At 67.9% G+C, this 56,332-nt stretch carries 51 protein-coding genes (2 of these 51 running past the window's edge); 23 read left to right on the top strand and 28 right to left on the bottom strand.

Translation table 11 applies throughout. The features are described 5' to 3' along the window. From U6958_RS26320 to kynU, 8 genes are all read left to right on the top strand, one after another. Positions 1-907 carry the 3' portion of an amino acid aminotransferase gene (locus tag U6958_RS26320; RefSeq protein ID WP_198818677.1) on the top strand. The gene continues 299 nt to the left of window position 1, outside the view, so the window shows 907 of its 1,206 coding nt (coding positions 300-1,206); its start codon lies off the left edge, out of view; its stop codon occupies positions 905-907. Continuing rightward, on the top strand, positions 904-1,764 hold the full coding sequence (gene kynA, locus U6958_RS26325) for a tryptophan 2,3-dioxygenase (RefSeq protein WP_016448994.1): 861 nt from the start codon (positions 904-906) through the stop codon (positions 1,762-1,764). Before U6958_RS26320 ends, kynA (U6958_RS26325) begins: the two co-directional genes overlap by 4 nt. Before the next feature lie 40 nt (positions 1,765-1,804). Further along, positions 1,805-2,182, top strand: coding sequence for a RidA family protein (locus U6958_RS26330; RefSeq protein ID WP_013803668.1), 378 nt, complete (start codon positions 1,805-1,807; stop codon positions 2,180-2,182). A 105-nt stretch (positions 2,183-2,287) separates the two neighbouring features. After that, positions 2,288-2,908 carry a LysE family translocator gene (locus tag U6958_RS26335; protein WP_012204091.1) on the top strand — a complete coding sequence of 207 codons (621 nt, stop codon included), beginning with the start codon at positions 2,288-2,290 and terminating at the stop codon, positions 2,906-2,908. A gap of 12 nt (positions 2,909-2,920) precedes the next feature. Beyond that, complete coding sequence (locus U6958_RS26340; RefSeq protein WP_016448995.1) at positions 2,921-3,706, top strand: AraC family transcriptional regulator; 786 nt, start codon at positions 2,921-2,923, stop codon at positions 3,704-3,706. A 99-nt stretch (positions 3,707-3,805) separates the two neighbouring features. Continuing rightward, complete coding sequence (locus tag U6958_RS26345; RefSeq protein ID WP_016448996.1) at positions 3,806-5,203, top strand: amino acid permease; 1,398 nt, start codon at positions 3,806-3,808, stop codon at positions 5,201-5,203. A gap of 4 nt (positions 5,204-5,207) precedes the next feature. Next, positions 5,208-5,837: an arylformamidase gene (kynB, locus tag U6958_RS26350; protein WP_034365333.1), complete on the top strand. Its 630-nt coding sequence runs from the start codon at positions 5,208-5,210 to the stop codon at positions 5,835-5,837. Positions 5,838-5,889: 52 nt separating this feature from the next. Further along, the gene (gene kynU, locus U6958_RS26355) at positions 5,890-7,194 is read left to right on the top strand and encodes a kynureninase (protein ID WP_016452599.1); all 1,305 of its coding nucleotides are present in this window, start codon (positions 5,890-5,892) and stop codon (positions 7,192-7,194) included. Positions 7,195-7,211: 17 nt separating this feature from the next. Here kynU and U6958_RS26360 read toward each other — a convergent pair whose 3' ends face one another. Then, positions 7,212-8,222, bottom strand: a complete 1,011-nt coding sequence (locus tag U6958_RS26360; protein WP_074921607.1) for a DNA-3-methyladenine glycosylase — start codon at positions 8,220-8,222, stop codon at positions 7,212-7,214. After that, entirely contained in the window at positions 8,219-9,127 is a 909-nt protein-coding gene (gene ada / locus U6958_RS26365; RefSeq protein WP_074921608.1) for a bifunctional DNA-binding transcriptional regulator/O6-methylguanine-DNA methyltransferase Ada, read from the bottom strand. Before ada ends, U6958_RS26360 begins: the two co-directional genes overlap by 4 nt. Positions 9,128-9,290: 163 nt before the next feature. On the opposite strand from ada, the gene kynA (U6958_RS26370) reads away from it, so the two are divergent. After that, positions 9,291-10,166, top strand: a complete 876-nt coding sequence (gene kynA / locus U6958_RS26370) for a tryptophan 2,3-dioxygenase (protein WP_034365327.1) — start codon at positions 9,291-9,293, stop codon at positions 10,164-10,166. A 91-nt stretch (positions 10,167-10,257) separates the two neighbouring features. Then, positions 10,258-11,556 (top strand): nitrate/nitrite transporter, encoded by a 1,299-nt coding sequence (locus U6958_RS26375; protein ID WP_016449002.1) that lies wholly within the window; start codon positions 10,258-10,260, stop codon positions 11,554-11,556. A gap of 18 nt (positions 11,557-11,574) precedes the next feature. Here U6958_RS26375 and U6958_RS26380 read toward each other — a convergent pair whose 3' ends face one another. The 3 genes from U6958_RS26380 to U6958_RS26390 all read right to left on the bottom strand — a co-directional run bounded on the left by U6958_RS26380 (position 11,575) and on the right by U6958_RS26390 (position 14,865). Next, the gene (locus tag U6958_RS26380; RefSeq protein WP_074921609.1) at positions 11,575-12,783 is read right to left on the bottom strand and encodes an FAD-dependent monooxygenase; all 1,209 of its coding nucleotides are present in this window, start codon (positions 12,781-12,783) and stop codon (positions 11,575-11,577) included. A 374-nt stretch (positions 12,784-13,157) separates the two neighbouring features. Beyond that, entirely contained in the window at positions 13,158-13,451 is a 294-nt protein-coding gene (locus U6958_RS26385) for an H-NS histone family protein (RefSeq protein ID WP_016449004.1), read from the bottom strand. Between the two features lie 100 nt (positions 13,452-13,551). Further along, positions 13,552-14,865 carry a hemolysin family protein gene (locus U6958_RS26390; protein WP_074921610.1) on the bottom strand — a complete coding sequence of 438 codons (1,314 nt, stop codon included), beginning with the start codon at positions 14,863-14,865 and terminating at the stop codon, positions 13,552-13,554. 24 nt (positions 14,866-14,889) lie between these two features. On the opposite strand from U6958_RS26390, the gene U6958_RS26395 reads away from it, so the two are divergent. Further along, on the top strand, positions 14,890-15,735 hold the full coding sequence (locus U6958_RS26395; RefSeq protein ID WP_016449006.1) for a symmetrical bis(5'-nucleosyl)-tetraphosphatase: 846 nt from the start codon (positions 14,890-14,892) through the stop codon (positions 15,733-15,735). A gap of 78 nt (positions 15,736-15,813) precedes the next feature. On the opposite strand, the gene U6958_RS26400 is transcribed toward U6958_RS26395, so the two are convergent. The 3 genes from U6958_RS26400 to U6958_RS26410 all read right to left on the bottom strand — a co-directional run bounded on the left by U6958_RS26400 (position 15,814) and on the right by U6958_RS26410 (position 18,842). Next, positions 15,814-17,310: a DEAD/DEAH box helicase gene (locus U6958_RS26400; RefSeq protein ID WP_016449007.1), complete on the bottom strand. Its 1,497-nt coding sequence runs from the start codon at positions 17,308-17,310 to the stop codon at positions 15,814-15,816. Positions 17,311-17,495: 185 nt separating this feature from the next. Further along, complete coding sequence (locus U6958_RS26405) at positions 17,496-18,377, bottom strand: neutral zinc metallopeptidase (RefSeq protein ID WP_016449008.1); 882 nt, start codon at positions 18,375-18,377, stop codon at positions 17,496-17,498. 108 nt (positions 18,378-18,485) lie between these two features. Then, the gene (locus U6958_RS26410) at positions 18,486-18,842 is read right to left on the bottom strand and encodes a hypothetical protein (RefSeq protein WP_227472599.1); all 357 of its coding nucleotides are present in this window, start codon (positions 18,840-18,842) and stop codon (positions 18,486-18,488) included. A 101-nt stretch (positions 18,843-18,943) separates the two neighbouring features. Between U6958_RS26410 and U6958_RS26415 the strand changes: the two genes are divergently transcribed. The 4 genes from U6958_RS26415 to nadB all read left to right on the top strand — a co-directional run bounded on the left by U6958_RS26415 (position 18,944) and on the right by nadB (position 24,449). Continuing rightward, positions 18,944-19,891 (top strand): delta(1)-pyrroline-2-carboxylate reductase family protein, encoded by a 948-nt coding sequence (locus tag U6958_RS26415; protein ID WP_074921611.1) that lies wholly within the window; start codon positions 18,944-18,946, stop codon positions 19,889-19,891. Positions 19,892-19,906: 15 nt separating this feature from the next. Next, on the top strand, positions 19,907-21,658 hold the full coding sequence (locus U6958_RS26420; protein ID WP_074921612.1) for a sensor domain-containing diguanylate cyclase: 1,752 nt from the start codon (positions 19,907-19,909) through the stop codon (positions 21,656-21,658). Positions 21,659-21,802: 144 nt separating this feature from the next. Further along, a complete protein-coding gene (gene nadA, locus U6958_RS26425) occupies positions 21,803-22,936 on the top strand; it encodes a quinolinate synthase NadA (protein ID WP_074921613.1) in 1,134 nt (377 codons plus the stop codon). A gap of 10 nt (positions 22,937-22,946) precedes the next feature. Continuing rightward, positions 22,947-24,449 carry an L-aspartate oxidase gene (gene nadB, locus U6958_RS26430; protein ID WP_074921614.1) on the top strand — a complete coding sequence of 501 codons (1,503 nt, stop codon included), beginning with the start codon at positions 22,947-22,949 and terminating at the stop codon, positions 24,447-24,449. Positions 24,450-24,730: 281 nt separating this feature from the next. On the opposite strand, the gene dcd is transcribed toward nadB, so the two are convergent. From dcd to U6958_RS26445, 3 genes are all read right to left on the bottom strand, one after another. After that, entirely contained in the window at positions 24,731-25,303 is a 573-nt protein-coding gene (dcd, locus tag U6958_RS26435; protein ID WP_013803686.1) for a dCTP deaminase, read from the bottom strand. A gap of 68 nt (positions 25,304-25,371) precedes the next feature. Then, complete coding sequence (gene guaD / locus U6958_RS26440; protein ID WP_074921615.1) at positions 25,372-26,664, bottom strand: guanine deaminase; 1,293 nt, start codon at positions 26,662-26,664, stop codon at positions 25,372-25,374. Positions 26,665-26,775: 111 nt separating this feature from the next. Next, complete coding sequence (locus U6958_RS26445; RefSeq protein ID WP_046241130.1) at positions 26,776-27,882, bottom strand: BMP family ABC transporter substrate-binding protein; 1,107 nt, start codon at positions 27,880-27,882, stop codon at positions 26,776-26,778. 461 nt (positions 27,883-28,343) lie between these two features. On the opposite strand from U6958_RS26445, the gene U6958_RS26450 reads away from it, so the two are divergent. Further along, the gene (locus tag U6958_RS26450; protein ID WP_043790738.1) at positions 28,344-28,784 is read left to right on the top strand and encodes an HIT family protein; all 441 of its coding nucleotides are present in this window, start codon (positions 28,344-28,346) and stop codon (positions 28,782-28,784) included. Positions 28,785-28,790: 6 nt separating this feature from the next. Here the strand turns inward: U6958_RS26450 and U6958_RS26455 are convergent, their stop codons facing one another. The 8 genes from U6958_RS26455 to U6958_RS26490 all read right to left on the bottom strand — a co-directional run bounded on the left by U6958_RS26455 (position 28,791) and on the right by U6958_RS26490 (position 38,327). Continuing rightward, entirely contained in the window at positions 28,791-29,840 is a 1,050-nt protein-coding gene (locus U6958_RS26455; RefSeq protein WP_046241128.1) for an adenosine deaminase, read from the bottom strand. Next, positions 29,840-30,847, bottom strand: a complete 1,008-nt coding sequence (locus U6958_RS26460) for an aromatic ring-hydroxylating dioxygenase subunit alpha (protein WP_074921616.1) — start codon at positions 30,845-30,847, stop codon at positions 29,840-29,842. Before U6958_RS26460 ends, U6958_RS26455 begins: the two co-directional genes overlap by 1 nt. 195 nt (positions 30,848-31,042) lie before the next feature. Continuing rightward, entirely contained in the window at positions 31,043-32,200 is a 1,158-nt protein-coding gene (locus U6958_RS26465; RefSeq protein ID WP_016449762.1) for a BMP family ABC transporter substrate-binding protein, read from the bottom strand. A gap of 250 nt (positions 32,201-32,450) precedes the next feature. Next, the gene (locus U6958_RS26470; protein ID WP_016449763.1) at positions 32,451-33,623 is read right to left on the bottom strand and encodes a BMP family ABC transporter substrate-binding protein; all 1,173 of its coding nucleotides are present in this window, start codon (positions 33,621-33,623) and stop codon (positions 32,451-32,453) included. 48 nt (positions 33,624-33,671) lie between these two features. Further along, complete coding sequence (locus U6958_RS26475) at positions 33,672-34,592, bottom strand: ABC transporter permease (protein WP_016449764.1); 921 nt, start codon at positions 34,590-34,592, stop codon at positions 33,672-33,674. Beyond that, a complete protein-coding gene (locus U6958_RS26480) occupies positions 34,592-35,698 on the bottom strand; it encodes an ABC transporter permease (RefSeq protein WP_043790732.1) in 1,107 nt (368 codons plus the stop codon). The genes U6958_RS26475 and U6958_RS26480 overlap by 1 nt, the downstream gene beginning before the upstream one ends. After that, a complete protein-coding gene (locus U6958_RS26485; RefSeq protein WP_046986659.1) occupies positions 35,685-37,274 on the bottom strand; it encodes an ABC transporter ATP-binding protein in 1,590 nt (529 codons plus the stop codon). The genes U6958_RS26480 and U6958_RS26485 overlap by 14 nt, the downstream gene beginning before the upstream one ends. A 120-nt stretch (positions 37,275-37,394) precedes the next feature. After that, positions 37,395-38,327 (bottom strand): LysR family transcriptional regulator, encoded by a 933-nt coding sequence (locus U6958_RS26490; protein WP_016449767.1) that lies wholly within the window; start codon positions 38,325-38,327, stop codon positions 37,395-37,397. Between the two features lie 276 nt (positions 38,328-38,603). Between U6958_RS26490 and U6958_RS26495 the strand changes: the two genes are divergently transcribed. Then, the gene (locus U6958_RS26495; protein ID WP_074921617.1) at positions 38,604-40,928 is read left to right on the top strand and encodes a DUF6351 family protein; all 2,325 of its coding nucleotides are present in this window, start codon (positions 38,604-38,606) and stop codon (positions 40,926-40,928) included. Between the two features lie 114 nt (positions 40,929-41,042). After that, complete coding sequence (locus U6958_RS26500) at positions 41,043-41,735, top strand: Crp/Fnr family transcriptional regulator (RefSeq protein WP_017404028.1); 693 nt, start codon at positions 41,043-41,045, stop codon at positions 41,733-41,735. A 16-nt stretch (positions 41,736-41,751) separates the two neighbouring features. On the opposite strand, the gene U6958_RS26505 is transcribed toward U6958_RS26500, so the two are convergent. Both U6958_RS26505 and U6958_RS26510 read right to left on the bottom strand, forming a co-directional pair. Then, complete coding sequence (locus U6958_RS26505) at positions 41,752-44,013, bottom strand: diguanylate cyclase domain-containing protein (protein WP_074921618.1); 2,262 nt, start codon at positions 44,011-44,013, stop codon at positions 41,752-41,754. Positions 44,014-44,133: 120 nt separating this feature from the next. Continuing rightward, positions 44,134-44,769, bottom strand: coding sequence for a Crp/Fnr family transcriptional regulator (locus tag U6958_RS26510; RefSeq protein ID WP_016449769.1), 636 nt, complete (start codon positions 44,767-44,769; stop codon positions 44,134-44,136). A gap of 140 nt (positions 44,770-44,909) precedes the next feature. Here U6958_RS26510 and U6958_RS26515 point away from each other — a divergent pair, with 140 nt between their 5' ends. Beyond that, complete coding sequence (locus U6958_RS26515; protein WP_074921619.1) at positions 44,910-46,793, top strand: phosphodiesterase; 1,884 nt, start codon at positions 44,910-44,912, stop codon at positions 46,791-46,793. A gap of 70 nt (positions 46,794-46,863) precedes the next feature. Here the strand turns inward: U6958_RS26515 and U6958_RS26520 are convergent, their stop codons facing one another. After that, entirely contained in the window at positions 46,864-48,192 is a 1,329-nt protein-coding gene (locus U6958_RS26520; RefSeq protein ID WP_016449771.1) for a urate hydroxylase PuuD, read from the bottom strand. A gap of 186 nt (positions 48,193-48,378) precedes the next feature. Beyond that, a complete protein-coding gene (gene xdhC, locus U6958_RS26525) occupies positions 48,379-49,254 on the bottom strand; it encodes a xanthine dehydrogenase accessory protein XdhC (protein ID WP_043790727.1) in 876 nt (291 codons plus the stop codon). A 130-nt stretch (positions 49,255-49,384) separates the two neighbouring features. Between xdhC and U6958_RS26530 the strand changes: the two genes are divergently transcribed. Further along, on the top strand, positions 49,385-49,873 hold the full coding sequence (locus tag U6958_RS26530; RefSeq protein WP_016449773.1) for a hypothetical protein: 489 nt from the start codon (positions 49,385-49,387) through the stop codon (positions 49,871-49,873). Positions 49,874-49,876: 3 nt separating this feature from the next. Here U6958_RS26530 and U6958_RS26535 read toward each other — a convergent pair whose 3' ends face one another. Further along, on the bottom strand, positions 49,877-50,266 hold the full coding sequence (locus U6958_RS26535; protein ID WP_016449774.1) for a hypothetical protein: 390 nt from the start codon (positions 50,264-50,266) through the stop codon (positions 49,877-49,879). Between the two features lie 93 nt (positions 50,267-50,359). On the opposite strand from U6958_RS26535, the gene U6958_RS26540 reads away from it, so the two are divergent. Then, a complete protein-coding gene (locus U6958_RS26540; RefSeq protein WP_016449775.1) occupies positions 50,360-50,689 on the top strand; it encodes an Arc family DNA-binding protein in 330 nt (109 codons plus the stop codon). 65 nt (positions 50,690-50,754) lie between these two features. On the opposite strand, the gene U6958_RS26545 is transcribed toward U6958_RS26540, so the two are convergent. Further along, the gene (locus tag U6958_RS26545) at positions 50,755-51,339 is read right to left on the bottom strand and encodes a YSC84-related protein (RefSeq protein ID WP_074921620.1); all 585 of its coding nucleotides are present in this window, start codon (positions 51,337-51,339) and stop codon (positions 50,755-50,757) included. Between the two features lie 318 nt (positions 51,340-51,657). On the opposite strand from U6958_RS26545, the gene U6958_RS26550 reads away from it, so the two are divergent. After that, on the top strand, positions 51,658-52,047 hold the full coding sequence (locus tag U6958_RS26550; protein WP_034391114.1) for a DoxX family protein: 390 nt from the start codon (positions 51,658-51,660) through the stop codon (positions 52,045-52,047). Positions 52,048-52,157: 110 nt separating this feature from the next. On the opposite strand, the gene uraH is transcribed toward U6958_RS26550, so the two are convergent. After that, positions 52,158-52,508, bottom strand: coding sequence for a hydroxyisourate hydrolase (gene uraH, locus U6958_RS26555; protein ID WP_074921621.1), 351 nt, complete (start codon positions 52,506-52,508; stop codon positions 52,158-52,160). 339 nt (positions 52,509-52,847) lie between these two features. On the opposite strand from uraH, the gene ggt reads away from it, so the two are divergent. Beyond that, on the top strand, positions 52,848-54,668 hold the full coding sequence (gene ggt / locus U6958_RS26560; protein WP_074921622.1) for a gamma-glutamyltransferase: 1,821 nt from the start codon (positions 52,848-52,850) through the stop codon (positions 54,666-54,668). A gap of 96 nt (positions 54,669-54,764) precedes the next feature. On the opposite strand, the gene glxR is transcribed toward ggt, so the two are convergent. Together glxR and hyi are read right to left on the bottom strand one after the other, a co-directional pair. Next, complete coding sequence (gene glxR / locus U6958_RS26565) at positions 54,765-55,679, bottom strand: 2-hydroxy-3-oxopropionate reductase (RefSeq protein WP_043824000.1); 915 nt, start codon at positions 55,677-55,679, stop codon at positions 54,765-54,767. Between the two features lie 52 nt (positions 55,680-55,731). Beyond that, positions 55,732-56,332: the 3' portion of a hydroxypyruvate isomerase gene (gene hyi / locus U6958_RS26570; RefSeq protein WP_012204041.1), read on the bottom strand. It continues 200 nt past the right edge of the window; the window shows 601 of its 801 coding nt (coding positions 201-801); the start codon falls outside the window, past its right edge; it ends in the stop codon at positions 55,732-55,734.

Genomic DNA, 56,332 nt, shown 5'->3' on the forward strand with positions numbered 1-56,332 from the left:
CCTGGGCGGCTCGGGCGCGCTCAAGCTGGGCGCGGACTTCATCCAGCACTATTTCCCCGGCGCCGAGGTCTGGCTCAGCGATCCCACCTGGGACAACCACCTGGCCATCTTCCAGGGCGCGGGACTGCGCACCCACAGCTATCCCTACTACGACGCGGCCACGGGCAGCCTGCGCTTCGACGCCATGCTGCAGACGCTGCGCGAACTGCCCTCGGGCAGCGTGGTGCTGCTGCATGCCAGCTGCCACAACCCCACGGGCGTGGACCTGTCGCGCGAGCAGTGGCAGCAACTGATCCCGGTGATCGTGGAGCGCGGCCTGATCCCCTTCGTGGACATGGCCTACCAGGGCTTTGGCGATGGGCTCGATGAAGACGCCTGGTCCGTGCGCGCCCTGGCCGACGCGGGCGCCCAGGCCTTCGTGGCCAATTCGTTTTCCAAGAACTTCTCGCTGTATGGCGAACGCGTGGGCGGCCTCAGCGTGGTCTGCAACGACGCGTCCACGGCCGGCAATGTGCTGGGCCAGCTCAAGGCCACGGTGCGCAGCAACTATTCCTCGCCACCCACCCGTGGCGCGCGCCTGGTGCAGCAGGTGCTGGCGTCGCCCGAACTTAGCGCCCAATGGGCGCAGGAGCTGGCGCAGATGCGCGGCCGCATCAAGGACATGCGCGCCCAGCTGCACGGCGCGCTGCATGAACGCTTTGGCGAGCGGCGCGACTTCGGCTTCCTGCTGACCCAGCGCGGCATGTTCAGCTACACAGGCATCACCGAGCCCCAGGTCCACCGCCTGCGCGACGAGCATGGCGTGTACCTGATCCGCTCGGGCCGCATGTGCATGTCGGGCCTGTCCGGCGCCAACGTGCAGTACGTGGCCGACGCCATTGCCACGGTGCTGGAGTCGCCGCAATGAGCGGCTGCCCCGTCCATGGCGGCCTGACCGAGCGCATCGTCGCCGAGGAAAGGGCGCAGCTGGATTTCAGCCAGTCCATGAGCTATGGCGACTACCTGCAGCTGGACGCCATCCTGGGCGCACAGCAACTGCTGTCGCCCACGCATGACGAGTTGCTGTTCATCATCCAGCACCAGACCAGCGAGCTGTGGATGAAGCTCATGCTGCACGAGCTGGGCGCCGCCACGGCCGCCGTGGCGGCCGACCGCCATGCAGATGCCTTCAAGATGCTGGCCCGCGTGAGCCGCATCATGGAGCAGCTGGTAGGCGCCTGGTCCGTGCTGGCCACCATGACGCCTACCGAGTACACGGCCATGCGCCCGTATCTCGCCAGCTCCAGCGGCTTCCAGAGCTACCAGTACCGCTGCATCGAGTTCGCGCTGGGCAACAAGAATGCCGCCATGCTCCAGCCCCATGCCCACCGGCCCGATCTGCTGGCCCAGGTGGAGGCGGCATGGCGCTCGCCCTCGCTCTATGACGAGGCCCTGCGCCTGCTGGCACGCCAGGGGTTGGCCATTCCTGCCGGGCACCTGGAACGCGACTGGACCCTGCCCTACACGGCCAGCCCCGAGGTCGAGGCTGCCTGGGCCCAGGTCTACCGCGACCCGCAGTCGCACTGGGACCTGTACCAGCTCGGCGAAAAGCTCGCCGACATCGAGGACGCCTTCCGCCTGTGGCGCTTTCGCCATGTGACCACGGTGGAGCGCGTCATCGGCTTCAAGCGCGGCACGGGCGGCACGGGCGGCGTCAGCTATCTGCGCAAGATGCTGGACGTGGTGCTGTTCCCCGAAATCTGGTCCGTGAGAACCGCGCTGTAAGGCCTTCCGCCTGACAACAACCACCAAGAACCAAGACACCATGAAGCAAATCATCGACGTGGGACTGCCGCCGCTCAAGCAGCCCTTCTCCTGGGCCGTCAAGGCCAGCGGCCAGATGCTGTTCACGGCCCACGGCCCCGTGCGGCCCGACGGCAGCATCGACACCGGCCCCATCGAACAGCAGGCGCGCCTGACCTTCACCAACCTGCGCAACGCGCTGCAGGCCGCAGGCGGCACGCTGGCGCATGTGACCCAGGTGCTGATCTACATGACCGACGTGGCCGACATGCCGGCCATCGACGCCGTGTACCGCGAGTTCTTCGAGGCGCCCTATCCCAACCGCTCCAGCATGGGGATTTCGGCGCTGGTGGTGCCGGGCATGAAGCTGGAGATCGTGGCCTACGCCATGCTCCCCTAGAGGCTGTGACGGACATGCCGGCGCCCCGCAATTGCGTTCAATACAGGGCCGGCGTGCGGGACGAGACTGCGTGCCTTGTGCAGTCCTGCGTCCGCGCGAAATCTCATGTCCTCCTCGCTGCTCGCCATGGGCGTCTTCACCCTCGTGGGCGCCATCACGCCCGGCCCCGTCAATGTGCTGGCCCTGCGCCACGGCGCAGCCCGCTCGCGCCTGGTCTCTGCCGCCTATGTGCTGGGCGCCAGCGCCAGCTATGCGGCCGTGGTCTGGGTCATGGGCCAGGGAGCACAGTGGCTGCTGCAGACGCTGCCGCAGCTGTCCACGGCCGCACAGTGGCTGTGCGCCGCCTATCTGCTGTGGCTGGCCTGGCGGCTGGCCAATGCGCCTGTGGGCCAGGCCGGTGCGCAGCAGCAGGCCGGATCGCAGCGCACGCTGCAGGCCTTGCTGCAAGCGCTGTTGCAGGGCACGGCCGTGCAGACGCTCAACCCCAAGGCCTGGCTGGTGGCGCTGGCCGGCGTGGGCCTGTTCGTGCTGCCCCACGCGAATGCGCCGTGGGCGCTGCTGCAGTTTTGCGCCATCTCGCTGCTGGCCTGCCTGGTGGGGGTCGGCAGCTGGGCGCTGCTGGGCCAGCTGCTTTCGGGCTGGCTGCGCACCGAACGCCGCCAGCGCCTGTTCCACCGCCTGCTGGCCCTGCTGCTGGTCGCCAGCGTGGCGGCCATGCTGGCATGATGGCTGGCCGCCATGACTTCAGCCTCTCCCCACCGATTCCACCGCCATCCGGCCGCTCCCTGGGCCGAGCTGCGCGACAGCGCGCGCTCGCCGCATTGCTTTCGGCTGCACATGCATGCCGAGTACTCGATCGGCATCGTGGACGCGGGCCGCACCGTGTTCCACCATGCCCACGGCCCGCAGCCCGTGGAGGCGGGCGGCGTGGTGCTGATCGAGCCCGGCGCCTGGCATGCCTGCAATCCCGACCCCGGCGCGCCATGGTCCTACCGCATGCTGTTTGTCGATGCCGACTGGCTGCACGCGCGGCTGGGCGTGGCCGCGCTGCGCTTTCCCCGGCGCACGCTCACGGATGCGGACATCGCCCGCCTGGTGGATGGCCTGTGCCGCCCCGTCGATGGCGCGGCCGCCGCCGACCGCCTGGCCCTGGGCCTGGAGCACCTGCTGGACCGCTGTGCCCAGCCCGCAGCCTTGCCCCTGCCCGGCGATGCGGCGGCCCTGGCCCCCGCGCTGCAGCGCCTGCATGCAGGACCCGATGCAGGCCTGACCGTGCAGTCCCTGGCCCAGGAATGCGGCATGAGCGCCACGCGCTTCATCCGCCGCTTCAAGGCGGCCACGGGCATGACGCCCGGCAGCTACCGCCTGAACCTGCGCATCAACGGCGCGCGCCGCCTGCTGGCCACGGGGGCGGCGCTGTCCGATGCGGCCTATGCCATGGGCTTTGCCGACCAGGCCCACCTGCAGCGCGCCTTCAAGGCCCACCATGCGCTGACGCCGGGCTGCTACGCACGCGGAGCCTGAGCCGGACCCTCCCATGGTTTTGCAGCGGCCAGCCCGGGGCCGGCGGTGAAAGCGCAGATACTTACGCCTTCCGCTTTCAGCCCCCAACCGCCGCGCACCATGGCCGCCTTCCAAGACATTCAGCAACGAGAAACCGGCCTGCGCCAGCAGCTGTCCGCCGCCCAGATGGTGATGATCGCCATCGGAGGCGCCATCGGCACCGGCCTTTTCATGGGCAGCGCCTTCGCCATCGGATTCGCCGGCCCCAGCGTGCTGGTCAGCTACGCCATCGGCGCGCTGATCTCGCTGCTGCTCATGGGCTGCCTGGCCGAGATGACGGTGGCCCATCCGACCTCGGGCTCGTTCGGCGCCTATGCCGAGCACTACATCAGCCCGATGGCCGGCTTCATGGTCCGCTATGCCTACTGGGCCGCCGTGGTGCTGGCCGTGGGCATGGAGGTGACGGCCATAGGCATCTACATGGGCTACTGGTTCCCCGACGTGCCGCGCTGGATCTGGGTGGTGGTGTTCTCGGGCGCGCTGGTGGCCGTCAACGCCAGCAGCGTCAAGGCCTTCGGCCAGGTGGAGTACGGCTTTTCCATGGTCAAGATCATCGCCATCGTGGCCTTCATCCTGATCGGCGCCTGGGTGGTGTTCGGCTCGCAGCCCCAGGGCATCGGCTTTTTCAACTACACGGCCGATGGCGGCTTCTTCCCCAAGGGCCTGTGGGGCACCTGGGTGGCCGTGATCATCGCCATCTTCAGCTACCTGAGCCTGGAGGCCGTGGCCGTGGCGGCTGGCGAGGCCGAGGACCCCAAGCGCGCCATCACCCGGGCCTTTCGCACCACCATGGCGCGCCTGGTGATCTTCTACCTGCTGACGCTGGCGCTGATGCTGGCCATCGTGCCCTGGCAGCAGGCCGGCACGGACAAGAGCCCCTTCGTGAAGGTGATGGAGATCATCGGCATCCCGGGCGCTGCCAGCATCATCAACTTCGTGGTGCTGGTGGCCGCGCTGTCGGCCATGAACAGCCAGCTGTATGTGACCTCGCGCATGATGTTCAGCCTGTCGCGCGGCGGCTATGCGCCCTCGGTGTTCGGGCGGCTGAACAGCCGCGGCGTGCCCGTGGCGGCGATTGCCATCTCCTGCCTGGGCATTGCCGTGGCCGTGGCCGTGAACCTGTGGAAGCCCGAAGGCTCGCTGCTGTGGATGATGTCCGTGTCCATGTTCGGCGCCATGTTCACCTGGTTCATGATCTTCGTGACCCATCTGTTTTTCCGCGCGCGCTGGTCGCGCGAGCATCCAGGCCAGCGCCTGCAGTTCCGCATGTGGGGCTATCCGCTGTTCACGCTGGCCGGCGCCGCGCTGATGCTGGGCGTGATCGTCACCACCTATTTCACCGAGGTCTTCCACATGACGCTGCTCACGGGCCTGCCCTTCCTGGGCCTGCTGGCCCTGGTGTATGCGCTGTGGTACCGGCCGCGCGCACAGGCCGCCCGAACCGCCCCGAAGGAGTGAAACCATGACCCGCAGACTCTGGGACATCTCCCCGGCCGTGCAGGCCGCCAGCCCCGTCTTTCCCGGCGACACGGCCTACAGCCAGCAATGGTGCGCCACCATCGGGCCGGGCTGCCCGGTCAATGTCAGCGCCATCACGCTGTCGCCCCATGTGGGAGCGCATGCCGATGCACCGCTGCACTATGACGCGGACGGCGCCAGCATCGGCCATGTGGACCTGGACGCCTTCCTCGGCCCCTGCCGCGTGATCCACGCCATCGGCAAGGGACCGCTGGTCGAATGGAAGCACATCGCCCACGCCGTGGAGCATCTTCCGGCACGCGTGCTGGTGCGCACCTACGAGCGCGCCCCCGCCACCTGGGACCAGGAACTGGCAGCCTATGCACCGGCCACGGTGGAGCGGCTGGCCGACCTGGGGGTGAAGCTCATCGGCATAGACACGGCCAGCATCGACCCGGCCAGCAGCAAGAGCCTGGACAGCCACCAGGTGATCCGCCGGCGCGGCCTGCGCGTGCTGGAGAACCTGGTGCTGGACGAGGTGGCCGAGGGCGACTACGAGCTCATCGCCCTGCCGCTCAAGCTGGTCGAGGCCGATGCCTCGCCCGTGCGCGCCGTGCTGCGTGCCCTGGCCTGATTCCCGGGCCGCACCTTTCGCCTTTCGCCTTTTCCATACCCAAGGAGACCCCGTGACGAGCCTGCAAGACTGCCTCACCCTCGATGCGCAAGACCCGCTGCGCGCCCTGCGCGACCAATTCACGCTGCCCGAAGGCGTGATCTACCTTGACGGCAATTCGCTGGGCGCCAGCCCCCGCGCCGCCGCCGCGCGCGTGGCCGAGGTGGTGCAGCAGGAATGGGCCCAGGGCCTGATCCGCTCGTGGAACGATGCCGGATGGATCAGCCTGCCCCAGCGCCTGGGCGACCAGTTCGCCCCCTGGCTGGGCGTGGGCGCGGGCGAGCTGGTGTTCACCGACACGGCCTCCATCAACCTCTACAAGGTGCTGACGGCTGCGGCCCGCATCGCGCGCGAGGACGCTCCGCAGCGCAAGCGCCTGATCAGCGAGCGCAGCAACTTCCCCACCGACCTCTACATCGCCCAGTCGGTCTGCCAGGAATACGGCCTGGAGCTGGTGCTGCTCGAACCCGAGGAGATTGCCGATGCGCTGACCGACGAGGTCGCCATCTGCATGCTCACCCATGTGAACTACCGCACGGGTGCCATGCACGACATGGCTGCCGTGACGGCTGCCGCGCAGGGCAAGGGCATTCTCTGCGTCTGGGACCTGTGCCACAGCGCGGGCGCCGTGCCTGTCGATCTCAAGGGCGCGAATGCCGACTTCGCCATCGGCTGCAGCTACAAGTACCTCAACGGCGGCCCCGGTGCGCCGGCCTTTGTCTGGGCCCATCCGCGCCTGATCAACCGCTTCTGGCAGCCGCTGTCGGGCTGGTTCGGCCATGCCGAGCCTTTCAAGTTTGTGCCGGACTACCACCCGGCCCAGGGCATACAGCGCTACCTGTGCGGCACCCAGCCCATGGTCAGCCTGAGCGTGCTGCAGTGCGGCCTGGACGTGTTCACTGCCGTGGAGCCGCTGGGCGGCATGGACGCGCTGCGCAACAAGTCGCTGGCGCTGACCGACCTGTTCATCGCCCTGGTCGAGGAACGCTGCCAGGGCCACGGCCTGGGCCTGGCCACGCCGCGCGAGCACGGCCGGCGCGGCTCCCAGGTCTGCCTCACGCGCGAGGAAGGGCTGGGCGTGGACGGCAAGGACAGCGGCGCCTATGCCATCGTGCAGGCGCTGATCGCGCGCGGCGTGATCGGCGACTTCCGCAAGGGCGACGGCACGGGCCTGCACAAGGACATCCTGCGCTTCGGCTTCACGCCGCTGTACGTGGGATTCGAAGATGTCTGGCATGCCGTGGAGCACCTGCGCCAGGTGCTGGAATCGGGCGAATGGCGCAAGCCGGAGTTCAACCGCGTCAATGCGGTGACCTGAAGCCTGGAGCCAGCCCTTCAGAACGCCGTGGACGACAGCGAGGCCCAGAGATGGGCCGCGACCAGGGCGCGCCAGGGCGCGAAGTCCCGCAGCCACAACTCGGTCTGCGCGGCGTCCACGGATTCCGTCTCCAGCAGCCGCGCCAGGGCGCGGCGCACGGCCACATCGCCGTGCAGCGGGCCGTCCAGGTGGCCATAGCCGCGCAGCAGCATGTAGTTCACCGTCCACGGACCGACGCCCTTGAGGGCCAGCAGCCGCCGGCTGATCTCGCTGGCGGGCAGCTCGGGCATGGCGGCCCAGTCGTCCAGCGGCAATTCACCCGACTGCACGGCCTGCGCCAGCAGGCGCAGCGTATGGGTCTTGCTCCGGGAAAAGCCGGCCGCGCGCAGGTCGTCCTCGCTCAGCTGCGCCACCTGCGCGGCCTCCGGCATGCACCACAGCTGCTGCGGCGCGTCGGCATGGCCATCGTGCAGCGCCACCGGCTGGCCGGCTGCAGCGATCAGGCGGCGGCGCAGCGACACGGCTGCCGCCACGCTGATCTGCTGCCCGGTGACGGCCCAGCTCAGCGCCTCCCAGGGCGTGCAGGCCGCGGGCACATGCAGGCCAGGCTGGCGCGCCAGCAGCGGTCCCAGCCGCTCATGGCGGCCAAAGCGGCGCTCGAACTCCCCCACATCCTGGGACAGTCCGAACATGCGCCGCAGCATGGCGGCCAGCACATCGTCCATGCCGGTGATTGCGCCTGCACCGGCGGGCAGGCGCCATCGGGCCTGCACCACGGCCGCCTCTTCGCACTGCGGCGTCAGCTCCAGGGTGAGCAGCGTGGGAAGGCCTTTCCACATCAGGCCCTTGTGCATGCGGATGGTGCCGCCATCCTGCAGATCGCATTCGGAAAGGCGCTGGGCATCGCGCCGGTGAAAGCCCCAGAACTCGGTCATGCGGTAGCCGGCCGGCAGCGTCAGTTGCTGCTGCGTCTGATAGGTCTGGCCGGTGCCACGCCCTTGCCCTGGCCCTTGTCCTTGCCCGCTCATGCGCTTCCTGCCTGGCGCAGCGGTGCGTGCCCAGCGTCCTTGCCAGCCGCCTCCTGCGCCTGGCGCGCCTCGCGCAGCAGCAGGGCGCGCTTGCGCTCCACGCCCCAGCGGTAGCCGGAGATGCTGCCGTCGTTGCGCACCACGCGGTGGCAGGGCACGGCCACGGCAATGGGGTTGGCCGCGACGGCGCTGGCCACGGCCCGGGCACCCGTGGGCATGCCCAGGCGCAGGGCCAGTTCCGAATAGCTCAGGGTCTGGCCGGCGGGAATGGCGCACAGCGCCTGCCATACGCGCTGCTGGAAGGCCGTGCCCTGCACATCCAGCGGCAGTGCCAGGCCCCGGCGCGGCTGCTCGACCAGGGCCACGACCTGGGCCACGGTGTGCTCGAATCCGGCATCGCCGCCCACCAGTTCGGCCAGCGGAAAGCGCTGCTGCAGGTCCTGGACCAGGGCCTCGGCATCGTCGCCCAGCAGCACGCAGCACACGCCGCGATCGGTGCTGGCCACCAGGATGCTGCCCAGCGTGCATTCGGCCACCGCAAAGCGGATGGTCTGGCGCATGCCGCCGCGCCGGTAGTCACCGGGCGCCATGCCCAGCATGGCGCCTGCATCGCGGTAGAAACTGCTGCTGGCCGCATAGCCGCTGAGGTAGGCGGCATCGGTGACCGAGTCGCTCTTGCCTGGCTGCAGCGCCTGGCGCAGCGCACGCGCGCGGTGCGCCTTGGCATAGGCCTTGGGCGTGAGGCCCGTGGCCTGCTTGAACAATCGGTGCAGCTGCCAGGGGCTCAGCCCCGAGCGTTCTGCCAGCGCGCCCAGGGCGGGGGGCGGCTCCTCGGTCTCCAGCCAGCGGCAGCATCGGGCCACCAGGGCAGCGGGGTTGGCAGGGGCATCGCTGGCTTGATTCATGGCTTGGTGGGACACGGCATGTCTTTCAGGATCATCGGATGCCTTACTCTACGCAGCCCGGCGCGGGCGCGCATCCCGCTTCTTGCAAGCCGCAGGATTGCTGCGCGGGATTCGGTTACGCTGCGCCCTGCATTTTCCGCATCGAGACTTGCGAGACTCCCACATGACCACCGAACACTCCGGCTGTCCCATGAACAGCCCCGGCCGCACCGAATCCATCGTCAAAGAGGAGCGCGCCCAGCTGGACTTCAGCCAGTCCATGAGCTATGGCGACTACCTGCACCTGGACCAGATCCTCACGGCACAGCACCCGCTGTCGCCCGCGCATGACGAGATGCTGTTCATCATCCAGCACCAGACCAGCGAGCTGTGGATGAAGCTGATGCTGCACGAGGTCCGCGCCGCCACGGCCGCCATCGCAGGCGGCACGCGCGCCGACGCCTTCAAGATGCTGGCCCGCGTCAGCCGCATCATGGAGCAACTGGTCAGCGCCTGGACCGTGCTGTCCACCATGACGCCGCCCGAGTACACGGCCATGCGTCCCTACCTGGCCAACTCCAGCGGCTTCCAGAGCTACCAGTACCGCTGCATCGAGTTCTCCCTGGGCAACAAGAATGCCGCCATGCTCCAGCCCCATGCCCACCGGCCCGATCTGCTGGCCCAGGTGGAGGCGGCATGGCGCTCGCCCTCGCTCTACGACGTGTCCCTGCAACTGCTGGCGCGCGAGGGCATCGAGGTGCCCGCCGACCGGCTGGAGCGAGACTGGACCCAGCCCTACGAGGCCAGCGAAGGCGTCAAGCAGGCCTGGATCACGGTCTACCGCGATCCCCACCAGCACTGGGACCTGTACCAGCTCGGCGAAAAGCTGGCCGACATCGAGGACGCCTTCCGACTTTGGCGCTTCCGCCATCTGACCACGGTGGAGCGCGTCATCGGCTTCAAGCGCGGCACGGGCGGCACCGGCGGCGTCAGCTACCTGCGCAAGATGCTGGACGTGGTGCTGTTCCCCGAAATCTGGGCGCTGCGCACCGAGCTGTAAGAACTGGCGGGCGCCACCGACGGCAGACCGCTGCGGTGGCGACAGCGCGCATGCGCGCAAACGGGTAAGCTGCGGCGCCAGGAGAAATACCGTGTCCGCAGCGCCGCAACAGCCCCCACACAACAACACACACACAGAGGCTTCGCAGACCTCCACCGCAGCACCGCCGCCACGCAGCCAGCTGCTGTGGGCCATGCTGCTGGCCCTGCTCTCGGCCTTTGCGCTGAGCCAGGCCTTTCGTACCACGACCTCGGTCATGGCGACCGGCCTGCAGCAGGATTTCGGGCTTACGGCCCAGTCGCTGGGGGCCTTTGCGGGCCTGTTCGGACTGTCCTTCGGCGTGGCCCAGTTGCTCATGGGCATCGGCATGGATCTCTACGGCCTGCGCCGCACGGTGCTGCTGTCGTTTCCGCTGGCGATCGCGGGATCGGCACTGTCCGCCGCCGCACCCAATTACGGCTGGCTGATGGTGGGCCAGTTGCTGATCGGCGTGGGCTGCTCGCCGGCCTTCCTGGCCTGCACCATGTTCATCTCGCGCCACTTTCCCATGGACCGCTTCGCCTTTCTGTCGGGCGTGGGCATGGGCGTGGGCGGCTTGGGGCTGCTGTTCACAGGCACGCCGCTGGCCTGGCTGGTCCAGCATTTCGGCTGGCGCTCGGGCTTTGCGCTGCTGGCCGTGATGTCGGCCCTGTCGTGGCTGCTGATCTGGTGGCGCGTGCACGAGCCCGCCCGCCGCGGAGCACAGACCGCCGCACGGGAAAGCTGGGGCGTGGCGGCACGCCGCATGGCCGAGCTGTTCACGCTGCCGCACACCCTGGGTATCGTCCTGCTGGCCATGGCCTGCTATGCATCGTTTCTGGCGCTGCGCGGCCTGTGGCTGGGGCCGCTGCTCATCCATCGCTATGGCTTTTCGCTGGTGGAAAGCGGCAATGTGGCGCTGGTCGTATCGATGATCTCGCTGTTCAGCCCCGCGATTTTCGGGCGCATGGATCCCGGCCCAGGACGGCGCCGGCGCTGGCTCACCAATTACTCGCTGCTCATGGGCAGCCTGTTCATGCTCATGGCCTTTTTGCACCATGGCTGGACCAATGTGGCGCTGATCTTCGCCATGGGCCTGCTGTCCGGCTATTCGGTGCTGCAGTACGCCGATGTGCGCGCTTCCTACCCCCCAGAGATGACCGGCCGCGCACTGTCGCTGTTCACCATGGCCATGTTCCTGGGTGTGGCCCTGGTGCAATGGTTCACGGGCTGGGTGGCGGCCTGGGCCGAGGCCTGGGGCGTGGAGCCCTACAAGGCCGTGATGATCTCGATTGCGGCCACGCTGGTGGGCGCGTCGACCGCGTTCCGTTTCCTGCCCTCCTCGCCGCTGCTGCGCCAGGCATCCGCCTAGCGGCCGGAGTCTGTGCCTCTACAAGGCGTTGGCGGCCGAGCCATCGCCACGGTACAGCCAGGGCAGATCCATCAGCCGGGAGCCCAGCAGGCGCAGCGACAGGTCACGCCCCCAGCGCACCGGACCCGTGGCATGGAAGATGCGGCCATTGCGCTGCGAGCGCGCCTGCACGCGCGCATTGCGCTGCCAGCGATTGAGCGCGTAGCGGCGCAGGCGCATGTTCACATCCAGGTCATGCATGGACAGGGCGCGCTGCAGCTCCGCTGCATCTTCAATCGCCATGCCGGCGCCCTGGGCCAGATAGGGTCGCATGGGGTGGGCGGCATCGCCCAGCAAGGCCACCACGCCGCGCGCCATCTGCGCGGCCGATTGCACGGGCGGGCGATCGCCCACCGGCCACAGCCGCCAGTCACCGCCAGCGGCAGGCACATGCTGGATCAGGTCCAGCAGATGCGGGCAGCTGCCCTGCAGCACCCGCACCAGATCATCGAGATTGCCCGCGTGGTCCCAGTTCGCCAGGTCCTCGGGCGCCGGGCCCTGGACGATGACCACCAGGTTCTGCAGCTCGCCCCGGCGCACGGGGTACTGGATGGCATGCATGCGCGAGCCCAGCCAGGCCGTGACATCGGTGGCCCGCAGCCGCTTGGGCAACTGGGCCTGGTGCACCAGGGCGCGGTAGGCCAGGTGCCCGGTGACACGAGGCGGGCCGTCGCCCAGCAGCTGCTGGCGCAGGACGCTGCGCACGCCGTCGGCGGCGACCAGGGCATCGCCTTCGATCAGCTTGCCGGCCTGGGTTCGCACGGTGACCACGCCGTCCGTTTCGGAAAAGCCTTCAATGGGCTGGCCCAGGTTCAGGTGCATGCCCGGATAAGTCTGAGCGGCTTCCTTCAGCAGCTGCTGCAGATCGGCCCGGTGGATGGTGGCGTAGGCAGCGCCGTAGCGATGCACGGCCTCGCTGCCCAGAGGCATGTGCCCCAGTTCCTGCCCTGTGGCGGCGCTGCGCACCCGCAGGCTGTCCGGCAGCGCCACCACCTGCTGCAGCGGCTTTTGCAGGCCCCAGGCCTGCAGGCGGCGCACCACATTCGGCCCCAGCTGGATTCCAGCCCCCACTTCGCTGAGCACGCGAGCCTGTTCGAAAAGACGCACTTCCCAGCCCGCCCGCGATGCACCAATCGCGGCAGCCAGGCCACCAATGCCGCCGCCGGCAATCAACACCTGCTTGTTCATGCGCGTATTGTGCCCCTGCCTTCGCCCATGGTGGCTGGTGCCTGGATATTCAAGTCGGCCACCACTGAAGAAAATCAAAAAATCATCGGATTTGTCTGAAACACGCATGCATCCGCCATGCGTTGAGACGCCAAGACCCGGAAACACCCACCTCGCATGCTCCAAACTGCCGCAAGGTGCATCACTGGCACCGTGCATTTGCGTTACCGCCAGAAATCGGCCCTGGCATCGCCGCCGCGCAATGTCCGTGCACAGGCCCACGCTTTGCACAGCGCATGATAGTCATTCTCAACCGAGTCAATTTTTGACAAATGGCCGTGCCAATGAAAAAAGCCCGCACAAGGCGGGCTCTTTCAACATGCGCGATGGAAAAATCAGATGACGAACTTTTCGCGGTCCTGATTCTGAATCCACTTCGGCGGCTTGCCGCGTCCGGTCCAGGTCTGGCCAGTGGCGGGATCACGGTACTTGGGCGCCACCTTGGTGCCCGTTGCACCCGCATTGCCGCGACCACGAGCCGAAGGAAAGACGTCATCCGCAGTCAGGCCATATTCGGCAATCAAATTGCGAACCTTGCCCACGGCGTCAGACAGTTCACGCTTGCGCGCTTCCTGGATCTGTTGCTCCAGTTCCTGTCGCTGCTTCAGCAATTCCTTGTAAGAGCTCATGGTGTGCGCCTTGAAAGTTGTTTAAGAGCTTTCATTATAAAAACATAATCGCCCTACAGGGCAAGACGCATGTAAGCAAAATCCACAATATCGCAGTTGCCTATTGCAGCGAGGGGCCTTCGGATAATTCCGAAATGGCAAGCACCTTGTCAATGCGTTTGCCATCGAGATCAATCACCTCGAAGATCCAGCCCGCGCAGCTGATCCGCTCTCCCAGAACCGGCAAATGACCGCTTTCCGCCATGAGAAGGCCGGCAACGGTGTTGTATCGGCCACGGTGCTCATCGGGCAGGTCACGAATATCGAGGCGCGCCTTCAGCTCCGATATGGGCATCAGTCCGTCCAATAACCAGGAGCCATCCCCACGCTGCATGGCCCATGCTTCCGTTTCGGTCACAGGCTGTAACTCGCCGGTAATCGCCTCCAGCAAATCGCGCGGCGTCATGATGCCCTGCACCACGCCATATTCATCCACCACGAACACCATGCGCCCGGATCGGGCACGCAATTGCTCCAGCAGTTCCATGGCGCTGAGCGTCTCGGGCAGGAACGAGGCCGGCAGCACATGCTCGTAGAGCGTGGAGCCCGCCGCATCGGGACCCAATGCCAGCAGGCGCGCCACGCTGATGATGCCGACCACGTCATCAAGGGAATTGCGGCACACCGGATACCAGGAATGGCCGCCCTTTGCGTGGTCATCGGCCGAGGCCTGCAATGCCTCGGTGACGGTCATGTCGGCATCCAGCCATTGCACATCGCCGCGCGGCACCATGATCGACGTCAGCGAGCGGTCATCGAGATGGAAGACGTTCTGCACCATCTGGTGTTCGCTGGCCTCGATGACGCCGGCATCGCGGCCCTCGGCAAGGCTGGCCGCGATCTCCTCCTCGGTCACGGAGCGTGCCGCCGATTCATTGATGCGCAGCAAGGTCAGCATGGCGCGGGTGGAGAAGGCCAGCAGCCGCACAAAAGGCTTGGCTGCCGACGCCACCCACGTCATGGGCCGCGAGACCACGATGGCCACGGTTTCGGGATAGAGCTGGCCGATGCGCTTGGGCACCAGCTCGCCGAAAACGATGGTGACGAAGGTGATCACGGTCACGACGACTGCCGTTGCCGAAATGCTGGCTGCGCGCTCTGGAACGCCCAGGCCCAGCAGCCATGCGGCCAGTCCGTCGCTGAAGGCCGCCTCACCCAGGATACCGTTGAGCAGGCCGATGGAGGTGATGCCCACCTGCACCGAAGAAAGAAATTGCGTGGGGTTGTCGAGCAAGGCCAGTGCCGCCACCGCCCCCTTGTCGCCTGTTTCAGCCAGTGCCACCAACCGAGCCTTGCGGCTGGAGGCCAGTGCCAATTCGGACATTGCAAACACCCCATTGAGCAGCGTAAGCAACGCGATCAGCAGAAAATCCATGGTTCGTATATCAGAAAGAAGACCATGGCACTTTACTGTATCGGTGATATCCAGGGATGCCACGACGCCTTTGAGCGCCTGCTGCAACGCGTGGATTTCTCCGCCAGCCGCGATACCTTGTACATCCTCGGCGACCTGGTGAATCGCGGCCCGGCATCGGACAAGGTACTGCGCACCTGCATGGCCGCCGGCGACTCCATGCGCGCCCTGCTGGGCAACCATGACCTGCACCTGCTGGCCGCCGCCCACGGCGTGCGCCGCAACAGCCGCCGCGACACCTTGGCCCAGGTGCTGCAAGCGCCCGATCGTGACCAGCTGCTGGACTGGCTGCGACAGCAGCCGCTGGCGCGCAGCCACCGCACGGTGCATGGCGATGAGCTGCTGATGGTCCACGCAGGCGTGCTGCCGCAGTGGACCGCCCAGGAAGTGATGGACCTTGCAGGCGAGGTGCACACGGTACTTCGCAGCGCGCAATTGCCGGATTTCCTGCAAGCCATGTACGGCAACCAGCCCGATCGCTGGTCGCCGGATCTGCAGGGCTGGGAACGGCTGCGTGTCATCGTCAACGCGCTGACACGGCTGCGTTTTTGCAGCGCTCAGGGGGTCATGGATTTCGACAGCACGGAGTCGGCAGAGCAGGCAGCGCCAGGACTCATGCCCTGGTTCGATGTGCCGGGCCGCGCCACGGCGGGCGTGCCCATTGCCTTTGGCCACTGGTCCACGCTGGGCCATATCAACCGGCCCGATCTGGTGGCGCTGGACACGGGCTGCGTCTGGGGTGGCTGCCTGAGCATGATGCGCTTCGGCGACCATCTGGCGGACAGGGAGCTGATCCAGGTGGATTGCCCGCAGGCCCAGGCCCCAGGCTGATCGGGAGCAGCCCGTGCACCCATGAAAAAACGCCTGCAAGGCAGGCGTTATTCGGGAAGCAGGCCGCGTGTGCGGCGCTCAGACCTCGGAGGTGGCGACGGGCGCGGCGGGCGCGACCGGTGCCTTGAACAGCGCCGCCAGCTTGCGCTTGGGCTTGATGTTGCCGCCGGCCTTGGGCGCAGCGCGCTGGCTTTCCCAGTTGGCGTCGGCGCTGGCCGAAGGCTCATAGGGCTTGTCGAAGAAGGGGTCGGAATGCGCCGGGCGCTGGGCCATGCGCGAGCCGCGATGGCCGAAGCCCGTGCTGCCCCGTGCTGCATCGGCACCGCGATCGCCACGCTCGCCACCGCGATCCCGTTCACGACCGTACCCGCCGCCAGCGCCTTGGCGCGGCAGCTCGTCGAAACGGTGACCACGCGGTGCGCTGCCGCGGAAATCTTCCATGGGGCAGGTTTCGACGTTGATCTTCTTCTTGATGAGCTTCTCGATCTCGCCCACCAGGCGCGCATCGTGGCTGGTCACCAGGGTCACGGCAATGCCGGAGGCGCCTGCACGGCCCGTGCGGCCGATGCGGTGCACATAGTCTTCGGCGTTGAAGGGCACGTCGTAGTTGAAGACGGCCGGCACGTCCTTGATGTCCAGGCCACGGGCCGCGACATCGGTACACACCAGCAGATCGACCTCGCCGCGCTTGAAGGCTTCAAGCGCCTTCAGGCGCTCGTCCTGGCTCTTGTCGCCGTGCAGCGCCGTTGCACGCAGGCCATCACGCTCCAGGGCACGCGTCAGGCGGGCGCAGCCCAGCTTGCTGTTGGAAAAGACGAAGGCCTGGCGGATCTCGCGCTGCTTGAGCAGCGAACGCAGCGCATAGCGCTTGTCGTCGTCGCTGACGCTGTAGAAGCGCTGCTCCACCGTGGACGCCGTCTCGTTGGGACGGGCCACTTCGATGGTGACGGGGTCTTGCAGGTAGCTGCCGGCCAGGCGCTTGATCTCGGGCGAGAAGGTGGCGCTGAACAGCAAGGTGGTGCGTGTCTTGGGCAGATGGGACAGGATGCGCTGCAGGTCGGGCAGGAAGCCGATGTCCAGCATGCGGTCCGCCTCGTCGAGCACCACGTACTCGACCTGGTTGAGCACCACGTTCTTGGCTTCGATATGGTCAAGCAGCCGGCCCGGCGTGGCCACCAGCACCTCGACGCCCTTTTTCAGTTCCAGCGTCTGCGGTTTCATGTCCATGCCGCCGAACACCACGGTGCTGCGCAGCTTGGTGTACTTGGCGTACTGGGCGATCTGCTGAGCCACCTGGTCCGCCAGTTCGCGCGTGGGCAAAAGCACCAACGCCCGCACGGGGTGCCGTGCAGGCGAAGCGGAGGCATTTTCGTGGCGCATCAGCCGCTGCAGCAACGGCAGCGAGAACGCTGCCGTCTTGCCCGTGCCGGTCTGGGCTGCGCCCATGACATCCTTGCCGGTCAGAACAACCGGAATGGCCTGCGCCTGGATGGGCGTCATGGACTCGTAGCCCATGTCGGCCACGGCGCGCGCCAGGGACTCGGCCAGTTGGAGATTGGAGAAAGAGCTTGTCATTGAGGACGCTATTGTCGCACCTAGCGCGATTTGTGCGTTGCAATAACGCCAATTGGCACCTGGACAAGCATGGCGTTGCGTGAGCGCAACCCGCAAAAACCCGGTACGAGGGCCCGCTATGCGGGCATTTTTTCATCGCCGGGCCGCCGCCTCGAGATGGGAAAGCGCCCCTCGGGGGGCATTTTTCAAAGCGAAGCGGCCGAGAAAGTGTCGCAGGACTTGACGCTGCCGGTGCGCAGACCGGTGCTGAACCAGCGCTGGCGCTGGGCACTGGTGCCATGCGTGAAGCTGTCGGGCACGACGGCGCCGCCACCGGCGCGCTGCAGGGCGTCGTCGCCGATCTTGGAAGCGGCATTCATGGCCGACTCCACATCGCCCTGCTCCAGGATCTGGCGTGCGCTTTGCGCGCGGTTCGCCCAGACGCCGGCCAGGCAATCGGCCTGCAGCTCCAGCTTGACCGACAGATGGTTGTATTCGACCTTGCTGACGCGGCCCCGCGCACGGTCCACCTGGGCGCTGATGCCCAGCAGGTTCTGCACGTGGTGGCCCACCTCGTGGGCAATCACATAGGCCTGTGCGAAATCGCCGGGGGCGCCGAGCTGGTTCTTGAGCGTCTCGTAGAAGCCCAGGTCGATATAGACCTTCTGGTCGGCAGGGCAGTAGAACGGCCCCATGGCGGACTGCCCCGTGCCGCAGGCCGTGGGCGTGGCGCCGCGGAAGAGCACGAGCTTGGGATCGGCATATTGGGCGCCGCCCTGGCGGAACACCTCGCGCCACACATCCTCGGTATCGGCCAGCACGGTGGAGACGAAGCGGGCGAGCTGGTCGTCGGCCGGCGGCTTGTGGGCCGGCCCCTGGGGCTGCTGCACCTGCACCGGCGCGCCGCCGCTGAGCGCCCCCAGGATGGTCAGCGGATTGATGCCCAGCACCCAGCCACCGACCAGGGCGATGACGATGGTGCCGATGCCGATGCTGCGCCCGCCAAAGACGGGACCCCCACCGCCACCACCACCGTCATCACGGCGGTCCTCCACATTGTCCGACTCGCGGTTGCCTTCCCATCTCATGGTGTTCGCTCCTGGATCTGTGCTGCGGCCTGCAGCATCGGGCGGCGATATTACGTCGGAACCTGCGGGGCCGCAGCGTCCGCAGTCCCGGCAATGATACGGCGTGTATCAGCGCACGGGCTGCACCGCCATGGGGGCAGTGACCGGCGGCGCCTGGCTGCGCAGTACCTGCTCGCGCGCCACCAGCACCATGCCGGCCAGCAGCGCGGCGACGATGCACAGGCCGACGACGACCGCCAGGCCCAGCCCCCATCCGCCGCGCCTGCGCCGCTCGCGTGCAGGCTCGCCGGGCCTGCGGGGCGCAGGTGCCTGTTCGCTGGGAGGCTCCTCGCGCTGCCACGGTTCGGGCGCGGGCCCGCGCCGCTGCTGCTCGTAGCGCGGGGCCGATTCCTTGCGGGGAGCTTCGGGCCGCGCCGAACCGTCCCAGCTGGGCTCCTCGCGCGGATAAGAAGGCTTTTGTGACATAGGCGACATCGTAGTGCCTGCGCAGGCCCGCGCGGGCCTGGGTGCACCACCGGACACATCGCGCATTGGCCTGCGCGCGCCTACTGTGTACAGTCGCGGCCATGAGCCATTCCAGCACGCACTCCTCCGCCGCCCTAGACGCGCAGGCCACGGCCGCCCTGCTGCCCTGGAAGGAGCTGGCCGAAGAGATCGCGGCTGTACTGCTGCAGCCCCGGGCAGTGCAGGTGCCGCCGCGCATCGTGATGCCACTGCCCGCAGGAGGCAGCCTGTTTTGCATGCCCGCCACCGATGGGCAGGTGGCCATGACCAAGCTGATCAGCCTCACGCCCGGCAATGCCGGCACGCCGCGCGCCACCATCCAGGGCGATGTGGTGGTCTTCGATGTGGCCACGGGCGAGCGCCGCCTGATCCTGGACGGCCCCACGGTCACGGCGCGGCGCACGGCCGCCGTATCGCTGCTGGCCGCGCAAAGGCTGGCTCCCAATCCGCAGGGCCCGCTGCTGATCGTGGGCGCCGGCGTGCAGGGCCTGGCCCATATGCAGGCCTTTGCAGCAGGCCTGGGCGTGCGCGAGGTCCAGGTGGCATCGCGCAGCGCCGAGAGCGCCCAGTCACTGGTCAGCCAGGCGCATGCCATGGGCCTGCAGGCCAGTGCCGTGCAGGATCTGGAGGCCGCCGCGCGCCATTGCCCGCTGATCGTGACCTGCACGCCGGCCCGCGCCGTGGTGCTGCATGCAGCCCCGCGCGCCGATGCCTTCGTCTCGGCCGTGGGCGCCTTCACGCCGCAGATGGTGGAGCTGGCGCCCAGCCTGTGCCTGGGCCTTGCGCAGGCGGGCCGCGTCGTCGTCGATACCGCAGATGCGCTGCACGAAGCGGGTGATCTGCTGCAGGCGGGCATGGACGTGGCCGCCCTGCCCACGCTGGAGCAGGTGGTGCGCGAGCAATGGCTGCGCCCGCAGATGCCGGTGCTGTTCAAATCCTGCGGATGGGGGGGCTGGGACCTTGCGGCCACCCGCCTGGCAATGCGCCGGGCTGCGCTTCAGAACAGTTGACGACGGATTTCTGCGTTGAACGAGCTTTCCCCCCCGGATTCCCCCGCCCCGCCCCCAAGCACCGAGCCCGGCCGCTGGCAGCGCCTGGGCCTGCGCACGCAACTGGCCCTGGTCTTCGGCTCGCTGCTGGTGGGCGTGACGGTGCTGATGTCGCTGGCCTTCGGCGAACTGCTGCGCTGGCGCATGGAGCGCGAGGTCAGCGCCTCGCTGCATGCCATGGCCTCCAACGCGGCGCGGCAGTTGTCTGAAGGGCTGTTCAGCCGTGCCCATACCGTGGAGGTGCTGGCCGCTTCGCCGGAGCTGTGGGTGCAAGGGCTGGATTCCCCGGGCGTGGGAGCGCTGCTCAACCGCGCCCGTTCGCTGACGCCGTCCAACCTCTGGATAGGCGTGGCCGACGCCGAAGGCACGGTGCGCAGCGCCACCGACCAGTTGCTGGTGGGCCACGATGTCAGCGACCGGCCCTGGTTCGAGCCGGGGCTGCAGCGCGTGCATGTGGGCGACGTGCGTGCCTCCTCGCCGCGCATGGCCGCGCTGCTTGCGCCCCCGGCCGACGGCGCGCCGCGCCGGTTCATGGACTTTGCAGCGCCCATCCGCGTGGGCGGACTCACGCAGGGCGTGCTGTGCATGCACAGCAGCTGGGAATGGGTGCGAGAGACCATGCAGACCTTGCAGCAGGCCGACAGCGGGGATCGCCAGATCGGCCTCTTCATCTTTGACCGCCACGGCAAGATCATCCACGCCCCGGGCGACAGCCTGGAGCCGCTGCAGGCGCTGGACCAGCGCCTGCCGGTGGCCCATACCGTGTCTGCCGATACGTCCGATGCCACGCTGCTGCCCGTGCAGGTGGCGCGCTGGAAGGACAGCCCGCAGAGCTTTCTGACGGCCACCGTGCCGCTGCAGGCCCACAACCGGGTGACGGCCATGGGCTGGCACATCGTGGCCCGCCAGCCGCACGACAACGCCTATGCACCCGCGCGCCAGGCCATGCACCAGGTGCTGGCCGGCGGCCTGGCGGCGGCGCTGGTGGCCGCCGTCATCGCCTGGCTGGTGGCACGAAGGCTCAGCCAGGACCTCAAGCGCCTGGCCCGCGCGGCCAACGGCATCGATGGCAGCGGCGCGGCGCCGGACATTCCGCAGCTGCACAGCAGCCGCGAAGTGCACCGCCTCTCGCAGGCGCTGCGCGGCAGCATTGCCCAGCTGCGCTCGGCCAACGAGGCCATGGAGCGCCAGGTGCGCGAGCGCACCCTGCAGCTGCAGCAGGCCAATGCCGAGCTGGAGCACCAGGCGCGCAGCGATCCGCTCACGGGCCTGCTCAACCGCCGGGGCTTCGATTTCCAGCTGGACTTCGCCATGGCGCTGGCGCGCCGCAGCGGCCGCCCCTTGAGCGTGCTCGTCATCGACGTGGACCACTTCAAGCGCATCAACGACCAGCATGGCCATGACATGGGCGACGCCGTGCTGCGCACCCTGGCGCGCGCCTTCCGCATGCGGCTGCGCGAGTCCGACGTGCTGGCCCGCATGGGGGGCGAGGAATTCCTGGCCCTGCTGCCCGACACCACGGCCGACACGGCCGTGGCCATTGCAGAGCAACTGCGCGAACTGCTGGCCTCCACGCCCATGGCCCACGGCGAGCCCGTCACCGCCAGCGTGGGCGTGGCCACGCTGCGCGGCACCACGGACACGGCCGCCGCCATGCTGCGCCGTGGCGACGAAGCGCTGTACGAGGCCAAGGGCGCAGGCCGCAACAACGTGCAGCTTCAGCGCTGAGACGGCCCCGCGCCGCTTTCTGCCCCCTCGGCTTGCCGCCTGCCGCAAAACACCAGTGCGGGAAAAAACATCACACTAATACTCAAATTGAGCATATTATTCGCAGCCATCACCAGACCTTTTCCACAGTCCCGGACGGCCACCATGCAGCTCAAATCCGTGCAGTACGACAAGCCCCATTTCTCCCACGCCGGCCAGTGCGGCATCGGCGAGGCCTGGGCCCGCATTCCCCCTGAACTGGACCGCGCCCAGCGCCTTCGGACCACCGAGCGCATACGCGCCCTGCTGCACGAGCGCGATGCCGTGCTCGTGGCCCACTACTACGTGGATGGCGAACTGCAGGACCTGGCGCGCGAGACCGGCGGCTGCGTGGGCGATTCGCTGGAGATGGCGCGCTTCGGCGCCCAGCACCAGGCCAGCACCCTGGTCGTGGCCGGCGTGCGCTTCATGGGAGAGACCGCCAAGATCCTCAGCCCGGAAAAGCGCGTGCTCATGCCCGACGACGACGCCAGCTGCTCACTGGACCAGGGCTGCCCGGCAGACGAGTTCAGCGCCTTTTGCGACGCCCATCCCGACCGCACGGTCGTGGTCTACGCCAATACCAGCGCGGCGGTGAAGGCGCGCGCCGACTGGGTGGTCACATCGTCGGTGGGACAGGACATCGTGGCCCACCTGCACGCCTGCGGCGAGAAGATCCTCTGGGCGCCCGACCGCCACCTGGGCGCCCACATCCAGCGCCAGACCGGCGCCGACATGCTGCTGTGGCATGGCTCCTGCCTGGTCCATGACGAGTTCAAGGCCGACGAACTGGCCGCCATGGCACTGGAGCACCCGCAGGCCGCCATCCTCGTTCACCCCGAGTCGCCGGCCGCTGTGGCAGCCCAGGCCGATGTGGTGGGCTCCACCACCCAGCTCATCAACGCGGCAGGCCGGCTGCCCACAGACACCTTCATCGTGGCCACCGACCAGGGCATCCTGCACGACATGCGCATGCGCTACCCGGGCAAGACCTTCCTGCCCGCGCCCACGGCCGGCCAGGGCGCCACCTGCAAGAGCTGCGCCATGTGCCCGTGGATGGCGATGAACAGCCTGCAGGGCGTGGAGCTGGCCCTGGAGCAGGGCCTGTGCGCCATCGAGGTGGACCCCGCCATCGCCCAGGCCGCGCGCCGGCCCATCGAACGCATGCTGGCTTTCGCGGCCGGCCACCGCCAGCCCGTGCGCGCCAGCGGCGACCTTGCGCGCGATGCGGCGCTCTTCCAGCACTTCGGTCCCGCCTGAGGACAGCGCCATGACACAGCCTTGCACAGACGTACTCATCATCGGCGCCGGCCTGGCCGGCATGGCCGCCGCCCTGTCGCTGCCGCCGCATCTGCGCGTGGCCCTGCTCAGCAAGGGCGCGGCCGAGGAATGCGCCAGCGCCTGGGCCCAGGGCGGCATTGCCGCCGTGCTGGATGCACAGGACAGCATCGACGAACACGTGGCGGACACCCTGGTTGCGGGCGCAGGCCAGTGCGATGCGCAGGCCGTGCGCGCCATCCTCGAGCAGGCTCCCGACGCCATCGATTGGCTGGTGGCCCACGGCGTGCCTTTCACGCGTGACGACAGCGGTGGCCTGCACCTCACGCGCGAGGGCGGCCACGGCCGCCGCCGCATCGTGCATGTCGCCGACTGCACCGGCCAGGCCGTGCACGCCGCCCTGCTGCGCGCCTGCCGGGAGCGCGCGAACATCGATTTGCATGAACACACCAGCGCGCTGGACCTGCTGACCGAAGGACAGCCTGCGCACTGCACAGGCGCGCTGGTGCGCCTGCCCGATGGCCGCCAGCAGCGCTGGCATGCCGCGCATACCGTGCTGGCCACGGGCGGGCTGGGGCAGGTCTATCCCGCCACCACCAACCCGGCCACCGCCACGGGCGATGGCGTGGCCATGGCCTGGCGCGCGGGCTGCCGCGTGGGTGATCTGGAGTTCATGCAGTTCCATCCCACGGCCCTGCAGGTGGATGGACGCGCGGCTGGCCTGGTCTCGGAAGCCCTGCGCGGCGAAGGCGCCCTGCTGCGCCTGCCGGACGGCACGCGCTTCATGCCTGCCCATGACGAGCGGGCCGAACTGGCGCCGCGCGACATCGTGGCCCGGGCCATCCGGCACGAGATGGACCGCCATGGCCTGGCCTTCGTGCACCTGGACATCAGCCACAGGCCCCGCGCCTGGCTGCAGTCGCATTTCCCGGGCGTGATGGCCCTGTGCGCCAGCCATGGCATCGACATTGCGACGCAGCCGATTCCCGTGGCCCCCTGCGCCCACTACGCCTGCGGCGGCGTGCTGGCCGATATCGACGGGCGCACGGATGTCGATGGCCTGCGCGCCATCGGCGAGGTGGCGCGCACCGGACTGCACGGCGCCAACCGGCTGGCCAGCAATTCGCTGCTCGAATGCGTGGTGATGGGCCGCGCGGCCGCCCGGGCCATCGCGCAGCAGCCGGCTGCTGCCCCGGCGCCGGCCCGGCCGACCGAAACCCTGCAGGCCGGCGCACAGGAGCAGGACACGGCCGCCATCGCGCAGGAGTTGCGCCAGCTCATGCAGGACTGCGTGGGCATACAGCGCAGCGACCAGGGCCTGGCACAGGCCGTGCAGCGCATTGCGGCATGGCGGGAAAGGCTGGCACCTGCCGCAGGCCATGCGCTGCGCAACCAGCTCGATGTCTGCTGGCTCATGGCCACGGCTGCCGCCGCACGGCGCGAGAGCTGCGGCGCGCATTCGCGCATCGACGCCGCACCGGCGCTGGTGGAATGAAGAATGACCCCCACGCTACCCAAGGGGGCCGCTTTTCATCTTGGGGCGGCCCGGCGATGAAGAATGACCCCCACGCTCCCCTTGCTGCGCAAGGTCCGCTGCCCCCCGAGGGGGCCGCTTTTCATCTTGGGGCGGCCCGGCGATGAAGAATGACCCCCACGCTACCCTTGCTGCGCAAGGTCCGCTGCCCCCCAAGGGGGCCGCTTTTCATCTTGGGGCGGCCCGGCGATGAAAAAGGCCCGCAGCTTTCGCTGCGGGCCTTGTCTGCCGGGCCAAAGCCGTCAGGCCTTGGGAAGCGTCACGCCCACCTGCCCCTGGTACTTGCCGCCACGGTCGCGGTAGCTGACCTCGCAGACATCGTCGGGATCGCTCTCGAAGAACAGCACCTGGGCGCAGCCTTCACCGGCGTAGATGCGGGCGGGCAGCGGCGTGGTGTTGGAGAACTCCAGCGTCACATAGCCTTCCCATTCGGGCTCGAAGGGCGTGACGTTGACGATGATGCCGCAGCGCGCGTAGGTGCTCTTGCCCAGGCAGATGGTCAGCACGTTGCGCGGGATGCGGAAGTACTCGACCGTGCGCGCCAGCGCGAAGCTGTTGGGCGGGATGATGCAGCTGTCACCCTCAAAATCGACGAAGCTTTTCTCATCGAAGTTCTTGGGGTCCACCACGGTGCTGTGGATGTTGGTGAACACCTTGAATTCGGGTGCGCAGCGGATGTCGTAGCCATAGCTGCTGGTGCCGTAGCTGATGATCTTGCGGCCATCGACGTTGCGAACCTGGGCCGGTTCGAAAGGCTCGATCATGCCGTGATCCTCGGCCATGCGACGGATCCACTTGTCGCTCTTGATGCTCATGGCAATTCCTCGTTCCCTAGCTGTCCTTGTCAGGCGCCAGCACCCGGCCGGGCACTGGCGCAAAGGCGCTATTTTGCTTGAGAAACGACGGTGCGCTCTATCAGGCGGTCATCGCCCAGGATGATCATGGCGAACAGCAGCTCGTCCAGGCTCTCGGCCTGGCGGGTCTTGCGCTCGAGCAGCGGCGTGCAGGCCGGGTTGATGACCACGAAGTCGGCTTCGCAGCCCGGCTGCAGATTGCCCACCTGGCCGGCCAGCCCCAGGGCGCGCGCCGCGCCCGCCGTGTGCTGCCACCACAGGTTGCCGGGCGACAGGCTCAAGCCCTGCTTGGTCTGGCCCTCGCGGCCCGCCACGTAGGCGGCCTGCATGGTGCGGAAGGGGCTGAAGCTCATGCCGCCGCCCACGTCGCTGGCCAGGCCGTAGAGGAACTGCGCGGCGTCGGCCCGCGCAAAGTCGAAGAAGCCGCTGCCCAGGAACAGGTTGCTGGTGGGGCTCACGGCGGCGGCGGTGCTGCGTTCACGCATCAGGGCGCGGTCTTCATCGTCCAGGTGGATGCAGTGCGCGTAGACGGCGCGCTCGCGCATCAGGCCGAAGTCGTCGTAGACCGACAGATAGCTGCGGGCCTTCGGAAAGAGTTCGGCCACCCAGCGCACCTCGTCCAGGTTCTCGGCCACGTGCGACTGGATCCAGACATCGGCGTAGCGGGCGGCCAGCTCGCCCGCGCCGCGCAGCTGCTCATGCGTGCTGGTGGGGGCAAAGCGCGGCGTGATCGCGTAGCCCAGGCGGTCCACGCCATGCCAGCGCTGGATCAGGTTTTCGGTGTCGATCAGGCTTTGCTCGGTCTGGTCGCGCACGCCGTCGGGACTGTGGCGGTCCTGCAGGACCTTGCCCGTGATCATGCGCATGCCGCGGGCCTGCGACGCGCCCATGAGCGCATCGACCGACCCCGGGTGCGAGGTGGCAAAAGCCAGCGCCGTGGTCACGCCGTTGCGCTGCAGCTCGTCCAGGAAGAACTCGGCCACGCTGTCGGCATGCGCGCGTTCGCAGAAGGCCGACTCATGAGGGAAGGTGTATTTCTCCAGCCAGGGCAGCAGGCCTGCGGCAGGCGCGCCGATCACATCGGTCTGCGGATAGTGGATGTGCAGGTCGATGAAGCCCGGTGCCAGCATGCGGCCCGGCAGATGGGTGACTTCGGCGCCCGGCTGGCCGGTGAACTGCGCCTGCAGCGCCTGCCAGCTGCCGGCGGCGACCACGCGCTGCTGCCCCCTGTCATCCGGGGCGACGGCCAGCAGGCCGTCTTCGTCGTAGAGCGCCTGGCCATCGTCGGCAAAACGCAGCAATGAGGAACGGTAGATTTGCATGCCGCCAAGCTTAGCGGGCGGACAGGCAGATGCCATATCCGCAGCGCTATAGGCGCCATCGGCAGGCGCCACCCTAGGGTTTACGCCAGGGCGGCAGCCAGGGGTCCCACCTCACTTGGGCAGGGTGGCCTGCACGCCTTCCACCAGCCAGTTCATCTGCAGGATCTGCGCATCGTCCAGCTGCTTGCCGGCTGGAATGCGCACCTGGCCCTGGTTGTCGCGCACCGGCTGGTCGCCGGCCTTGAAGGGCTGCAGGCGGCCCTGGGCCATGTCCTTTTGGCGCTGCAGCACTTCCTCGCGCACGGCGGGCGGCAGCCTGGGGCCGAAGCCTTCCACGCGGATCATGCCCTCGCGCACGCCGCCCCAGGTGTCCTGGCTCTTCCAGCTGCCGTCCAGCACCGCTTTGGCGCGCGCCGTGTAGTAGTCGCCCCACTGGTGGGTGACAGCCAGCAACTGGGCGTCGGGCCCGTCCTTGCGCATGTCGGAGTGGTAGGCAATCGCCATGCGGCCGCGCTCCTGGGCGGCCTGCATCACGGCGGTGGATGCGACCTGGAAGGACACCACGTCCACGCCGCCGTTGAACAGTGCCATGGCCGCATCGCGCTCGCGCGGCGGGTCGAACCAGGTATCCAGCCAGACCACCTTGACCGTGGCCTTGGGATTGACCGAGCGCATGCCCAGCGTGAAGGCGTTGATGCCTTGCAGCACCTCGGGAATCGGAAAGCCGACCACGAAGCCGGCCACGCCCGTCTTGCTGGCACGGCCTGCGGCAATGCCCGACAGATAGCGGCCCTCGTAGTAGCGCGCATTCGAGGTGGCCACGTTGTCGGCGCGCTTGAAGCCCGTGACCGACTCGAACTTCACCTGCGGGAAGTCGCGCGCCACGCGCATCACGGACTCGGTGTAGCCGAAGCTGGTGGTGAAGATCAGTTGGTTGCCGCTGGCGGCCAGGTCGCGCAGCACGCGCTCGGCGTCGGGGCCCTCGGGCACGCTGTCCACGGCGCGGGTCTGCACGCGCGGGCCCAGGGCCGCCTGCAATGCGCGCCGGCCCTCGTCGTGCTGGCGCGTCCAGCCGGCGTCGAGCACGGGCGTCAGATAGACGAAGGCGGCCTTGAGGGGCGTGGAACCTGCGGGGGATGAAGGGGCGGGATGGCCTTGGGACAAGGCCGTGGATACAAGACTTGCGGCCGCGACTGCGGCTGCGAGGTTTTTGTACATGGTGTTCCTCTACATGGCCCGGAAATGAAAACGCACCTGCCGTGGGCAGCGGCCGGTGCGGGGCGCGATTATAGGCAGCGGCCCCGGGGGCTGCCTGGGCCTGCGCTTATGGCCTCCATAAGGGGCGGCAGATACCGTCTACTAGAGCGTGTTATGCACTTTTAAGTGCCCGCGAAAGCCGGGAAATGGGCCCGGAACGAGGCGCAGCGCGCGCCGCGGTTGCCATACCGCAAGTGTGCTGCAACGAAGGGCCGGGCCCATTTCCCGGCTTTCCCGAAGGGTTGGCTCTGCGCGCAGGCGCTCGCGGCGTTGCAGCGCTTGCCAAGGCTCCAGCCTTGGCGGCGCACTGCGCCTTGCGATCACCAGCGCGCAGAACCAACGCGGGTACTTAAAAGTGCTTAACACGCTCTAAGATCGTCGGCAAATTCCACCCCCAAGCAACCACCAAGGAGTACAAGACCATGCCGATGTTCGTCGATACCTCGCCCCCGGGCCAGTGCATCTTCTGCCGCCTCGTGGCGGGCGAGATCCCGTCCGCCAAGGTGTTCGAGGACGAGCAGACCATCGCCTTCATGGACATCGGCCAGGTCAATCCCGGCCATGTGCTGGTGGCCAGCAAGCGCCATGCCGTGACCCTGCTGGACCTCACGCCCGACGAGGCCGGCGCCGTGATGCGCACGGCCCAGCGCGTGGCGCGGGCCGTGCAGTCAGCGTTCGACCCCGATGGCATCAGCCTGTTCCAGGCCAATGGCGCGGCGGGCGGGCAGACCGTCTTCCACTTCCACCTGCATGTGCTGCCGCGCCACGAGGGCGACGGCGTGGGCCTGGGCTGGCCGCGCAAGGAGCCCGGCATGCAGGCGCTGCAGGACCATGCCGAGCGCCTCAGGAAGGCGCTGGCCTGAGCGGACTCAGGCCAGGGCTGCGTACTTGGCGAACACGGCCTCCAGCTGGCGCATCCAGTGGGCGCGCTGCTGGGGCGTGACGAAGCTGGCGTCAAAGCTGTTGACCGCCAGCTGCCAGGCCTGCTGCGAGTTCATGCCCGTGGCGGCGAACAGCTGCAGGTAGTTCTCGTTCACGTAGCCGCCGAAGTAGGCCGGATCATCGGAATTGACCGTGACCTTGAGACCCGCCTCCAGCAGCTGCGGCAGGTTGTGCTGCGCCAGGTCGGCCACCACGCACAGCTTGAGGTTGGACAGCGGGCACACGGTCAGCGGCACGCCGTCGCGCACAAGGCGCTGCATCAGGGCCTCGTCGCGCGCGGCCTGCACGCCGTGGTCTATGCGCTCGGAATGCAGCACGTCCAGCGCGCCCCAGATATAGGCGGGAGGCCCCTCCTCGCCCGCATGCGCGACCAGGTGCAGGCCCAGCTCGCGGCAGCGCGCGAACACGCGGGCGAACTTCTCGGGCGGGTTGCCGACCTCGCTGCTGTCCAGCCCCACGCCGATGAAGCGGTCGCGCAGCGGCAGCGCGGCCTCCAGCGTGGCGAAGGCGTCCTCCTCGCTGAGGTGGCGCAGAAAGCTCAGGATCAGCGCCGACGAGATGCCCTGCTCTATCTCCGCATCGCGGCAGGCGCGGTACAGGCCGTTGATCACGGTCTCCATGCCCACGCCGCGCTGGGTGTGGGTCTGGGGGTCGAAGAAGATCTCGGCATGGACCACGTTGTCCTGCGCGGCACGCGCCAGGTAGGCGCGCGCCATGTCGTAGAAATCCTGCTCGTACAGCAGCACGCTGGCGCCGGCGTAGTAGATGTCCAGAAAGCTTTGCAGGTCGGTGAAGGCATAGGCGCGGCGCAGGTCTTCCACGCTGGCATAGGGCAGCTTCACGCCGTTGCGCTGGGCCAGCGCGAAGATCAGCTCGGGCTCCAGCGAGCCTTCGATGTGCATGTGCAGCTCGGCCTTGGGCATGGCCTGGAGCAATTGGGGCAGATGCGCGGCATCCACGGCGGGTACGGTGTGCATCAGCAGACTCCGAAGGTGATGCCGCTGGCCCGGAGGTAGCGGCGGTAGGCGGACGACATGCGGTCGGCCGCAGAGTGCATTTCGGCGCGCGGGTCCAGCGGCAGGCACTTGGGCTGCTGCGACTCCAGCACGGGCTGGTCCTGGCAGAAGATGGTGTGCTGGAATTCCTGCAGCTGGGCATCGGGCGAATCGAAGTCTGCCACGGCCAGCCGGAACCAGACGCGGCTGGTCTCGGGCGTGACGGGGCAGATGAACAGGGCGATGGACTCGCGCCATCCGGCCCGGGTGGTGCCGGATTCGGGGATCTTGGTCAGCACGGCGGCATAGGGCGCCGTGACTTCGTAGGTGTACTCGACCTCGGCCGCGCTGGTGGAGTGCAGGTTGGACTGCGGCTGCACGGCCTTGCAGCCCGTGGCCAGCACGCCCGTGGGCGTGGTCTCCACGGCATAGGCTTCGATGGCCGTGGCATCGCGGCTGCCCAGCCAGCCTTCGTGGACAAAGCCGAAGTGCGACATGTCCAGGAAGTTCTCGATGATGCGCGGCGCGCTGGCGGCCACATCGTAGGGGCCGCAGTTGAGCTTGCGCAGGTGCGCGTCCGCCTCGGCTTCAAACGCTGGCAGTGCCGCCAGGGCCGCCAGGGCCGGAGCCGCCGAGAGCTCCTCGCCCGTGGCCAGCCGCACCCAGACCAGGCCGTAGGCTTCCTGTGCCTCGAAGGCCTTCACGCACTGCGAAGGCGGGGGCGTGAAGCTGGGCAGGGCCGGCACCTTGACGCACTGGCCGCTGTCGGCGAACTGCCAGCCGTGGTAGGGGCATTCAAGGTGGCCGTTCTCGACACGGCCCATGGACAGGCGTGCGCCACGGTGCGGGCAGCGGTCCACGAAGACGCGGACCTGGCCTTGCGGATCGCGCCACAGCACCAGGGGCTGGTCCAGCAGTTGCACGCCCAGCGGCGCATCGACAACTTCGTGGGCCTGGGCCACGGGATGCCAGAGGGAGTTTTCGATCATGGGGGGAATCTCTTGCTGTCTGTCTGTGCCGCGGCAGCGGGCAGGCTGCGGCTGGGAGCGAGCATAAACCCGCTCGATGCGCAGCACAGGGACGGTAGAGGTACACCTGTGCTGCGCATGAACGCCAAGGCCGCCCGAAGGCGGCCCTGGCGGCAACAGGCAACCCGGCCTGCGCCGGGTGGCCTGGCGTCTGTCTTACTTGCTGTCCTGGCCCGGCACCTTGCCTTCCACGCCCTTGACGTAGAAGTTGATGCCCGTGAGGAACTTGTCTTCGGCCACGGCGTCGGCGGCCAGCAGTTCCTTGCCGTCCTGGCCTGTGATCGGACCCTTCCAGATGTGGAAGGTGCCGTCCTTCAGACCCTTCTTGACCTCTTCGATCCTGGCCTTGGCCTCGGCGGGCACGTCGTCGGCCAGCGAGACGATGTCGATCGCGCCTTCCTTCACGCCCCACCAGGTCTGCTGGCTGCTCCACTTGCCGTCCAGCATCTCGCGCACGGTCTTGGTGTAGTAGGGAGTCCAGTTGATGATGGCCGAGCCCAGGTGGGCCTTGGGGCCGTAGGCCGTCATGTCGGAGTCCCAGCCGAAGGCGCGCTTGCCCTTTTCCTCGGCCGTCTTGAGCACGGCGGCGGAGTCGGTGTTCTGGAACAGGATGTCGGCGCCGCCGTTGATCAGCGAAGTCGCAGCCTCGGTTTCCTTCGGGGGGGCGAACCACTCGTTGACCCAGACCACCTTGGTCTTGATCTTGGGGTTCATGGACTGCGCGCCCAGCGTGAAGCTGTTGATGTTGCGCAGCACTTCGGGAATCGGTACGGAGCCGACCACGCCCAGCACGTTGGACTTGGTCATGGAGCCCGCGATGATGCCGGCCAGATAAGCGCCTTCGTAGGTGCGGCTGTCGTAGGTGCTGACGTTGGCGGCGGTCTTGTAGCCGGTGGCGTGCTCGAACTTCACATCGGGGAAGTCGGGAGCGATCTTCTGGATGGGCTCCATGTAGCCGAAGGTGGTGCCGAAGACCAGCTTGTTGCCGTTGGCGGCCATGTCGCGCAGCACGCGCTCGGCGTCGGCGCCCTCGGGCACGCTCTCGACGTAGGAGGTCTTGATCTTGTCGCCGAATTCCTTCTCCAGCGCCAGGCGGCCCTGGTCGTGGGCAAAGGTGTAGCCGCCGTCACCGACGGGGCCCACGTAGGCGAAGGCGATCTTCAAAGGCTCGGTTGCAGCGGCAGCAGGGGCCTCGGCAACGGGAGCGGGCGCAGGCGCGGCCTCCTCCTTCTTGCCACAGCCGGCCAGCGCGGCGGCGGCCACGGCCGACAGCGCTGCCACCTTGATCAGGGAGCGTTTGTGAAGATCAGTCATCGAAGTTTCCTCAAGTGGTCCTGCGGCAGGCAGGAAGAAGGCGGTGTCCGCAGGGGCGCAGACCCGCCGCGATGGGTCCCGAGAATAAAGCAAGAATGGCGCCAGCCGGCTGCGCCAGAGCCACCAGGCATGCGGGAAAACCACATTTTGGGGGCTTTGCACAATCGTGGTGCATAGGGCGGACCCGTCTGGCGGATCGCGGCAGAAAAAAGGGCCCCGAAGGGCCCTTGTTGCATGGACTGCCGCCGGATCACTTGGCGCCCGGCACCTTGCCTTCGACGCCGTTGACGAAGAAGTTGATGCTGGTCATGAAGCCCAGGTCGCCGACCTGGCCTGCCGTCAGCACTTCCTTGCCCGCGTTGTCCTTGATGGGGCCGGTCCAGACGGCGAAGCTGCCGTCCTTCAAGCCGTCGCGTGCCTTGGCGACCTTGTCCTTGATGTCCTGGGGCACGTCGTCGGCGATCTTCACGAGGTCGATGGCGCCTTCCTTCACGCCCCACCAGAACGAGCCGCCCTGCCACTTGCCGTCCAGCGTGTCCTGGGTGACCTTGCTGTAGTAAGGCGTCCAGTCGATCACGGCCGAGCCCAGGTGGGCCTTGGGCGCGAAGGCGCTCATGTCGCCGTCCTTGCCGAAGGCGCGCGCGCCGCGTTCCTCGGCCGTCTTGAGCACGGCCGGGGAGTTGGTGTTCTGGTAGAGCACGTCCACGCCGCCGTTGATCAGCGAGGTGGCGGCCTCGGACTCCTTGGGCGGGGCGAACCACTCGTTCACCCAGACCACCTTGGCCTTGATCGAGGGATCGACGCTTTGCGCACCCAGCACGAAGCTGTTGATGTTGCGCACCACTTCAGGGATAGGCACCGAGGCCACGACGCCGATGGTCTTGGTCTTGGTCATGCCGCCGGCCACGATGCCAGCCAGGTAGGCGCCCTCGAAGGTCTTGGTGTCGTAGGTGGCCACGTTGTCGGCATTCTTGTAGCCGGTGGCGTGCTCGAACTTCACGTCCTTGAGGTCGGCCGCCACCTTCTGCACGAACTCCTGGTAGCCGAAGCTGGTCGCGAAGATCAGCTTGTTGCCCTGGCCGGCCATGTCGCGCATCACGCGCTCGGCATCGGCGCTCTCGGGCACGCTTTCGACAAAGGAGGTTTCCACCTTGTCGCCGAACTTCTCCTGGATGGCCTTGCGGCCCAGCTCATGCTGGAAGGTCCAGCCGCCGTCGCCGATGGGGCTGACGTACATGAAGCCGATCTTGAGCTTCTCGGCCGGCGCCTGCGCTGCGGGCGCGGCAGCGGGAGCAGGCGCTGCGGCCTCTTCCTTCTTGCCGCAGGCGGTCAGGGCCGCCACCGAGATGGCCGACAGGCCGATCATCTTCACAAGCGTGCTTTTGAGGCCAGGTTTCAGGGTGCGTTCGCGCAAAGCGGGCATGCGTTTGTCCTTTTGTGGTTCTGGAGGGAGAGAGAAACAATGAAAGCGTCAGGAGCCCGGGTAGAAGGGCTTGCCCAGCGAGGCCGGCATGTTGGCGCGGATCCAGGTCGGATTGCGCGAGATCAGCACCAGCACGACGATGGTCGCCAGGTACGGCAGCATGGACAGCAGTTGGCTGGCCACCTGCACGCCCGTGGCCTGCAAATGGAACTGCAGCATGGTCACGCCGCCGAACAGGTAGGCGCCCAGCAGCACGCGCGCAGGGCGCCAGGTGGCGAAGGTGGTCAGCGCCAGCGCGATCCAGCCCCGGCCCGACACCATGCCTTCCACCCACAGCGGCGTGTAGACGGTGGAGATGTAGGCACCGGCCAGACCGCACATGGCGCCGCCGAAGACCACGGCCGCCAGGCGGATGCGGCGCACCGGATAGCCCAGCGCATGGGCCGACTGGGGCGACTCGCCCACGGCGCGCAGCACCAGGCCGGCCCGGGTGCGGTAGAGGAACCAGACCAGGGCCGCCGCAATGGCCACCGCGCCATAGACCAGCGGATGCAGGCGGAACAGCGCCGTGCCCACCACGGGCAGGTCGGACAGCCAGGGCACGGCGAACTTGGGCAGCTCGGGCAGGCGTGCCTGCACATAGCCCAGGCCCAGGAAGGCCGAGAAGCCCGTGCCGAACAGCGACAGGGCCAGCCCCGTCGCGTACTGGTTGGTGTTCAGCCAGATCACCAGCACGCCGAAGATGGCGGCCAGCAGCGCGCCCGCACCCATGCCGGCCAGAAAGCCCACGGTGGTGCTGCCCGTGTGGACCACGGCGGCAAAGCCCGCGATGGCGGCGCACAGCATCATGCCCTCGGCACCCAGGTTGACGATGCCGGCCTTTTCATTGATCAGCAGGCCCAGCGCGGCCAGCGCCAGCACGGTGCCGGCGCTGAGCGTGGAGCCCAGCAGCAGTGCATAGGATTCCATCAGCGGGCCTCCTTGACGGCAGGCGCCGCTGCGGGCGGGACCACGGGCGTGCGGGACACCCAGCGCACGCGGTAGGCCACCAGCGTGTCGCAGGCCAGCAGCGTGAACAGCAGCAGGCCCTGGAACACGCCGGTCAGCGCCTTGGGCAGGCCCAGGCGCGACTGGGCGAGTTCGCCCCCGATATAGAACATGCTCATGAGAATCGCGGAAAAGATCATGCCCACGGGATGCAGGCGGCCGACGAAGGCCACGATGATGGCGGCGAAGCCGTAGCCGGCCGGGACATAGGGCGTGAGCTGGCCCAGCGGGCCGGCCACTTCCAGCGCACCGGCCAGGCCGGCGGCGGCGCCCGAGATCAGCAGCGCCGTCCACAGCGCACGGCGCGAGGAAAAGCCCGCGTAGCGTGCGGCGGCCGGAGCCAGCCCACCGACCTGCAGCGCAAAGCCGGCGCGGGTGCGGAACAGGAAGATCCACAGCATGGCCGCCGCGGCCAGCGCCAGCAGCAGGCCGATATTGGTGCGCATGCCCTGCATCAGCTTGGGGATCTGCGTGACGCGCTCGAAGGTCTTGGTCTGCGGGAAGTTGTAGCCCATGGGGTCCTTCCACGGCCCGTAGACCAGAAAGCCCAGCACCAGGGTGGCCACGTAGACCAGCATCAGGCTGACCAGGATTTCATTGGCATTGAAGCGGTCGCGCAGCAGGGCCACGATGCCGGCCCAGACCATGCCGCCCAGCATGCCGGCCACCAGGATGGCGGGCACGATCCAGGGCCCCGTGGTCTTGTCCGCCAGCAGCGCCACGCCGCCTGCGGCCACGGCGCCGATCACGAACTGGCCTTCGGCACCGATGTTCCACACATTGGAGCGAAAGCACACGGCCAGGCCCAGCGCGATCAGCAGCAGCGGCGTGGCCTTGACGGCCAGCTCGCCCAGCGCATAGGTGGACTTGACGGGGTCCCAGAAGAAGGCCTGCAGGCCGCGCACCGGGTCCTTGCCCAGCACCACGAACAGGCACACGCCGATCAGCACCGTGATGGCCAGCGCCAGCACGGGCGAACCGTAGGTCCACAGCTTCGAGGCCTGGGGGCGTTGCTCAAGCTTGAACATGGGCACCTCCCTTGGTGGCACTCGGGGCGGCGTTCGGGGCGGCAGCACCGTCCCACAGGCCGCTCATCCACTCGCCGATCTGCTGCACGGTGGCATCGGCCCGCGCCACGGAGGGCGACAGCCGGCCCTTGGCCACCACATGCAGGCGGTCACATATCTCGAACAATTCGTCCAACTCCTCGCTGAGCACCAGCACGGCGCAGCCCTCGTCGCGCAATTGCAGGATGGCGCCGCGTATCTGCGCGGCCGCCCCCACGTCCACCCCCCAGGTGGGCTGGGAGATGATGAGCAGCGCGGGCCTGGCATCGATCTCGCGGCCCACGATGAATTTCTGCAGGTTGCCGCCCGACAGCGACTGCGCCGCCGCGTTGGGGCCGCCGGCCTTGACGTTGAAGCGCGCAATGATGGCGCGCGCCTGCTCCTGCAGCTGGCCCATGCGAATCCAGCCGCCTTTGCCCAGCGCGGTCTTGCGCGTGAGCAGCAGGTTGTGCGCCAGGCCCATGCTGGGCACGGCGCCGCGGCCAAGACGCTCCTCCGGCACGAAGTGCAGGCCCAGCGCACGGCGCCGGCCGGGGCCCAGGCGCCCCGCCTCCCGGCCGGCAATCTGCACCATGTCGGGCGCCGCGCGCGTGTCCTCGCCGGACAGCGCATACAGCAATTCCTTCTGGCCGTTGCCCGAGACACCGGCGATGCCCACGACTTCGCCCGCGCGCACATCGAGGTGTATGCCCTGCAGGTCCACGCCGAAGGGCTCCGAGCGCGGCAGCGCCAGGCCCTGCACGCGCAGCACGCTGGCGCCGACCTGGGATTCGCGGTGCGTGAGCTCGGGCGGCTCCGAGCCGATCATCAGCCGCGACAGCGAGGCATTGCTCTCCACGGCCGGATTGCACACGCCCGTCACCTGCCCGCCGCGCAGCACGGTACAGGCCGTGCACAGCGAGCGGATCTCGTGCAGCTTGTGGCTGATGTAGAGGATGGAGCAGCCCTCGGACGCCAGGCGGCGCAGCACGACGAAGAGCTTTTCCACCGCCTGCGGCGTGAGCACCGAGGTGGGCTCGTCAAGAATGAGCACGCGCGGGTGTGTGAGCAGGGCGCGGATGATTTCCACGCGCTGCATCTCGCCCACGCTCAGCGTGTGCACGGGGCGGTGGGGATCGACCTCCAGCCCGTAGTCATGCGCCGTGGACTCGATGCGCTGCACCACCTCGGCCAGCGGCAGGCTCTTGTCCAGGCCCAGCCAGACGTTCTCGGCCACGGACAGCGTGTCGAACAGGCTGAAATGCTGGAACACCATGGCGATGCCCAGCTGGCGCGCCTCCTGCGGGTTGCGGATGTGGACCGGCTTGCCATCGACCTCGATGCGGCCCTCGTCGGGCTTGACGGCGCCGTAGATGATCTTCATCAGCGTGGACTTGCCGGCGCCGTTCTCGCCCAGGATGGCATGCACTTCGCCGGCGCCCACGGTCAGCGAGATGCCGTTGTTGGCCACCACCGCCGGATAGCGCTTGGTGATGCCTGTCAGCTGAAGCCGCGGCGGCGCTGCTGCTGGCAGGGGGACTGTATCGGGGGGATTCATGGCTGGGATTGTCTTTCAATTTCTGCAACAAACTGGAACACAAGTCCTTGAAACCGCCTCGGCGGCCCTCATATCGGCCATCACTTTGTTCACCCAAAAGGCGGTTCCTGTCGCCGTCGCCTAGCGGGCACGGGACATCAGCGCCACCTGCCGCACAGCGTCGCGCAGCCAGCGCGTGGACGCGCCCATGTGCGTGCGGGCATGCCACAGCTGGTAGTACACCAGCGGTGCAAACTCCACCGGGCAAGGCAGGATCACCAGGGGCAGGCGCTGGCTGAAGCGCTCGCAGAACAGCCGCCCCGTGGTCAGCACCAGCAAGCTGGTGGCCACGATGTCGGGAATCAGGCTGAAATGCGCGCAGCGCGCCGCCACCTGGCGCTGCAGGCCCATGCGGGAGAGCTGGTCGTCGATCACGCCGCGCGCGCCCGGGTAGGTGGGCGTGGGCGCGATGTGCTCGGCCTCCAGCCACTGGGCCACGTCCCAGCCGCGGCGCACGGCCGGGTGCTGGGGGCTGACCAGGCAGACCACCTCGTCCTCGAACAGGCTGGCCATGTGCAGGCCCTGCGGCGGCTCGGGCCAATTGCCGATCACCACGTCCACATCGCCCTGGGCCAGTTGCACCTCGTAGTGCGCGTCGCCGTTGAGGGCCAGGATGTCCACGGGGCAGCCGGGCGCCTCGGTCTTGAGGTGGGCCACCAGGCGCGGCAGGAACAGCGGGTCCAGGTAGTCGCTGGCGGCGATGCGGAAGGTGCGCGTGGAGGTGCGGGGATCGAAATGCCGTGCATCGCTGAACAGGCCTTCGGCCGCGCGCAGGATGTCGGCCGCCGGCTGCACCATGCGCAGCCCGGCCTCGGTGGGCTGCATGTGCGCGCCCGAGCGCACCAGCAGCGAATCGCCGGCCAGGTCGCGCAGGCGCTTGAGCGCGGCGGACACCGCCGGCTGGTGCATGCCCAGGCGCAATGCGGCACGCGAGACGCTGCGCTCGGTCAGCACCGTGTGCAGCACCCGTATCAGGTGCAGATCAATCTTGTCGAACAGGGCCTGGTCGCGCATGTAGCGAAGCAATCAGCGAAAAAAAGAGCGGTCGCGCCGGGGACGCGCCGCAGGTCATGGGGAGCCCGCAGCGTAACCCAGCCATGACCCCCGCCAGCTAGATACAAGCACCAAGAATGCCCTGGGCAGGGGCGGTTAAACACTTGTGCACGCAGCACATGCAATATGCGAGCCAGTCGCCGGCAAACCATTGTCCAAACCTATACAGACTTGCAGACTGTTAGCGTGATTCAATGAAATCGCTTCAAAAGGAAGTGGATTGCAGGAGACAAGACGATGAAACAGCCAACCCCTTTTTCGGGCATGGTGGCCGCAGCCACGCTCGCCAGTGTGCTGACCGCCTGCGGCGGCAGCGGTGATTCAGGCCTGGGTGTCATCGAGATACGCAGCCTGTCCAACCGGGCCGACATGATCAGCGACGGCAATGCCTATATTGAAATTGTGCTGCCCAAGGGCAGCCCGCCCGGTGCGCTGAAGGTGGCGCTCAATGGCACGGATGTCACCGCCCGGTTCGCCCAGCGCGCCAATGGCCGGATTCTGGGCCGGGTCGAGGGATTGAGGGTGGGCGCCAACATCCTCACCGCCACGGCGGCCGGCAGCGCGAGGGCACGGCTGGACATCACCAACCATGGCCGGGGCGATCCCATCTTCGCCGGGCCGCAGACCGCGCCGTGGATCTGCGCCACGCGCAATGGCGCGCAAGCCACCGTTTCCGTGCCCGGCACGGCACTTTCGGCGACCGTGACCACGCGCGTCAGCGGTCTCGATACCGATCCGGTGGATGTCCAGTGCAATACCAGGACCCAGTACACCTACTACTACATGCCCAAGGCCAGGCAAGGCAGAGCCTGCACGATGGGTCCGGCAGGCGCCACGCCCTGTCATGTGGCCTACGACCCATCGCAGCGCCCGGCCGACAGCGAGATCGCCGACTTCACCAACGACCGCGGAGATACGGTCAAGCACCTGCTGCGCCTGGAAACTGGCGTCATGGGCCGCGGCACCTACCAGATCCTGGCCTACCATGACCCCGCGCTTGCCTGGACGCCCTGGGAGCCGCAAAAGGGATGGAACGGCAAGGTGCTGTGGCGATTCGGCGCAGCCGCTTCCGGCAATCGCTTCCAGGAGCCGGCGGTCAACCTCCTCGACCAGTTCAGCGGCAGCCTGCCGTTCGACCCCAACGCGCTCGCGGCAGGCCACATGGTCGTGAAAGCCATGCTGACCAACCACCTGCACAACAACAACGAGTTGCTGGCCGCCGAGAACATGATGCGCATCAAGGAGCACCTGTTCGAGAACTACGGCGAAGTGCGCTACACCATGGGCGACGGCGACTCGGGTGGCTCCATGATGCAGACAGTGATCGCCTCCGCCATGCCGGGTCTGCTGCAGGGCATACAGACGGGGCTGAGCTATCCCGATGCGGTGTCCACCTGGATGGAAACACGCGACTGCGGCCTGCTGTCCAACTACTACAGGACGGCCGCAGGACAGGCACTGAGCGACACCGCGAAGGCCGCCATCAATGGCCATCCGGCCAGCTACTGCGACAAATGGGTAGGGAGCTTCATCGCCCCCCAGAACCCCCGGCTGCCCGACAACTGCGGCGTGGGCTTTCCCGCCTCCATCGTCTACGACCCGCGCACACGCGGCCAGGGCGTGCGCTGCTCGATCCACGACATGCTGGTCCCGGTGTTCGGGACGTTCAAGGACACCGACGGCCACACCAAGCCGCAGCTGCCGTATGACAACACGGGCCTGCAGTACGGACTCAAGGCACTGCAGTCGGGCGCCATCGACGCGGAGGCTTTCGTGCAGCTCAACGAAGGCATCGGCAGCTACACCAACGACATGGACTGGACCGGCGGCACTGCGTCCAGGCCGGCAGCCCGCGAGCGGGCCGTGGCCAGCCTGCTGCCCAGGCTCTACAGCAGTGGCCTCACCAGCAACGGCAGGAACCTGTCCCAGGTGGCCATCATCGACCTGCGGCCCGAGGGCGGCAGCGACATCCACATGACCTGGCGCAGCCTGCAGCAACGCGCACGGCTGGATGCCGCCAACGGCCACCATGACAACCACGTGATCCGCGCCAGCAAGGGCATGGTCCCGCTGCTGATCGCCCCTGCCATGCGACGCGAGGCCTTTGTCATGATGGACCGCTGGCTGACCGCCGTGGAGCGCGACACCACCGGCGCGGCGCTGGCACAGAAAGTGGTGCGCAACAGGCCTTCGGATGTCAGGGATGGATGCATCGCCGCAACGGGAGCCGCCCCTTCGGATCTCGACAAAGTCCTGGCCCTGGACGACCCAGCCTGTCCCCTCAAGCCGACCCTGTCGCCACGCCAGTTGGCCGGAGGTCCGCTCGCGGAGGACATCTACCAGTGCCAGCTCAAGCCCCTTTCGTTCACCAGCCCGGAGTACGCCGGCATCACCTTCAGCCCGGCCCAGCAAAAGCGCCTTGCCGCAGTGTTTGCGGCAGGAGTGTGCGACTGGAGCCAGGCCGGAACGGGCCAGAGCCAGGAGGCGGCCTTCCTGACCGATTTCAGTGCCGGCCCGGCGGGCACCAAGGCCGGGCCTGCGCCGGTCTCGCGCAACGATTGAGCTGCACCCTGCGCGAAGTCCCGCAGGGGTCCGGGGGCCGGTGATCAGGGTTTGCAGCGTGCCAATCCATGCAATGAAGCAGCAGACTTTCATTGAAGATTTGCATCAAGCACCATGCAGCCGCCCACGATCAACGCCGTCCTCAAGTCCGCGCCCTTTGCGCCCCACCTGAGCAGGGCCCACCTGCTCAGGTTGCGGCGGGAGGTGCTGTTGCGGCACATACCGGCCGGCGCCCCGCTTTGCCACAAGACGCACCGGGCCGGCCACTGGGCCGGCATCGTCCAGGGAGCGGTCAAGATCCATGCGCTGTCGCCTACCGGGCGCAGCACCACGCTGGCCACCTTTACCCCGGGTTGCTGGTTCGGCGAGGGCACACTGCTCAAGCACGAATGCTGGCCGTTCGACGCGACGGCGATCGAGGATACGCTGGTGGCACTGATGCCGGCCAGCACCTTTCACTGGCTGCTGGAGCGCAGCCTCGGCTTCAACCGCTTCCTGCTGGACCAGCTCAATGCGCGCCTGGGCCAGTTCATCGGCCGCTGCGAGCATGCGCGGCTGCACCATTCCAGCCGCCATGTGGCGCACTGCATCTCGGAGCTGACCGATTCGAGGCTGTATCCGGACACCGGCAACCGGCACCTGGGCATGTCGCAGGAGGAGTTGGCCAGCCTGGCCGGCGTGTCGCGCCAGATCGTCAATCGCACCCTGGGAGAGCTGGAGGACATCGGAGCGGTCCGCGTCTCCTATGGGGCATTGACCCTGATCGATCCCGAGGGACTGCGGCGCTTCAGCGAATCCTTCGAATGAGGCGCGGCCCCGGCGCTCATGCGGCCTCCAGCACCTCGACGCGGTTGCGGCCCTTGCGCTTGGCCGCATAGCAGGCCATGTCGGCCGAGCGCAGCGCGCTGCTGACCGTGTGCTGGCGGGCATCGAGCACCACCATGCCGACACTGGCGCCCATCAGGTAGCGCTGGCCCTCGTGCGCGCCTTCCCAGTCCTGCACGGCCATGCACAGGCTCTGCGCCAGCAGCATGCCCTGCTCGGCCGGGACGCCGGCCAGCAGCACGGCGAACTCGTCGCCGCCCAGGCGCGCCACCCAGCCCAAGGGCCGCACCACGCTGTCGATCAGCCGGGCCATGTGGCACAGCACCTCGTCGCCGGCCGCATGGCCTCCCTGCTGGTTGACGTGGGCGAAGTGGTCCAGGTCCAGGAACAGGATCACGCCATGGTGCGGCATGGGAGAAATGGCGACTTCGACCGCGGCCGTGGCCACGGCAGCAACCTCGGCGTCGGCTTGCGAGGAGGAGACCTCTTCCTGCAGCGCCTCGGCGGGCAGGCGCTGGGCGGCGCTGCATTCCTGCAGCCATTCATGCAGGCGCATGGCAAAGGCCTCGCGGTTGGGCAGCAGGGTCAGCGGATCGTGCATGGCCTTCCAGCCCGGCTGCTCGCGCACCAGGCGCTGCATGGTCACGTCCTCGACCACCCAGACCAGGGTGGGATCGGCCGGCACCACGGCGCGTGGCTCCAGGCCGCGCTGCAGGCGCTGCAGGCTCTGGCCGTGCAGGCGCACCCAGATGGGGCGGCCGTCCTTGCGGACAAAGCACTGCTCGCTGTCGAACTGGCCGTACATGTCCAGGTCCTTGCGCACACGCTCCAGCAACTGTGCGTGCGCAGCGTCGGAGGCGCACAGCTGGCGTATCGCCTGCCCCTGCAGTTCGCGCGGCGGATATCCCAGCATGCGCGCGGCCTGCAGGCCCACCAGCTCCAGATGCGCCGCATGCGTGACCACCAGGCCCACGGGCGCGTAGTCCATCAGCGTTTGCAGCTGCAGTTGCAGCCGGCCGACCTCGTGGGCCTGGTCCTGGCCCATCTGGCCCAGGCGGTGCAGGGCCTGCCACAGCGTGGAAGCCTCTCCCCAGGCATGGGTCCAGGGCATGCGCCAGCCGCCTTCCTCTGCATGGCCTGGCGCCGGCTCCGGCGCGGGATCGGGCTCTTCGGCCATCAGCCGCCCCTGGCTCGCCAGCCATTGGCGTGCACTGCGATGCAAGGCGGCCATGGGTTCGGTGACCAGGATCAGCAGCAGCACCAGCAGCGCGGTGACCCCCGCGACGGCTGCCAGCAGCCACCAGAGCACGCGCGGCGCCAGGCTGGGCGCAATGGCTTCCTCGGGGGTGATCCTGACCACCAGCCACTGCGGCAGCGGCATGCCGGCCGTCGTCACCAGGTAGCCGGCGCGGCGCTGGGTATCGGGGCCCACCTGCAGGCCGCCGGCGGAAGGGTCCTGCAACCAGTCCGCGCCCAGGCCGGGCTCGGCCTCGGCGCGCGCCGTCCAGCGCGAAGGATCGGAGTGGGCCAGGATCTGCCCGTCGCGCTGCATGACCAGCAGCCGCCCTGCGGAGCGCGAAGGGTCGATGCCGGGCGGCAGCAGCGCCTGGCCGGACATGCGCACGCCCGCCGAAAGCACGCCGCTGACCGTGCCGTTGCCGGTGCGCAGCGGCACGGCGTACAGCAACTCCATCATTGCGGGATCGGCCCCCTTGCGGACCATGGTGGAGACCACGGGCTTGCCATCGGCCAGGCTGCGCCGCATCACGTCGCGCACGCCTTCGTCCAGATCGACCAGGGGTTCGGAGCGGCCGCCGCGCAGGCTCAATTGCAGTTGCCCACGCGCATCGGCCAGCTGCAATGTGTCGAACAGCCGCACGGATGCGTCTCCGCGCAGCATCTCGCCCATCAGGCGGCTGGGGTCGCCGCCCTGGTCGGCCATGCCCTGGGCCAGCACCCACAGCAGGCGCTGCTGCTGCTCCAGCCGCGAGGCCAGCATGCGCGCCACGGTATCGACCTCGTCGGCCTGCCGGGCCATGGCGCGCTCCAGCGTCTGCTGGCGCATGCTGTGCGATACCCACCAGGCACTGCCCAGGCCCACCACAAGCACGGCCGCGGCGGCCAGCGCCAGCACCGTGCAGCGCATGGCGCCCCAGCCTGTGGACGCGCGCGGCCACGAGGGCGAGTCCGGCACCTGCGGAGCATCCTGGGATGCCAGCAGCGCCTGGAAAAAGGGGGATCGACGGGCGTCCAGTGACATGACGCCCTCAATATATGCAGACCCGAAAGCCGTCCCACTGGGTGGAACCCGCGAACCAGTGGATACCCCGCCCCGCAAGTCCCGGCGCTTGCAGGCCGGCACCCGTCAGCGGCGTGGGAATCAGCCTACCGCCAGCACCTCGAGCGCCGCAGGCTTGGGCAGATCGATGACATTGCCCCGGCCCGCGATGAGTCCATGTTCACGCAACTGGCGCAGCACGCGCGAGAAGGTCTCGGGCGCAATGCCGAGCTGGGCGGCAATCAGCCGCTTGCGCAGGTGCAGCGTCACGCGCAGGCCGCCCGCCTCGTGCGGCATGGCATGGCGCAGCAGCCACTGTGCGCAGCGTGCCTCGGCATCCTTGGACAGGCGGCTCACGGCCAGCTCGGTCTGGGCGCAGTAGGCCTGGGCCATGTCCTGCAGCAGTTGCTGGGCGGGAGAAGGCAGTTGCGAGACGGCCTGCAGGAAGTCGGCCTGGGGCAACTGCTGCACGCGGACATCGCTGTCGGCCAGCATGTCCAGGCTGCTGCCGCGCCGCTGCAGCACAAAGGCCGCATCCAGCCAGGCCGGCCCCTCCACCACACCCAGCTGGTGGCGCATCTGCCCACCCTGGCCTATGCCCAGGAGCACGCGACCGCGTTCCAGATACATCACCGTATCCGGCGACTGCCGACGCAGCCTGAGCCAGGTACCCGCGGCCAACACCTGGGCGGAACCCGGCGCGAAGGCGAAAGCTTGCAAGGAAGACAGGGCGAACATGCACGCAACTTTGCCGGCTTTGCAGCCGCCGCGTTTTGAGCCACGTCAATCGGCCGCCAGCACGCACGCCGACAGGCGGCATACTTGTCACAAGTATGTCACCAATGAAACGTAATGTATCCAACTGAAAAGTTGAGCCCATGATCGATCCCCAGATGCTCGCCAGCCTGCCCGCTGCGGCGGCCGTGCTGTCGGCCGCAGTGCGGTCCGGTGCAGGCCCCGTGGCACAGCTCATGCGCGCGGGCGGCCTGTACTGTGTCTTCCAGCCGCTGGCCGACTTGCGCAGCGGCAGCATCTATGCGCATGAGGCGCTGATCCGCGGCCCCCGGGGCATGCCGTTGCACACGCCCGACGCCTTGCTCAAGGGCGCTGCGGCCGAGGGCATTCTTCGGGAATTCGAGCTGCTGGCGGTCTGCGTGGCGCTGCAGGACTGGGGCCGCCAGGGCGCGCCGGGCCGGCTGTTCGTCAACCTCAGCGCCCAGGCGCTGGTGCAGGCCGTGGGTGTCTGCGGCCCCGGCATGGTCGGGGACACGGTGCGCGGCTTCGGCGTGCAGGCGCGGTCCCTGGTGGTGGAGATCACCGAGCACGACCATGTGACCGACATGCCCGCCGTCTGCGCCGCCGTCAAGGCCGTGCACGCCACGGGCGCGCGCCTGGCGCTCGACGACTTTGGCGACGGCCGCTCCAGCCTGCGCCTGTGGTCCGAGGCCAAGCCGGACTTCGTCAAGATCGACAAGTACTTCATCCACCAGATCGAGCAGCGCCCGGCCACGCTGCAGCTGCTGCAGGCCATCAAGGGCATTGCCGAGGTCTTCGGAACCACGCTGATCGCCGAAGGCATAGAGACCGAGGACGAGCTGCGCACCCTGCGCGACCTGGGCATTGCGTACGGCCAGGGATGGCTGCTGGGCCGGCCCGCCGAAGCCGCCCAGCCGCAGATCAGCCCGCAGGCGCTGAGCGTGGCGCAGGACCCGCGCGTGGCCGTGCTGCCCCACCAGGGCCACAGCGCCCGCCCGGGCGTGCTGCGCAACCTGATGGTGATGCAGGCGCCCTGCGTGGCACCGGCGCCCAGCAACGACGAGGTGGCCGAGCTGTTCCAGGCCGGGCAGCAGCTGCACGCCATTGCCGTCGTGGAGGCCGGCCGGCCGCTGGCCCTCATCAACCGCCAGCAGTTCATGAACCACTACGCCACGCTGTACTTCCGTGAAGTCCACGGACGCAAGCCCTGCCTGGCCTTTGCCAACGTGCAGCCGCGCATCGTGGAGCTGGACTGCGATGTGGACCAGCTCGTCGGCATCCTGACCTCGCAGGACCAGCGCTACCTGAGCGACGGCTTCATCGTCACCGACAACGGCCGCTATGTGGGCCTGGGCACGGGCGAGCAGCTGGTGCGCCGCGTGACCGAGGCCCGCATCGAGGCCGCGCGCCACGCCAACCCGCTGACCTTCCTGCCCGGCAACATCCCCATCAGCCTGCACATGCAGCGCCTGCTGGACAGCGGCGCCGGCTTCGTGGCCTGCTATGCCGACCTCAACCACTTCAAGCCCTTCAACGACCACTACGGCTACTGGCGCGGCGACCAGATGATCCGCCTGGTGGCGCGGCTGGCCGTGGCGCACTGCGATGCGCGGCGCGACTTCGTGGGCCACGTGGGCGGGGACGACTTCATGCTGCTGCTGCAAAGCGAGGACTGGCAGCGGCGCTGCGAGGACATCGTCGGCGCCTTCGCAGGCGAGGCGCGCCAGCTGTTCGACGACCAGGCGCGCGAGGCCGGCGGCATCTGGGCCGAGGACCGCCACGGCATCCGGCGATTCTTTGCCTGTACCACGCTGTCCATCGGCGTGGTGCGCGTCGCGCCGGGCAGCGTGCTGGCACCCGAGGACATCGCCAACCTCGCGGCCCTGGCCAAGCAGCAGGCCAAGGCGCAAAGCCTGCCGGGGCGCGGCGCCATCGCGCTGCACACGCCGCACGATGAAGCGCGGCATCCGGCCCTGCACGGTACCGCAGCGGCCTGGCCTGCCTGAAACAAGAAGCCCGCAGGCTCTTGCGAGACTGCGGGCGGGTGGTTGGCAGCGCACGGGCGCGGCAGGATGATCAGTTCACCGATGCACCCGATTCGTACCAGCGCTTGACCATGCCGCGCTCGTCATCGCTCAGGGCACCCGGATTGCCAAAGGGCATCTTGCGCAGCTGCACCACCTGCTGGTAGATCTGCTGGGCATGGGCCTTGACCTGCTCGGGCGAGTCCAGGCGCACATTCTTTTGCTGCAGGGCGGCACCGTGGCAGACCACGCAATGCTGCTGCAAGAAGGGCGCGAGCTGGGCATAGCCGACGGCGCCGTCGGCAGGAGCGGCGGCAGCCGGTGACGCAGGGGCTGCAGGCGCAGCCGGCGCTGCCGTGTCACCACCGGGAGCCGCTGCTGCGGGCTCGGTCGTTGCGGCAGGCGACTGCACGGCGGCGGGAGCCGGCGCAGGCGCTGCGGCAGGCGCCGGCGCGGGCTTGAGCCAGACGGCCGTGCCGATCAGCACCAGCACGCCAACCAGAGCGTAGGGCCAGGGATGGGCATTGCGGCCCAGCTTGAAGCCGTGGCGCATCACGAAGAACTGGCGGATGGCGGCGCCTGCGAACATCATCAGGATCAGCACCAGCCAGTTCAGCTCATGGCTGTACAGCCAGCCGTAGTGGTTGGACAGCATGGCAAACAGCACCGGCAGCGTGAAGTACGTGTTGTGCACGCTGCGCTGCTTGCCGCGCTTGCCGTGGATGGGGTCCACGGGCTGGCCTTCCTTCAGGGCCTTCACCACCGTGCGCTGGCCGGGGATGATCCAGAAGAACACGTTGGCGCTCATCGAGGTCGCCAGCATGGCGCCCATCAGCAGGAAGGCGGCCTGGCCCGGGAAGATGTGGCAGGCCAGGAAGGCCGCGATGCACACCAGCACCAGCACCATGGCGCCCACCGTGGCGTCGCCGTTCTTCTTCTGGCCGAAGACGCGGCAGATGCCGTCGTACAGCAGCCAGAACACGACCAGGAAGGCCAGGGCCGAGGCAATGGCCGCAGCCGAGCCCATGGCGTTGGGATCGGCCGGATTGACGAGGTAGATCTTGGCGTTCCACAGGTACGACACCGTCAGCAGCGCAAAGCCGCTGAGCCAGGTGGTGTAGCTTTCCCAGTAGAACCAGTGCAGGTGGTCCGGCAGCTTGGGCGGGGAGACATTGAACTTGACGGGGTGGTAGAACCCACCGCCGTGCACGGCCCAGAGTTCGCCGCTGACGCCCTGCTTCTTGAGATCGTCATCGACGGGCGGCGTCAGGCTGCTGTCGAGGAAGACGAAATAGAAGGAGGAACCGACCCAGGCGATGGCCGTAATGACGTGGAGCCACCGCAACAGCAGGTTGGCCCAGTCGAGAATGTAGCTTTCCATAGCTCTCAACCTTGGCAGCGTGGGGGCCGCCGGTGTTCAACCTGCTCACCACTGCGGGCGCTCTGAGCAGAAGAAAAAGGCCGCGCACCCGGTAGATATACCGCCGGTGCACCGCTGCGACCATTTCGTAGACACAAAGTGTATGCAATTTTTCGCCAACCCATCGGCTTGCGCAGCATCAATTCACTAGAGATTTCCCTGATTCCGCGCGGACACCGCGCTGCGCCGCTGCAGAAGCTGCGCCGCCACGGCCACCGCGATCACCTCGGGCTCCTTGCCCTTGATGCCGGGCACGCCGATGGGGCAGGTCACATGGTCCAGCTCGGCATCGCTGAAGCCGCGCTCGCGCAGCCTGCGCCGGAAGGTGGCCCATTTGGTGGCGCTGCCGATCAGGCCCACATAGGGCAGATCCCCCTGCGCACGCTGGCGGCCCAGGCACTGGGCGACCACTTCCAGGTCCTCGGCGTGGCTGAAGCTCATGATCAGCACCTGGGAGCCTGCAGGCAGATCGGCCACGGCCGATTGCACGGGGTCTGAATACTCGCACTGCACGAGCTCGTGCTCCTCCTCGGGGAAGACCGAATCGCGGCTGTCCACCCACATCACGCGGTAGGGAAGATTGCACAGCAGGCGCACCAGCGCATGGCCGACGTGGCCTGCGCCGAACAGGGCCACGCAGTCGCGCGGCGGCTGCAGCCGCTCGCGCAGCATGTCCATGCGGCCCTGGGGCACCAGCACGAACCTCAGCATCACCACGCCGCCGCAGCACTGGCCCAGGCTGGGGCCCAGCGGATAGCGGTGCTGGTGCTCGGTGGCGACCTGGCCGCCCTGGCTACCCTGCTCGCCAGGCGTTGCCCAGCCGCGCAGCAGGCTGCGGGCCCTGTCGATGGCATCGAACTCCAGGTGCCCACCGCCGATGGTGCCGGCCACGCGGTCGGCGAACACCGCCATCCAGGCGCCGCGCTCGCGCGGCACGGAGCCTCGCGAGTCCATCACTTCGACCCAGCACAGCGGCCCCTGCGCAAGGCCCTGCTCGACTTTGTTGAACGTGTCACTCCACATGGGCGCACCTGACAGCCCGTCGTGGCGCCTGCGGGCTTCGTTGGAATTTGTTGCGGGATTGTCCGCTGCGGCACTTGAGTTTTGCGCTCCGACTGCCGGTGCCGCAGTGTTTCAGGATACGCTCGCAATCATGCCCGATTCCCCTGATTCCACGCAGCACAGTTCCGTGCAAAAGCCACGTTCCGGCCGCCCCTGGCTGTGGGCCGGCCTGATGGCCGCCATTGCCTCCCTGGTCACGGCCTGCAAGTCCCCGCCCGGCCCCGGCCCGCGCCCCGACGACGTCAGCTCCAGCGCACAGCTGCAGTACCGCAAGGTGGCCGCCAACCATCTGTACGCGCGCAATGCCGATCGCATCTACAAGGGCCAGTTGCCGCCCATGCTCTACGCGATCGGCGTGCTCCAGGTCCAGATCGACCGCAACGGCCAGGTCCAGCGCCTGCACTGGATGCGCGCGCCCGGCCATGCCCCCGAGGTGGTGAGCGAGATCGAGCGCCTGGTGCGCGCCGCCGCGCCCTTCCCCGCTCCTGCCGGCGCCGCCCGCATCACCTATACCGATACCTGGCTCTGGGACAAGTCCGGCCGCTTCCAGCTCGACACGCTGACCGAGGGCCAGCTCTGAGCCTCAGGCCGCTGCGCACGGCTGGCCGTCGGCAAAGCTTCGGGCGCTTCTGAGCAGGCAGGTCACGGCATAGAGCACCAGGTCGTCCGGTGCGTCATCGTTCACGCGATCGATGACCTCGATGGCATAGCCCAGGTCCTGCGACAGCTGCGGCAGCACGCCTGCCGAGCGGCCGCCGGCCTGCAGGCCTGCCACCGCCTGGTCAGCGCTGGCGTGGTAGCCACGCAGCAAATCACGCGCGGCACACACCATGGCCGAGCCGGCGCGTTCGGCATGCAGCTCCAGCACGCCCAGGGCCGCTCCCATATGGCACAACGCATCCACCGCCAGCACCTCCTGGTGCTGCGGTGAGGGTTCCTGATGGCTGTGGCCCGATTGCTTCACTGTCTTCATGGCATCCCTTGCGCGGGACCGTGCTGGTCCCGAAGCAACAATACCTATCAGGTCCCTTGCAGTCAATACCTTTCCGGTCCATGATTGCCGGCGATGAAACAGACCGATCCTCAGTACAAGCTGCGCCTGCCGCAGGAACTCAAGGACCTCGTCGAGGAGGCAGCCAAGCGCACCGGCCGTTCCATGAACGCCGAAGTCGTGGCCCGGCTGCAGACCACGTTCGAGGCCCCCCTGCTGGGCCGCCTGTCGGCCTCGACGGACCCTTCGCTGGAATGCGAAGAGCCCGTGAGCATCTACGACATCAAGATGAGCGCCGAAGCCGTGGAGCGCATCGAAAAGCGCCTGGAACGCATAGAGCAGGCCGTGCTCGCGCCCGCTGCGCCGCAATCCGCCAGTGAAGACGGCGCAACCGGCGGCGCCTGATCCGCTCGCACAAAAGAAAACCGGCCCGCAGGCCGGTTTCGTTCAAAGGCCCCTCAGGGCCGGGATCATTCGACCACCTTGGTGATCTTCGAGCCCTGCAGCGACACGCCGGCTTCCAGGCCCGCGTTGGTCAGCACATAGCTGGTGACGGGGCCCTGGGCGGTCGTGGTGTCCACGCTGCCATTGGCGCCCACCTTGCCTGCGGCCACCGTGGCATCCGCGCCCACGGACCAGCCGTCGCTGGCCAGGAACTTGTCCAGCGCTTCCTGGGTGTTGAACACATAGATCACAGCCTTGGACTGGCCGCCTGCCTGCCAGCCCACCGAGGCGCCCGTGGTGCTGTAGAAGCCCTTGTTCTGGCCGCCGACGCGCAGCACGCCGCGGCCATGCTCGACACCGATGACGAAGCTGCCGCCGATCACCGAGGGGAAGATCAGCACGCCCTTGGAGCGGGCCACCATTTCCTTGGAGCCTGGCGCCGTCTGGTACAGCCGCTCCAGCGCAGCGTTGGCGCGCGCATTGACGGTGGTGGCATCAGCGCGCGGCGCGGACTGGGTTTCCGGCTTGGTGGTCGTGCAGCCGACCATGGCAATGCTGCCGGCCGCCAGTGCAGTGGCCATCACGACGGTACGCAAAGAAAACTGACGCATGGGAAAACCTGCCTTTCTTGATTGGACGTTTTGGGGAGACCCCATCGGTTCATTGGATTGATCACCTTGCCTCCCGGTCCCGGGCACCCCTTCCAGTGCTCGCAAACCGTTTCCGAGACAGGCTGGGGACGATGCTAGGCCGCTTTGCGGTACTTGTGATGAGACATGTCACAAGTTGCGCCATAGGACTACAGGCCCGCAGGAAATGTCTGAAAATCCCGTGCCGGGCTGCCACAGCCGACACCGAAAGTGCGCTGATGCCAGAATGCACCCACAGCAACACCCGGCCCACCGGGCCCATCCACACCGAGGGAGTTCATGAAGTTCTGGAGCCACTTTCACCATCCCCAGGCAGCCATGGTGCTGCTGCGCGTCACGCTCGCGGTCCTGTTGCTTTTTCACGGCTGGGCCAAGCTGCGCTACGGCATAGGCAGCATCGAGCGCATGGTGGAGTCCACGGGCGCACCGGGCTGGCTGGCCTATGCGGTCTATCTGGGTGAGGTGGTGGCGCCGCTGCTGCTGCTGGTCGGCCTGTGGGTGGTGCCTGCGGCGCTGGTGATTGCGATCAACATGGTCGTGGCCTTTGCGCTGGTGCACACGGGCCAGGTGATGCAGCTGCACAGCTCGGGAGGCTGGGCGCTGGAGCTGCAGGCCTTCTTCTTCATCACGGCCCTGGTCGTGGCCATGGGGCACGCCAAGGGCAAGTAGCCCGCCCTCTTGCTCAAGCAGCAAAAGCAACGGCCCGCAATGCGGGCCGTTCGTCGTTTCAGGTTTCACTCCAGGCCATCCCCCGACAGCCTGCGCTTGCAGTCCAGGGCTCAGGAGCCCCGGTACGTGGAATAGCTCCAGGGGCTGACCAGCAGGGGCACGTGGTAGTGCTGGTCGGTATGGGCCACGCCGAAGTCCAGGCTCACCTTGTTGAGGAAGTTGGGCTCGGGCAGTTGCACGCCACGGGCCTTGAAGTAGGCCGCCACGTCGAAGGTCAGGCGGTAGGTGCCGGTCCTGAGGCTGTTGTTGTCGAACAGCGGCGCATCGGTACGGCCGTCGTGGTTGAGCACCAGGCTCTTGATCAGCGTGGCCTGGTCGCCATCGGTGGAATACAGCGCGACAGCCATGCCGGCTGCGGGGCAGCCGTTCATGGTGTCGAGGACGTGGGTGCTCAGGCCCATGGAAATCTCCTGTGCGGCGGGAGCTGGCCCGCCCGGTTGTCATTGGTTGGTCAATGCACGGAGCGCGGCGCGCGACAGCACTCGCGGCCCTGCCCTGCATTCGCAAAGTGTATACAGTTTTTGTACGCCCTTGAAGGGCGTTGCACGGCCGACGCCTAGGAAGATACCCGCACTTTCGGCGCCCGGGCCGGCGCGCGGGAAGGCTGCCGACGCCATGCTTCTACACTGTGGTTCGCCACCGCCCTGGCCGCAGGACCCTCCGGCCGGCGCACACAGGGCGGCACAGGACTCGCGCTCTTTTTCCACTGTTCCACTGTTTCATCTGCCAAGGAGATACCGATGCAACTTCGCTCCCCCTTGCTTGCAACCAGCCTGGCGCTGGCCATTGCCAGCCTGGCCGCCTGCAGCAGCACGCAGCCGCCCGCGGCTTCGGCGGCGCCAGCACCCGTGGCCGCAGCGCCTGCCCCGGCAGCGGCGCCCATCACGCAGAGCAACGCGGCCCAGGCCGCCAGCGCCGCCTATGACTTCGACATGGATGTGTTCCATCCCGTCGTGGGCAGGAGCGGCATGGTGGCCAGCGAGCAGGAGCTGGCCTCGCGCATCGGCCTGCAGATCCTGAAGTCCGGCGGCAATGCGGTGGACGCCGCCGTGGCCATGGGCTTTGCGCTGGCCGTGGCCCTGCCCAACGCAGGCAACATCGGCGGCGGCGGCTTCATGGTCGTGCATGACGCCAAGAGCGGCAAGAACATTGCGCTGGACTTCCGCGAGGTCGCGCCCTCCAAGGCCACGCGCGACATGTACGTGGGTGCGGATGGAAAGGTCATCGACGGCAAATCGCTCTACACCCACTACGCCGTGGGCGTGCCCGGCACCGTGGCCGGCATGGAGCATGCGCTGAAGAAATGGGGATCGCTGCCTTTGTCCACGGTGATTGCGCCGGCCGCAAAGCTGGCCGACAAGGGCTTTACGGTCAGCGAGACCCTGGCCAAGATCCTGGAACAGGAAAAGAAGAACATGGGCCAGTGGCCCGCCACCCAGGCCATCTTCTGGCGCAACGGCGAACCCCTCAAGCGCGGCGACCGCCTGGTGCAGAAGGACCTGGCGCAGTCGCTGCGCCTGATCGGCCAGCAGGGCTCCAAGGTGTTCTACGAAGGCTCCATCGCCCGCAAGATCGCGGCCGAGATGGCGCCGCATGCAGGCGCCCTCTCGCTGCAGGACCTCAAGAGCTACAAGGTCGCCGAGCGCGAGCCGCTGCGCGGCACCTACCGCGGCTACGAGATCGTGACCATGCCGCCACCGTCCTCCGGCGGCGCCCACCTGATCCAGATCCTCAACATGATGGAACGCTGGCCCATGAACCAGTGGGGCGTCAACAGCGCGCAGAGCATCCACTACATGGCGGAAAGCATGAAGCTGGCCTATGCCGACCGTGCCGAATATCTGGGTGATCCCGACTTCGTGACCGTGCCGCTCAAGGGCCTGACCTCCAAGCGCTATGCCGAGGCACTGGCCGCCGGCATCGACCCCTACCAGGCGCGCGCCGGCAAGGACACCCAGCCCGGCAAGCCCCAGCCCTACGAGAGCGACCAGACCACGCACTACTCGGTGGTGGACAAGGCGGGCAACGCCGTGGCCGTGACCTATACGCTGAACACCAACTTCGGCAGCGGCATCGTGGCCAAGGGCACGGGCATCCTGCTCAACAACGAGATGGACGATTTCTCGGCCAAGCCCGGAGTGGCCAACGCCTACGGCCTGGTCGGCGGCGATGCCAATGCGGTGGCCGCAGGCAAGCGCCCGCTGTCGTCGATGACGCCGACCATGGTGCTCAAGGGCGGCAAGCCCGTGCTGGTCACCGGCAGCCCCGGCGGCGCACGCATCATCACCACCGTGCTGCAGACCGTGGTCAACACCATCGACTTCGGCATGAACCCGGCCGAGGCCGCCGCCACGCCGCGCTTTCACCACCAGTGGACGCCCGATGAGCTGCGCGTGGAAAAGGGCATCAGCCCCGACACCGTGGCCCTGCTCAAGTCGCGCGGCCACAACGTTGCCGTGAAGGCGTCGATGGGCCGCACGCAGACCATCGAGCTGCGCGACGGCATGCTCTACGGCGCCTCCGACCCGCGCAACCCCGACGGGCAGACACTGGGCTATTGAAGCAAGAAAAAGCCGCGCCCGTTGCCGAGCGCGGCTTTTCACAACAGGGCGGCGCAAGGCCGCCCTCCCACCAATCGTTGTCTCAAAGGCCGGCCATCAGTCCTGGACCTTCTGGCCCACTTCGAAGTTGGCCTGGATCTCCAGTGCACGCACCATGCCCGAGTGGTCCCAGTTCGCGCCGCCGTGGGCCACGCAGCTGTTGAACAGCTCCTGCGCCTGGGCGGTGTTGGGCAGGGACACGCCGAGCTGGCGCGCGCTGCTCAGGGCCAGGTTCAGGTCCTTCTGGTGCAGCGAGATGCGGAAGCCCGGGTCGAACGTGCGCTTGATCATGCGCTCGGCATGCACTTCCAGGATCTTGGACGAGGCAAAGCCGCCCAGCAGCGCCTCGCGCACGCGGGCCGGGTCGGCACCGGCGCGCGACGCGAACAGCAGGGCCTCGGCCACGGCCTCGATGTTCAGCGCCACGATGATCTGGTTGGCCACCTTGGCGGTCTGGCCGTCGCCGTTGCCGCCCACCAGGGTGATGTTCTTGCCCATGCGCTCGAACAGCGGCTTGACGCGCGCGAACACGTCCTCCGGGCCGCCGACCATGATGGACAGCGTTGCGTTCTTGGCGCCAACCTCGCCGCCGGAGACCGGCGCATCCAGGTACTGGGCGCCGATGGCCTCGATGCGGCGAGCGAAGTCCTTGGTGGCCACGGGCGAGATGGAGCTCATGTCCACCACCACCTTGCCGCTGCTGCCCTTGAGGCCGGCGGCCACGCCGTCCTCGCCGAACAGCACCTTCTCGACATCGGGCGTGTCGGGCAGCATCAGGAAGATGATGTCGGCCCGCTCGGCCACGCCGCGCGCCGTGGTGCACTGGGTGGCGCTGCTCTCGGCGATCTGCGCGGGGATCTTGCCCAGGGTGTTCACGAACAGCTGGTGGCCTGCCGTGAGCAGGTGGCCCGCCATGGGCGCGCCCATGATGCCCAGGCCCACGAAACCAAGCTTGAGAGAGGATGCATTCATGCTGTGTACTCCTTGTCGTTTTTGAAAAGCTGAGAAAAAACTCCGGCGGCGCTCAGGCGGCGACTGCCGCGCGCACGCTGGTGTGGGCGTCCAGCCAGCCAAGGCCCGATTCGGTATCGCGCGCGGGCTTGTACTCGCAGCCCACCCAGCCCTGGTAGCCAATGCGGTCCAGGTGCGCGAACAGGAAGGGGTAGTTGATCTCGCCCGTGCCCGGCTCGTTGCGGCCCGGGTTGTCGGCCAGCTGCACGTGGCCGATGCGCGCCAGGTGCTTTTGCAGCGTGGCCGCCAGTTCGCCCTCGGTGCGCTGGGCGTGGTAGATGTCGTACTGCACGAAGGCGTTGGGCGCACCCACCTCATCGAGGATGGACAGGGCCTCGTCAGTGCGGTTCAGGTAGAAGCCGGGAATGTCGAAGGGGTTGATGGGCTCGATCAGCAGGCGCAGATTGGCCGCGCTCAGCGCCGAAGCGGCAAAGCGCAGGTTGTCCACGAAGGTGCGGCGCAGCAGCGCGGCATCGGCACCGGCAGGCGCCTTGCCGGCCAGGCAGTTGAGCTGGGGCACGCCCAGCGCATGGCCATAGGTCACGGCCTTGGCCACGCCGGCGCGGAACTCGTCCACGCGGTCGGGGTGGCAGGCAATGCCGCGCTCGCCTGCA

Source organism: Delftia lacustris (genome assembly GCF_040267515.1).
GTDB lineage: Bacteria > Pseudomonadota > Gammaproteobacteria > Burkholderiales > Burkholderiaceae_C > Comamonas > Comamonas tsuruhatensis.

Excerpts from the sequence above, each read along its gene's own strand:
- kynA (WP_016448994.1), top strand. The coding sequence starts at position 904 with ATGAGCGGCTGCCCCGTCCATGGCGGCCTGACCGAGCGCATCGTCGCC.
- U6958_RS26330 (WP_013803668.1), top strand. The coding sequence starts at position 1,805 with ATGAAGCAAATCATCGACGTGGGACTGCCGCCGCTCAAGCAGCCCTTC.
- U6958_RS26335 (WP_012204091.1), top strand. The coding sequence starts at position 2,288 with ATGTCCTCCTCGCTGCTCGCCATGGGCGTCTTCACCCTCGTGGGCGCC.
- U6958_RS26340 (WP_016448995.1), top strand. The coding sequence starts at position 2,921 with ATGACTTCAGCCTCTCCCCACCGATTCCACCGCCATCCGGCCGCTCCC.
- U6958_RS26345 (WP_016448996.1), top strand. The coding sequence starts at position 3,806 with ATGGCCGCCTTCCAAGACATTCAGCAACGAGAAACCGGCCTGCGCCAG.
- kynB (WP_034365333.1), top strand. The coding sequence starts at position 5,208 with ATGACCCGCAGACTCTGGGACATCTCCCCGGCCGTGCAGGCCGCCAGC.
- U6958_RS26360 (WP_074921607.1), bottom strand. The coding sequence starts at position 8,222 with ATGAGCGGGCAAGGACAAGGGCCAGGGCAAGGGCGTGGCACCGGCCAG.
- ada (WP_074921608.1), bottom strand. The coding sequence starts at position 9,127 with ATGAATCAAGCCAGCGATGCCCCTGCCAACCCCGCTGCCCTGGTGGCC.
- kynA (WP_034365327.1), top strand. The coding sequence starts at position 9,291 with ATGACCACCGAACACTCCGGCTGTCCCATGAACAGCCCCGGCCGCACC.
- U6958_RS26380 (WP_074921609.1), bottom strand. The coding sequence starts at position 12,783 with ATGAACAAGCAGGTGTTGATTGCCGGCGGCGGCATTGGTGGCCTGGCT.
- U6958_RS26385 (WP_016449004.1), bottom strand. The coding sequence starts at position 13,451 with ATGAGCTCTTACAAGGAATTGCTGAAGCAGCGACAGGAACTGGAGCAA.
- U6958_RS26390 (WP_074921610.1), bottom strand. The coding sequence starts at position 14,865 with ATGGATTTTCTGCTGATCGCGTTGCTTACGCTGCTCAATGGGGTGTTT.
- U6958_RS26395 (WP_016449006.1), top strand. The coding sequence starts at position 14,890 with ATGGCACTTTACTGTATCGGTGATATCCAGGGATGCCACGACGCCTTT.
- U6958_RS26400 (WP_016449007.1), bottom strand. The coding sequence starts at position 17,310 with ATGACAAGCTCTTTCTCCAATCTCCAACTGGCCGAGTCCCTGGCGCGC.
- U6958_RS26405 (WP_016449008.1), bottom strand. The coding sequence starts at position 18,377 with ATGAGATGGGAAGGCAACCGCGAGTCGGACAATGTGGAGGACCGCCGT.
- U6958_RS26410 (WP_227472599.1), bottom strand. The coding sequence starts at position 18,842 with ATGTCACAAAAGCCTTCTTATCCGCGCGAGGAGCCCAGCTGGGACGGT.
- U6958_RS26415 (WP_074921611.1), top strand. The coding sequence starts at position 18,944 with ATGAGCCATTCCAGCACGCACTCCTCCGCCGCCCTAGACGCGCAGGCC.
- nadA (WP_074921613.1), top strand. The coding sequence starts at position 21,803 with ATGCAGCTCAAATCCGTGCAGTACGACAAGCCCCATTTCTCCCACGCC.
- nadB (WP_074921614.1), top strand. The coding sequence starts at position 22,947 with ATGACACAGCCTTGCACAGACGTACTCATCATCGGCGCCGGCCTGGCC.
- dcd (WP_013803686.1), bottom strand. The coding sequence starts at position 25,303 with ATGAGCATCAAGAGCGACAAGTGGATCCGTCGCATGGCCGAGGATCAC.
- guaD (WP_074921615.1), bottom strand. The coding sequence starts at position 26,664 with ATGCAAATCTACCGTTCCTCATTGCTGCGTTTTGCCGACGATGGCCAG.
- U6958_RS26445 (WP_046241130.1), bottom strand. The coding sequence starts at position 27,882 with ATGTACAAAAACCTCGCAGCCGCAGTCGCGGCCGCAAGTCTTGTATCC.
- U6958_RS26450 (WP_043790738.1), top strand. The coding sequence starts at position 28,344 with ATGCCGATGTTCGTCGATACCTCGCCCCCGGGCCAGTGCATCTTCTGC.
- U6958_RS26455 (WP_046241128.1), bottom strand. The coding sequence starts at position 29,840 with ATGCACACCGTACCCGCCGTGGATGCCGCGCATCTGCCCCAATTGCTC.
- U6958_RS26460 (WP_074921616.1), bottom strand. The coding sequence starts at position 30,847 with ATGATCGAAAACTCCCTCTGGCATCCCGTGGCCCAGGCCCACGAAGTT.
- U6958_RS26465 (WP_016449762.1), bottom strand. The coding sequence starts at position 32,200 with ATGACTGATCTTCACAAACGCTCCCTGATCAAGGTGGCAGCGCTGTCG.
- U6958_RS26470 (WP_016449763.1), bottom strand. The coding sequence starts at position 33,623 with ATGCCCGCTTTGCGCGAACGCACCCTGAAACCTGGCCTCAAAAGCACG.
- U6958_RS26475 (WP_016449764.1), bottom strand. The coding sequence starts at position 34,592 with ATGGAATCCTATGCACTGCTGCTGGGCTCCACGCTCAGCGCCGGCACC.
- U6958_RS26480 (WP_043790732.1), bottom strand. The coding sequence starts at position 35,698 with ATGTTCAAGCTTGAGCAACGCCCCCAGGCCTCGAAGCTGTGGACCTAC.
- U6958_RS26485 (WP_046986659.1), bottom strand. The coding sequence starts at position 37,274 with ATGAATCCCCCCGATACAGTCCCCCTGCCAGCAGCAGCGCCGCCGCGG.
- U6958_RS26490 (WP_016449767.1), bottom strand. The coding sequence starts at position 38,327 with ATGCGCGACCAGGCCCTGTTCGACAAGATTGATCTGCACCTGATACGG.
- U6958_RS26495 (WP_074921617.1), top strand. The coding sequence starts at position 38,604 with ATGAAACAGCCAACCCCTTTTTCGGGCATGGTGGCCGCAGCCACGCTC.
- U6958_RS26500 (WP_017404028.1), top strand. The coding sequence starts at position 41,043 with ATGCAGCCGCCCACGATCAACGCCGTCCTCAAGTCCGCGCCCTTTGCG.
- U6958_RS26505 (WP_074921618.1), bottom strand. The coding sequence starts at position 44,013 with ATGTCACTGGACGCCCGTCGATCCCCCTTTTTCCAGGCGCTGCTGGCA.
- U6958_RS26510 (WP_016449769.1), bottom strand. The coding sequence starts at position 44,769 with ATGTTCGCCCTGTCTTCCTTGCAAGCTTTCGCCTTCGCGCCGGGTTCC.
- U6958_RS26515 (WP_074921619.1), top strand. The coding sequence starts at position 44,910 with ATGATCGATCCCCAGATGCTCGCCAGCCTGCCCGCTGCGGCGGCCGTG.
- U6958_RS26520 (WP_016449771.1), bottom strand. The coding sequence starts at position 48,192 with ATGGAAAGCTACATTCTCGACTGGGCCAACCTGCTGTTGCGGTGGCTC.
- xdhC (WP_043790727.1), bottom strand. The coding sequence starts at position 49,254 with ATGTGGAGTGACACGTTCAACAAAGTCGAGCAGGGCCTTGCGCAGGGG.
- U6958_RS26530 (WP_016449773.1), top strand. The coding sequence starts at position 49,385 with ATGCCCGATTCCCCTGATTCCACGCAGCACAGTTCCGTGCAAAAGCCA.
- U6958_RS26535 (WP_016449774.1), bottom strand. The coding sequence starts at position 50,266 with ATGAAGACAGTGAAGCAATCGGGCCACAGCCATCAGGAACCCTCACCG.
- U6958_RS26540 (WP_016449775.1), top strand. The coding sequence starts at position 50,360 with ATGAAACAGACCGATCCTCAGTACAAGCTGCGCCTGCCGCAGGAACTC.
- U6958_RS26545 (WP_074921620.1), bottom strand. The coding sequence starts at position 51,339 with ATGCGTCAGTTTTCTTTGCGTACCGTCGTGATGGCCACTGCACTGGCG.
- U6958_RS26550 (WP_034391114.1), top strand. The coding sequence starts at position 51,658 with ATGAAGTTCTGGAGCCACTTTCACCATCCCCAGGCAGCCATGGTGCTG.
- uraH (WP_074921621.1), bottom strand. The coding sequence starts at position 52,508 with ATGGGCCTGAGCACCCACGTCCTCGACACCATGAACGGCTGCCCCGCA.
- ggt (WP_074921622.1), top strand. The coding sequence starts at position 52,848 with ATGCAACTTCGCTCCCCCTTGCTTGCAACCAGCCTGGCGCTGGCCATT.
- glxR (WP_043824000.1), bottom strand. The coding sequence starts at position 55,679 with ATGAATGCATCCTCTCTCAAGCTTGGTTTCGTGGGCCTGGGCATCATG.